This is a genomic window from Streptomyces sp. NBRC 110028 (assembly GCF_001417735.1).
Classification (GTDB): Bacteria; Actinomycetota; Actinomycetes; order Streptomycetales; family Streptomycetaceae; genus Streptomyces.
This window is the reverse complement of sequence record NZ_BBUZ01000054.1, coordinates 1-42,667: the sequence shown is the minus strand read 5'-3', so window position 1 is coordinate 42,667 and position 42,667 is coordinate 1. Positions and strand designations below refer to the sequence as shown.

37 protein-coding genes and 1 riboswitch are annotated in these 42,667 nt (G+C 72.6%); of the genes, 12 read left to right on the top strand and 25 right to left on the bottom strand.

From position 1 onward, the window contains the following. Positions 1–6: 6 nt before the first annotated feature. The 11 genes from ASC60_RS35935 to ASC60_RS35885 all read right to left on the bottom strand — a co-directional run bounded on the left by ASC60_RS35935 (position 7) and on the right by ASC60_RS35885 (position 10,564). The gene (locus ASC60_RS35935) at positions 7–1,140 is read right to left on the bottom strand and encodes a hemolysin family protein (RefSeq protein WP_055557919.1); all 1,134 of its coding nucleotides are present in this window, start codon (positions 1,138–1,140) and stop codon (positions 7–9) included. After that, positions 1,137–2,564, bottom strand: a complete 1,428-nt coding sequence (locus ASC60_RS35930) for a hemolysin family protein (RefSeq protein WP_055557918.1) — start codon at positions 2,562–2,564, stop codon at positions 1,137–1,139. Before ASC60_RS35930 ends, ASC60_RS35935 begins: the two co-directional genes overlap by 4 nt. Before the next feature lie 198 nt (positions 2,565–2,762). After that, a complete protein-coding gene (locus ASC60_RS35925; protein WP_055557917.1) occupies positions 2,763–3,218 on the bottom strand; it encodes a PH domain-containing protein in 456 nt (151 codons plus the stop codon). A 58-nt stretch (positions 3,219–3,276) separates the two neighbouring features. After that, positions 3,277–4,125: an ATP phosphoribosyltransferase gene (gene hisG / locus ASC60_RS35920; protein WP_055557916.1), complete on the bottom strand. Its 849-nt coding sequence runs from the start codon at positions 4,123–4,125 to the stop codon at positions 3,277–3,279. Positions 4,126–4,173: 48 nt separating this feature from the next. Continuing rightward, the gene (locus ASC60_RS35915) at positions 4,174–4,458 is read right to left on the bottom strand and encodes a phosphoribosyl-ATP diphosphatase (RefSeq protein WP_009713585.1); all 285 of its coding nucleotides are present in this window, start codon (positions 4,456–4,458) and stop codon (positions 4,174–4,176) included. 43 nt (positions 4,459–4,501) lie between these two features. Beyond that, the gene (gene ribH, locus ASC60_RS35910) at positions 4,502–4,981 is read right to left on the bottom strand and encodes a 6,7-dimethyl-8-ribityllumazine synthase (RefSeq protein ID WP_055557915.1); all 480 of its coding nucleotides are present in this window, start codon (positions 4,979–4,981) and stop codon (positions 4,502–4,504) included. 51 nt (positions 4,982–5,032) lie between these two features. Then, positions 5,033–6,379, bottom strand: a complete 1,347-nt coding sequence (locus tag ASC60_RS35905; RefSeq protein WP_234357277.1) for a bifunctional 3,4-dihydroxy-2-butanone-4-phosphate synthase/GTP cyclohydrolase II — start codon at positions 6,377–6,379, stop codon at positions 5,033–5,035. Further along, positions 6,376–7,053, bottom strand: a complete 678-nt coding sequence (locus tag ASC60_RS35900) for a nicotinamide mononucleotide transporter family protein (protein WP_055557914.1) — start codon at positions 7,051–7,053, stop codon at positions 6,376–6,378. The genes ASC60_RS35905 and ASC60_RS35900 overlap by 4 nt, the downstream gene beginning before the upstream one ends. Next, the gene (locus ASC60_RS35895) at positions 7,050–7,688 is read right to left on the bottom strand and encodes a riboflavin synthase (protein WP_055557913.1); all 639 of its coding nucleotides are present in this window, start codon (positions 7,686–7,688) and stop codon (positions 7,050–7,052) included. The genes ASC60_RS35900 and ASC60_RS35895 overlap by 4 nt, the downstream gene beginning before the upstream one ends. A gap of 1 nt (position 7,689) precedes the next feature. After that, positions 7,690–8,787, bottom strand: coding sequence for a bifunctional diaminohydroxyphosphoribosylaminopyrimidine deaminase/5-amino-6-(5-phosphoribosylamino)uracil reductase RibD (gene ribD, locus ASC60_RS35890; protein ID WP_055557912.1), 1,098 nt, complete (start codon positions 8,785–8,787; stop codon positions 7,690–7,692). Positions 8,788–8,990: 203 nt separating this feature from the next. Beyond that, positions 8,991–9,121: riboswitch (FMN riboswitch) on the bottom strand. Positions 9,122–9,259: 138 nt separating this feature from the next. Next, entirely contained in the window at positions 9,260–10,564 is a 1,305-nt protein-coding gene (locus tag ASC60_RS35885) for an alginate lyase family protein (protein WP_055557911.1), read from the bottom strand. Between the two features lie 157 nt (positions 10,565–10,721). Here ASC60_RS35885 and ASC60_RS35880 point away from each other — a divergent pair, with 157 nt between their 5' ends. Then, positions 10,722–11,948, top strand: coding sequence for an MFS transporter (locus tag ASC60_RS35880; RefSeq protein ID WP_055557910.1), 1,227 nt, complete (start codon positions 10,722–10,724; stop codon positions 11,946–11,948). Positions 11,949–11,967: 19 nt separating this feature from the next. Here ASC60_RS35880 and ASC60_RS35875 read toward each other — a convergent pair whose 3' ends face one another. Beyond that, complete coding sequence (locus tag ASC60_RS35875) at positions 11,968–13,443, bottom strand: VCBS repeat-containing protein (RefSeq protein WP_055557923.1); 1,476 nt, start codon at positions 13,441–13,443, stop codon at positions 11,968–11,970. A gap of 189 nt (positions 13,444–13,632) precedes the next feature. On the opposite strand from ASC60_RS35875, the gene ASC60_RS35870 reads away from it, so the two are divergent. From ASC60_RS35870 to ASC60_RS35865, 3 genes are all read left to right on the top strand, one after another. After that, on the top strand, positions 13,633–15,018 hold the full coding sequence (locus ASC60_RS35870; protein ID WP_055557909.1) for a uracil-xanthine permease family protein: 1,386 nt from the start codon (positions 13,633–13,635) through the stop codon (positions 15,016–15,018). A gap of 80 nt (positions 15,019–15,098) precedes the next feature. Beyond that, entirely contained in the window at positions 15,099–15,224 is a 126-nt protein-coding gene (locus ASC60_RS43835; protein ID WP_267892853.1) for a hypothetical protein, read from the top strand. 74 nt (positions 15,225–15,298) lie between these two features. After that, positions 15,299–16,000 (top strand): DUF5995 family protein, encoded by a 702-nt coding sequence (locus tag ASC60_RS35865; RefSeq protein WP_055557908.1) that lies wholly within the window; start codon positions 15,299–15,301, stop codon positions 15,998–16,000. 7 nt (positions 16,001–16,007) lie between these two features. Here ASC60_RS35865 and ASC60_RS35860 read toward each other — a convergent pair whose 3' ends face one another. From ASC60_RS35860 to ASC60_RS35845, 4 genes are all read right to left on the bottom strand, one after another. Beyond that, positions 16,008–17,717 carry an NAD(P)/FAD-dependent oxidoreductase gene (locus ASC60_RS35860; protein ID WP_055557907.1) on the bottom strand — a complete coding sequence of 570 codons (1,710 nt, stop codon included), beginning with the start codon at positions 17,715–17,717 and terminating at the stop codon, positions 16,008–16,010. Positions 17,718–17,776: 59 nt separating this feature from the next. Continuing rightward, positions 17,777–18,574 carry a carbon-nitrogen hydrolase family protein gene (locus ASC60_RS35855; RefSeq protein ID WP_055557906.1) on the bottom strand — a complete coding sequence of 266 codons (798 nt, stop codon included), beginning with the start codon at positions 18,572–18,574 and terminating at the stop codon, positions 17,777–17,779. 259 nt (positions 18,575–18,833) lie between these two features. Continuing rightward, entirely contained in the window at positions 18,834–19,289 is a 456-nt protein-coding gene (locus tag ASC60_RS35850) for an Lrp/AsnC family transcriptional regulator (protein WP_009713600.1), read from the bottom strand. Positions 19,290–19,299: 10 nt separating this feature from the next. Continuing rightward, on the bottom strand, positions 19,300–20,772 hold the full coding sequence (locus ASC60_RS35845) for an amino acid permease (RefSeq protein ID WP_055557905.1): 1,473 nt from the start codon (positions 20,770–20,772) through the stop codon (positions 19,300–19,302). A gap of 366 nt (positions 20,773–21,138) precedes the next feature. Between ASC60_RS35845 and ASC60_RS35840 the strand changes: the two genes are divergently transcribed. Further along, a complete protein-coding gene (locus tag ASC60_RS35840; RefSeq protein WP_234357276.1) occupies positions 21,139–21,327 on the top strand; it encodes a hypothetical protein in 189 nt (62 codons plus the stop codon). After that, on the top strand, positions 21,324–22,127 hold the full coding sequence (locus ASC60_RS35835) for a DUF2637 domain-containing protein (RefSeq protein ID WP_055557904.1): 804 nt from the start codon (positions 21,324–21,326) through the stop codon (positions 22,125–22,127). The genes ASC60_RS35840 and ASC60_RS35835 overlap by 4 nt, the downstream gene beginning before the upstream one ends. 68 nt (positions 22,128–22,195) lie before the next feature. On the opposite strand, the gene ASC60_RS35830 is transcribed toward ASC60_RS35835, so the two are convergent. From ASC60_RS35830 to rpe, 3 genes are all read right to left on the bottom strand, one after another. After that, positions 22,196–23,635 carry a GuaB1 family IMP dehydrogenase-related protein gene (locus tag ASC60_RS35830; protein ID WP_055557903.1) on the bottom strand — a complete coding sequence of 480 codons (1,440 nt, stop codon included), beginning with the start codon at positions 23,633–23,635 and terminating at the stop codon, positions 22,196–22,198. A gap of 127 nt (positions 23,636–23,762) precedes the next feature. Then, positions 23,763–24,752: a sugar-binding transcriptional regulator gene (locus tag ASC60_RS35825; RefSeq protein WP_199831146.1), complete on the bottom strand. Its 990-nt coding sequence runs from the start codon at positions 24,750–24,752 to the stop codon at positions 23,763–23,765. Between the two features lie 112 nt (positions 24,753–24,864). Then, positions 24,865–25,563 (bottom strand): ribulose-phosphate 3-epimerase, encoded by a 699-nt coding sequence (gene rpe, locus ASC60_RS35820; protein ID WP_055557901.1) that lies wholly within the window; start codon positions 25,561–25,563, stop codon positions 24,865–24,867. Between the two features lie 265 nt (positions 25,564–25,828). On the opposite strand from rpe, the gene ASC60_RS35815 reads away from it, so the two are divergent. Beyond that, positions 25,829–26,752, top strand: coding sequence for a serine hydrolase (locus ASC60_RS35815; protein WP_079038846.1), 924 nt, complete (start codon positions 25,829–25,831; stop codon positions 26,750–26,752). A gap of 80 nt (positions 26,753–26,832) precedes the next feature. Here the strand turns inward: ASC60_RS35815 and ASC60_RS35810 are convergent, their stop codons facing one another. After that, entirely contained in the window at positions 26,833–29,052 is a 2,220-nt protein-coding gene (locus ASC60_RS35810) for an NADP-dependent isocitrate dehydrogenase (RefSeq protein WP_055557900.1), read from the bottom strand. A gap of 415 nt (positions 29,053–29,467) precedes the next feature. Here ASC60_RS35810 and ASC60_RS35805 point away from each other — a divergent pair, with 415 nt between their 5' ends. Beyond that, entirely contained in the window at positions 29,468–29,950 is a 483-nt protein-coding gene (locus tag ASC60_RS35805) for an Lrp/AsnC family transcriptional regulator (protein WP_055557899.1), read from the top strand. A 25-nt stretch (positions 29,951–29,975) separates the two neighbouring features. On the opposite strand, the gene ASC60_RS35800 is transcribed toward ASC60_RS35805, so the two are convergent. Further along, entirely contained in the window at positions 29,976–30,881 is a 906-nt protein-coding gene (locus ASC60_RS35800) for a LysR family transcriptional regulator (protein ID WP_055557898.1), read from the bottom strand. Positions 30,882–31,080: 199 nt separating this feature from the next. On the opposite strand from ASC60_RS35800, the gene ASC60_RS35795 reads away from it, so the two are divergent. The 3 genes from ASC60_RS35795 to ASC60_RS35785 are packed head-to-tail and all read left to right on the top strand — an operon-like array spanning position 31,081 to position 34,776. Next, on the top strand, positions 31,081–32,475 hold the full coding sequence (locus tag ASC60_RS35795) for a M20 family metallopeptidase (protein ID WP_199831145.1): 1,395 nt from the start codon (positions 31,081–31,083) through the stop codon (positions 32,473–32,475). Then, a complete protein-coding gene (locus ASC60_RS35790) occupies positions 32,472–33,752 on the top strand; it encodes an MFS transporter (protein WP_055557897.1) in 1,281 nt (426 codons plus the stop codon). Before ASC60_RS35795 ends, ASC60_RS35790 begins: the two co-directional genes overlap by 4 nt. A 13-nt stretch (positions 33,753–33,765) precedes the next feature. Further along, positions 33,766–34,776 (top strand): 1-aminocyclopropane-1-carboxylate deaminase, encoded by a 1,011-nt coding sequence (locus ASC60_RS35785; protein WP_037963738.1) that lies wholly within the window; start codon positions 33,766–33,768, stop codon positions 34,774–34,776. 261 nt (positions 34,777–35,037) lie between these two features. On the opposite strand, the gene ASC60_RS35780 is transcribed toward ASC60_RS35785, so the two are convergent. The 3 genes from ASC60_RS35780 to fmt form a co-directional block, all read right to left on the bottom strand. Beyond that, positions 35,038–36,486 (bottom strand): RsmB/NOP family class I SAM-dependent RNA methyltransferase, encoded by a 1,449-nt coding sequence (locus ASC60_RS35780; RefSeq protein WP_055557896.1) that lies wholly within the window; start codon positions 36,484–36,486, stop codon positions 35,038–35,040. 52 nt (positions 36,487–36,538) lie between these two features. Then, positions 36,539–38,467, bottom strand: a complete 1,929-nt coding sequence (locus tag ASC60_RS35775; RefSeq protein ID WP_055557895.1) for an ABC transporter ATP-binding protein — start codon at positions 38,465–38,467, stop codon at positions 36,539–36,541. Positions 38,468–38,604: 137 nt separating this feature from the next. Then, complete coding sequence (gene fmt / locus ASC60_RS35770; RefSeq protein WP_055557894.1) at positions 38,605–39,537, bottom strand: methionyl-tRNA formyltransferase; 933 nt, start codon at positions 39,535–39,537, stop codon at positions 38,605–38,607. 235 nt (positions 39,538–39,772) lie between these two features. Between fmt and ASC60_RS35765 the strand changes: the two genes are divergently transcribed. Next, on the top strand, positions 39,773–40,294 hold the full coding sequence (locus ASC60_RS35765) for a hypothetical protein (protein WP_055557893.1): 522 nt from the start codon (positions 39,773–39,775) through the stop codon (positions 40,292–40,294). A 171-nt stretch (positions 40,295–40,465) separates the two neighbouring features. Here ASC60_RS35765 and ASC60_RS35760 read toward each other — a convergent pair whose 3' ends face one another. Further along, entirely contained in the window at positions 40,466–42,616 is a 2,151-nt protein-coding gene (locus ASC60_RS35760) for a primosomal protein N' (protein ID WP_055557892.1), read from the bottom strand. Positions 42,617–42,667: the final 51 nt, after the last annotated feature.

Below are 42,667 nucleotides of genomic sequence, written 5' to 3'. Positions count from 1 at the left end.
GCGGCACTAGCGGGAGACCATCGCGGGCGCGGGCTCCTCGGTGGCCGGGGCCGGGGCCTGGACCGGTGTGACGCCGCGCGGCTCGGCCGCCCGGCGGACGCGGCCGCCGTCCTCCCGGTGGGACGGGTCGCGGACCTCGCCCACCAGCATCTCCAGCACGTCCTCCAGCGCGACGAGCCCCAGCACCGCGCCGGACGCGTCGGCCACGGCCGCCAGGTGCGAGGCCGCCCGCCGCATCGCGGTGAGCGCGTCGTCCAGCGGCAGCTCGGCGCGCAGGGTCTCGATCGGGTGCCAGACCCGCTGGGGGACGGCCCCCTCGGGGGCCTCCAGGTCCAGGACGTCCTTCACGTGCACGTAGCCGATGAAGGCGCCACCGGCGCCGCGCACCGGGAAGCGCGAGAAGCCGGTCCGTACCGTCAGCTCCTCGATCTGCCGTGGCGTGACCGAGGGGTCGACGGTGACCAGGCCCGCCGGGTCGAGGAGGACGTCGGTGACCGGGCGGCTGCCCAGCTCCAGGGCGTCCGCGAGCCGTTCGTGCTCCCCGTCGTCGAGGAGCCCGGCCTGCCGGGAGTCCTCGACCAGATGGGTCAGCTGCTCGCTCGTGAAGACGGCCTCCACCTCGTCCTTGGGCTCGACCCGGAAGAGTCGCAGCACCAGCCGGGAACAGGCGCCGAGCAGCGCGGTGACCGGACGGCACAGCCGGGCGAAGCCGACGAGGCCGGGAGCGAGCCACAGCGCGGTCTTCTCGGGCGCCGCCATGGCCAGATTCTTCGGGACCATCTCGCCGATCACCAGGTGCAGGCAGACGACGACGGCGAGCGCGATGGCGTAGCCGAGCGGATGGACCAGCCCCTCGGGCAGGTGCACCACGTGGAAGACCGGTTCCAGCAGCTCGGCGACGGTCGGCTCGGCGACCGCGCCGAGGGTCAGCGAGCAGATGGTGATGCCGAACTGCGCGGCGGCCATCATCTGCGGCAGGCTCTCCAGCCCGGTGAGCACGGTACGGGCCCGCGCCGAGCCCTCGGCCGCCCGTGGCTCGATCTGGCTGCGGCGCACGGAGACCAGGGCGAACTCGGCGCCGACGAAGAATCCGTTGGCGAGGACCAGAAGAGCGGCGAAGAGGAGTTGGACGAGGCTCATCGCTCAGCTTCCTTCTCGGCTACGGCTTGGGCTTCGGCTTCGGCTTCGGCTTCGGGTTGGGCTACGGCTTGGGCGGCAACAGCGGACCCGGCACCGGCACTCGTACCCGCTCCGGTCCGGACGATCCGTACCCGCTCCGCCCGGTGGTGGCCGACCTGCCGGACGGCCAGCTTCCAGCCGGGCAGCTCGGCGGTGTCCCCGGGGACGGGAATCCGGGCGAGGAGATCGGCGATCAGACCGGCCACCGTCTCGTACGGCCCGTCGGGTACCTCCAGACCGATCCGGCGCAGGGTGTCGACGCGGCAGGCGCCGTCGGCGTCCCACGCGGGCCGGCCGTCCTCGGCGACGGTCTGGGCCAGGTCGGGCGTGTCGGCGGCCTCGTCGTCGTGCTCGTCGCGGACCTCGCCGACCAGCTCCTCGACGATGTCCTCCAGGGTGACGACACCGGCCGTGCCGCCGTATTCGTCGACGACCACGGCTATCGGCTGCTCGCTGCGCAGCCGCTCCAGCAGCGGCTGGACGGGCAGCGTCTCGGGGACCAGCAGCGGGGGCTGGGCGATGGACCCGGCGGGGGTGCGCAGCCGCTCGCCCGCGGGCACCGCGAGGGCGTCCTTGAGGTGGACCATGCCGATGACCTCGTCCAGGCGGTCGCGGTAGACGGGGAACCGGGAGAGCCCGGTGGCCCGGGTGAGGTTGAGCACGTCCACGGCGGTGGCCGTGGACTGCAGCGCGCTGACCCGCACCCGCGGGGTCATCACGTGCTGCGCGGTGAGGTCGCCGAGCGAGAGGGTGCGGACGAACAGGTCCGCGGTGTCCTGCTCGATCGCCCCGGCCCGCGCCGAGTGGCGGGCCAGCGAGACCAGCTCACCGGGGGTACGGGCGGACGCCAGCTCCTCGGTGGGCTCGACGCCCAGCGCCCGCACCAGCCGGTTGGCGACCGTGTTGAGCAGGGCGATGACGGGCCGGAAGAAGTGGGCGAAGGCGGACTGCGGGCCCGCGACGAAGCGGGCGACCTGCAGCGGCCGGGAGACCGCCCAGTTCTTGGGCACCAGCTCGCCGATCACCATCTGCACGGCGGACGCCACCAGCATGCCGAGGACGACGGCGACGCCGGAGACGGCGCCGTGCGGCAGCCCCACCGCGGACAGCGGCACGGTCAGCAGATGGCCGAGCGCGGGCTCGGCGAGCATGCCGACCACCAGGGAGGTGATGGTGATGCCGAGCTGGGTGCCGGAGAGCTGGAAGGACAGCTCGCGCAGCGACTGGACGACGGTACGGGCGCGCCGGTCGCCTTCTTCGGCGGCCCGCTCGGCGTCCGGCCGCTCGACCGTGACCAGGCCGAATTCGGCGGCCACGAAGAAGCCGTTGGCGAGGATGAGGACGAGTGCCGCGGAGAGCAGCAGGAGAGACAGGGTGACGCTCATGCCGCCGCCTTGAGGTCAGCGGCGGCGCGGGTACTACAGGACGATCCGTCCATCTCTGGAGGGAGTCACTCCTCGGGTCGCAGGGGAGGCCCGCCGGCTGCGCGCGCGGCGCGCGGGCAGATCGAGACGGGGCGGGGCATCGTTCGGCCCCGGCAACAGAGTAAACAAGGTTGGGCGGTTACGGGCAGGCCCCCACCGTCAGGACGTGCCGCCGCCCGTGCCGTGGTGTGCCGCGAGGGCGCGCAGGGTACGGGCGTCGTCGATGGCCTGTGCCTTGGCCATGCCCACCTGGATGCCCATCGCGGGCAGGCTGGTGCCGTCGGCGAGGTCCAGGTAGACCCAGGCGTCGCCGGGCCGCAGATTGACCCGCAGCACCTCGGCCCACTCCAGCCGACGGGTGGTGATGAGGTTGACCACGGTCACCCCGGCCTCGTCGGCCACCACCTTGGGGCGGCTGAACAGCGCGAGACCCGCGAAGAACAGCAGCCCGGTGACGACGAAGCTGAGCTGCTCGCCCGGGGACAGGTTCTCCAGGAGCAGCCCGACCGCCGTGAGGGCGACGACGAGGGCGGCGCCGATGGTCAGCAGGATGACCCGGGTGCGGGTCGGCCGGAAGGTGACCGGGAGGGCGGGCGGCTGGGCGGCGGCGGACACGTGTGATGGGTCTCTCTCGGGAGAGGCGGAGTGCGAGGGGGCGGGGGAAGGGCCGGGCTCAGAGGCGGCAGGCGTGGATGCCCGTGGTGAGGATCGCCCGCGCCCCCAGCTCGTACAGCTCGTCCATGATCCGCTGTGCGTCCTTGGCGGGGACCATCGAACGGACGGCGACCCAGCCCTCGTGGTGCAGCGGGGAGACCGTGGGCGACTCCAGGCCGGGGGTGAGCGCCACGGCCCGCTCGACCTGGTCGACCCGGATGTCGTAGTCCATCATCACGTAGCGCCGGGCCACCAGGACGCCCTGCATCCGGCGGAGGAACTGGCGCACCTTGGGGTCGTCGGAGGGGGCGCCGGTGCGGCGGATCACGACCGCCTCGGACTCCAGGATCGGCTCGCCGATGATGTCCAGACCGGCGTTGCGCAGGGTGGTGCCGGTCTCCACGACATCCGCGATGATCTCGGCGACGCCGAGCTGGATGGCGGTCTCCACGGCGCCGTCCAGGTGGACGACGGCGGCGTCCACCCCGTGGTCGGCGAGGTGCTTGGTGACCAGGCCGGAGAAGGAGGTGGCGACGGTCATCCCGCCGAACTCGCTCACGTCGGTGGCCGTGCCGGGCCGGGTGGCGTAGCGGAAGGTCGACCCGGCGAAGCCGAGCTGCAGGATCTCCTCGGCCTGGGAGCCGGAGTCGAGCAGCAGGTCACGGCCGGTGATGCCGATGTCGAGGCGGCCGGAGCCGACGTACACGGCGATGTCGCGGGGGCGCAGGAAGAAGAACTCGACGTCGTTGTCGGAGTCGACCAGGACGAGTTCCCTGCGGTCCTTGCGCTGCCGGTAGCCCGCCTCATGGAGCATCGCCGACGCAGGCTCGGACAGTGAACCCTTGTTGGGGACGGCGATGCGCAGCATGAGGGATGTTTCCTTCGTACGAGGGGTGGGTGGTGAGCCGGGGTGGTTCTAAAGGTGGGCGTAGACGTCGTCGAGGGTGAGCCCCTTGGCGACCATCATCACCTGGAGGTGGTAGAGGAGCTGGGAGATCTCCTCGGCGGCCGCCGCGTCGCTCTCGTACTCGGCGGCCATCCACACCTCGGCGGCCTCCTCGACGACCTTCTTGCCGATCGCGTGCACACCGGACTGCAGCAGCTCGGCGGTACGGGAGGTGGCGGGGTCGGCCGTGGCGGCCTTCTGCTGGAGCTCGGCGAAGAGCTCCTCGAACGTCTTCTTGGACATGGTGTGCGCCATCCTACTTGTGCCGGACGGCACAACTTCGCGCAGGGCACCGGCCTCAGGGTGAGGTGACCGACCTGAGGGTGACGGCGGTGGCGACGGCGGCGGTGACCGCCTCATGGCCCTTGTCCTCGCTGGAACCGGCGATTCCGGCGCGGTCCAGGGCCTGTTCCTCGGTGTCGCAGGTCAGCACGCCGAAGCCGATGGGGACGCCGGTGTCCACGCTGACCTGGGTGAGGCCCTGGGTGACGCCCTGGCACACGTAGTCGAAGTGGGGTGTGCCGCCGCGGATCACGACGCCCAGCGCCACGACCGCGTCGTAGCCGCGGTCCGCGAGGACCTTGGCGACGACCGGCAGCTCGAAGCTGCCGGGCACCCGCAACACGGTGTGCTGGGCGACGCCCAGCTCGCCGAGGGCCCGCCGGGCGCCGTCGACCAGGCCGTCCATCACCTTCTCGTGCCACTGCGCGGCGATGACGGCCACGCGCAGGTCCCCGCAGTTCTCCACGGACAGTTCGGGGGCACCCTTACCGCTCACGTCACTCCTCAGGTCTTTCGTACGTACGGGTGGATCTACTGGCGGGTGGTTCTACTGGCTGCCGCAGGCGGACACGGGCTCCGGGCTCTCCGCCCGCGGGTCGCCCTCCAGCCAGGGCAGGTCGTGCCCCATCCGGTCCCGCTTGGTCCGCAGATAGCGCAGATTGTGCTCCCCGGCCTGGACCGGCATCGGCTCCCGGCCGGTGACCCGCAGCCCGTGGCGGACCAGGGCGGTGGTCTTCTCGGGGTTGTTGGTCATCAGCCGCAGGGAGCGCACGCCCAGGTCGGCCAGGATCTCGGCGCCCGCCGCGTAGTCGCGCGCGTCGGCGGGCAGGCCCAGCTCCAGGTTGGCGTCCAGGGTGTCCCGGCCCAGCTCCTGGAGCTGGTACGCGCGCAGCTTGGACAGCAGCCCGATGCCGCGCCCCTCGTGGCCGCGCAGATACAGCACCACGCCACGGCCCTCGGCGGTCACCCGCTCCAGGGAGGCGTGCAGCTGGGGTCCGCAGTCGCAGCGCAGCGAGTGGAAGACGTCGCCGGTCAGGCATTCGGAATGGACCCGGACCAGCACGTCCTCGCCGTCGCCGATGTCGCCCTGGACGAGCGCGATGTGCTCGACGCCGTCGTCGGTCGCGCGGTAGCCGTACGCCTGGAAGTCGCCGAAGGCGGTGGGCAGCCGGGTGGTGGCCTCGCGCCGCACGGCGGGCTCGGCGGCCCTGCGGTACGCGATCAGGTCGGCGATGGAGATGATCGCGAGGTCGTGCTTGTGGGCGAAGGCGACCAGACCGGGCAGGCGCAGCATCACCCCGTCCTCCCCCGCGATCTCGCAGATCACGGCCGCCGGACGCAGTCCGGCCAGCCGGGCGAGGTCGACCCCGGCCTCGGTGTGGCCGTCGCGGGCGAGCACACCGCCGGGGCGGGCGCGCAGCGGGAAGATGTGGCCGGGGCGCACGAAGTCGCCGGGGGTGGTGTCCTGGCCGGCCAGCAGGCGCAGGGTGGTGGCCCGGTCGGCGGCGGAGATGCCGGTGCTGACGCCGTGTTCGGCGGTGGCGTCGACGCTCACGGTGAAGGCGGTCCGCATGGACTCGGTGTTCTCCTCGACCATCTGCGGGAGCCGCAGCCGGTCGAGGTCGTCGGCCTCCATGGGCGCGCAGATCAGTCCGCGGCACTCGTTCATCATGAAGGCGACGATCTCGGGGGTGATCGTCTCGGCGGCGGCGATGAGGTCGCCCTCGTTCTCCCGGTCCTCGTCGTCCACGACCACGACGGGGCGGCCCGCCGCGATGTCGGCGATCGCCCGCTCGACGGAGTCCAGTGCCAGTTCGTCGGGCGGCCAGGTGCCCGTGGGGTCCTCGTCCTCGGCCACCGCTCGCGGCCGCGTCGTCGCGTAGGCGTCGCTCATGACACTGACACTCCTTCCATTGCGGGTGTGGGCGCGCTCGGGGACATCCGGGTGTTCCCGGTACGGGAGCGCAGCCACCAGTCGCGCGCGCCCCACAGGACGAGTGCGAAGTAGATGACGTAGACGAGGCCGGAGAAGGCCAGTCCGCTGCTGAAGGCGAGCGGGACGCCGACCACGTCGACCAGCATCCACGCGAACCAGAATTCGATCAGGCCGCGGGCCTGGGCGACCATCGCGGCAAGGGTGCCGACGAAGATGTAGGCGTCGGGCCAGGGGTTCCAGGACAGTTCGGGGACCGCGGTGAACAGGGCGCCGACGGCGAGCGTGCCGGCCGCGAGGCCGCTGAGGAGCGCCGCGCGCTCCCGGCCGGTGGCGAAGCGGACGGCGACCGCGCCGCCCTCGTCGCGGCGGCCGCGCCGCCACTGCCGCCAGCCCCAGGCGGCGACGCCGATGACCAGGAGCTGCTTGCCTACGCCGCCGCTGAGGTGTGCGGTGGCGTAGGCGGCGACCAGGACGACGCCGGAGGCGAGCTGGGCGGGCCAGGTCCACAGGGAGCGGCGGCTGCCGAGGGCGAGGGCGATCAGACCGATGGTGTTGCCGATCGCGTCCGACCACAGGATGTGCTGGCCGAATATCTCCCCGGCCTCGGCGCCCAGCCAGTCGAGGGACATCATTCGATCACTTCCTTGCCCGTGCTCCGGCCGGCACCCTGGTCCGTGCCGCCGTGGGCGAGCAGGCGCTCGACGTATTTGGCGAGGACGTCCACTTCGAGGTTGACCGCGTCGCCGGGCTGCTTGACGCCGAGGGTGGTGAGGGCGAGCGTCGTCGGGATGAGGCTGACGGTGAAGTAGTCGGGGCCCGCGTCCACGACGGTCAGGCTGATGCCGTCGACCGTGATGGAGCCCTTCTCGACCACATAGCGGCCGAGTCCGGACGGCAGCGAGATCTTCACGATCTCCCAGTGCTCGGACGGCTTGCGCTCGATGAGGGTGCCGGTGCCGTCCACATGGCCCTGGACGAGATGGCCGCCGAGCCGCCCGCCGAGCGCCATGGGGCGCTCCAGGTTGACGCGGGAGCCGACGGTGAGCGCGCCGAGACTGGAGCGGTTGAGCGTCTCGGCCATCACATCGGCGCTGAACCGGCCGTCCCCGGTGTCGACGACGGTGAGACAGACGCCGTTGACGGCGATCGAGTCGCCGTGCCGCGCGCCCTCGGTGACGACGGGCCCGCGCACCTGGAAGCGGGACGCGTCGCCCAGGTTCTCGACGGCGACGATCTCACCCAGTTCTTCGACAATTCCGGTGAACACGTCAGTTCTCCTCGGCGAGGGTGGTGGTGGGTGCGGTGGGGACGGCCGGGACGGCGGTGACGCGCAGATCGGGACCGAGCCGGGTGACGTCGGCCGTCTCGAGGCGCAACGCCCGCGCGATCGTGGTGATTCCGGCGTCGGCGAGGGCGGCGGGGCCCGCGCCGAGCAGTACGGGGGCGAGATAGCCGACGACCTTGTCGACGGCGCCCGCGGCGAGGAACGCCCCGGCCAGGGTGGGCCCGCCCTCCAGCAGGACGGAGCGCACGCCACGGTCGTGGAGGGCGGCGAGGAGCGCGGCGATGTCCAGCCCGCGCCCCGCTGCCGCGCGGGGCAGCCGCAGGGTTTCCGCCCCGGGCGGCAGCTGCCCGGTGTCGGCGTCCCGGGCCACGGCCACCAGCGTGGGCGCGGCGTCGTCCAGGATGCGGGCGTGGCGCTTCAGGGCGGTCGCGTCGGTGTCGACGGCGACCCGCAGCGGCTGGGTGACGCCGTCCCGGTCGCGTACGGCCAGGTGCGGATCGTCGGCGCGCAGGGTGCCGGAGCCGACGAGCACGGCGTCCGCCTCGGCGCGCAGCCGGTGCACATCGGCGCGGGCGGGGGCGGAGGTGATCCAGCGGCTGGTGCCGTCGGCCGCCGCGCTGCGGCCGTCCAGGGTGGCGGCGTACTTCCACAGCACGAAGGGACGGCCGCGGCGCATCGCGGTCAGCCAGGCCTCGTTGACGGCCGCCGCCTCGTCGGCCAGCGGCCCGGGCGCGACATCGACCCCGGCCGCGGCGAGGGTCGCGGCGCCGCCGCGCGCCTGGGCGGTGGGGTCGGCGACCGCGTAGCGGACGCGGGCGATCCCGGCGTCGATGAGCGCCCGGGCGCAGGGTCCGGTGCGGCCGGTGTGGTTGCAGGGTTCGAGGGTGACCAGTGCGGTGCCGCCGCGGGCCCGCTCCCCCGCCGCGCGCAGGGCGTGCACCTCGGCGTGGGGGCCGCCGGCCCGCTGGTGCCAGCCCTCGCCGGCCTGCCGTCCTCCGGCGTCGAGGATGACGCAGCCGACGACCGGGTTGGGGCTGGTGTGGCCGAGGCCTCGGGCGGCGAGCTCCACGGCGCGGCGCATCGCGCGGGCTTCGGCCGCTGCGGTTGCCGCTGCTCCGGCTGCGGGGGCCACCGGGTCCTCCTGCCTCTTCGGGCACGGACTCCGGGGCTGTCGGAACGACACTGGAGCGGGAACGCCGCCGCCGGGGCGCCGGGATCGCCGCGTACGGCCCGCGCGGGGAGCGCGGCCGCCACGATGACGGCGCACCGGTGATGTCGCTACCGCCGCGCACTGCCTCCCATCCGGACTTTCACCGTCGGTCCAGGAATTTCACCTGGTCAACCGGCCGCTGGCGGCGGACGGGTCGCGGACTGTAACCGCCGGTTCGGATTTTCACCGACCCCGGAGTGCGCTGACGTCACTGGTACGAGGCCAGTGTGCCACGGCAATCAGCGCAGGTGGAGGTGGGGCCGGTGTGGGCTGGCTCACCCGGCCCGGCGCCCGGGCGCCCCTCCCCCACCCCGCCCCTGGCCAGCCCTTGGCCAGCCCCTGGCTAGCCCTGCGCGATGCTGTCGAGCTGTTCCACCGCGGGGCGCAGCGGCCACAGGTCGCCGCCGGGCGGGATCTGGAGCTTGCCGAGGGCCGCGCGGGCCCGGCGGTCGCCCGCGTCGGCCGCCGCGTGCACCAGGTCGCTCGCGGCGTACGCCCTGAACTCCAGGTCGGGGTACGGCCAGGGCTTCGCCCCGGTGGCGGCGGGCAGCAGGAAGTCGACGGCCTTGAACAGGTTCGACCCGGTGGGGCCGGTGTAGTGCCACAGGTCGACGCCGACGTGCCGCCCCACGGCCGCCATCCGGGTGCAGGCGACGAGGTTGAACGTGGAGTAGTGGAAGCTGCGGGTGCGGGCGAGTTCCTGGGGCTGGCTGCCGTCGGCCGCGATCTGGGTGTCGACGCGCTTGGTCCGGGCCTCGCGCAGCACCGTGCGGGCGAGGTCCCGGTCGCCCACGGCGGCGGCGAGGGCGGCGACCTGCATGTCGGAGAAGGTGCCGTGGTTGTTCCCGGCGGCGCTCTCCTCCTTGCCGAAGTCGCTGTTCACCAGCCAGTCCAGGAACTGCTTGTTCCAGGTGCGGAAGCCCGCGTGGTCGCCCTTGGTCCAGCCCGGGGCGCCGGTGTCGAGGATGGCGGCGGCGTCCAGGAGGCTGGTGAAGCCCTGGGAGAAGTCGATGATGCCGATGGAGCGGCCGTCGTACGCGCAGGGGATGAACTGGGCGTGGTTCAGGCTGGGGTTCATCCGGGTCGCCGGGGTGACGAACCAGGTGCGCAGGATGTCGGCGGCGTGCTCGGCGTAGCCGCGCTTGCCGGTGTAGTACCAGGCGAGGGACAGCTCGTAGGCGGATTCGAAGACCTTCCCGGCCTCGGGACGGTCCGTCATCTTGTCCACATCGGGATTCCGTTGGCCATCCTTCTGAACATAGGGGCAGCCATACGGATTGTCGTCGGTCCTGGGCCTGCTCGGCCACCAGTACGGGGCCTGGCTGAAGTAGTCGTGCTTGTCACCGCTGGGCGGCACCTGGTCCTTGTCGGTGACGGTCCACGGCCCCTGGGTCATCCACTGGTCGGCCTGGGTGGTCAGATCGCGCAGGGTCCGCTTCAGCCCCCGGTCCCCTAGCTGGAGTTTCAGCTTGGTCAGCGCCAGCCTGGAGCCGTCGAGCACCACCGTGTCCGGCACCCGCCCCGCCCATCGGCCGCGCTCGGCCCCATGGGCGGACGGCGCCGGGAGGGCCGTCAGGAGGGCGAGCAGCACGGCGAGGGCGACGATCGCGCGAGGGGAGCTCCCGCGCTCCGCCGGAGTCGCAACCATCGAGCACTCCAATCAGATAGCTGAACGATATTCAGTATCGAGATTGGACGTCAGAGTAGAGACGGGCCATGACCACGACAAGAGATCGTGCTGAAATAGCCTTGAGCCGGGCCGCCGGGCATGCGCAGAGTACGGACATGAGCAGCGATGAGCGTCGATGAACGGCGGCATGGAACCGTCCCCGCGTGCCGTACGCCGCGCCCGCCTGGCCGTCGCCACGGTGTTCGCGGTCCACGGCGCGGTCACCGGCAACTTCGCCACCCGTATCCCCTGGGTGCAGGAGCAGTTGGGCATCAGCGCCGGTCAGCTCGGGATCGCCCTCGCCTTCCCCGCCATCGGCGCCTCCTGTGCGATGCCGCTGGCCGGGGCGATCAGCCACCGCTTCGGGCCCCGCGCCGCGCTGCGCGGGCTGATCGCCCTGTGGTGCCTGTCCCTGGTCCTGCCCCCGCTCTCCCCCGGCCTGGTGTGGCTGTGCGGGGCGCTCTTCGTCTACGGGGCGAGCGCCGGGATGGCCGATGTCGCCATGAACGCCCTCGGCGTGGAGATCGAGGAACGGCTCGGCCGGTCGATCATGTCCGGGCTGCACGGCATGTGGAGCGCGGGCGCGCTGCTCGGCTCGGCGGCGGGCACGGTGGCCGCCCACGCGGACACCGATGCCCGGGTGCACCTCGGGATCGCCGCCGCGGTGCTCACGCTGCTGGGCACCGGCGCGTGCCGGTGGGTCCTCGACCTGCGCGGCGCACCCGACGGGCATCCGCCGCCCCGCTTCGCCCTGCCGCCCCGCTCGGCGCTGGTCATCGGCGCGGTGGGGTTCTGCGCGGTCTTCGCCGAGGGCGCGAGCCTGGACTGGTCGGCGGTCTATCTGCGGGAGGTGCTGGGCTCCTCCCCCGGCGTCGCCGCCGCCTGCACCACGACCTTCTCCTGCGCGATGGCCGCGGCCCGGTTCGCCGGTGACGCGGTGGTGGGGCGGATCGGCCCGGTGCGGACCGTACGGGCGGGCGGCGTGCTGGCCACACTCGGCGGGGTGCTGGTGGTCACGGCCACGGGCCCGGTGGCCGCGATCGCCGGTTTCGGCCTCATCGGCCTGGGTATCGCGGTCGTCGTCCCCCTCGCCTTCGCCGCCGCCGGGCGCAGCGGCCCGGCACCGAGCCAGGCGATCGCGGGCGTCGCGACGATCACGTACACCTCGGGTCTGGTCGCCCCGGCGGCGATCGGCTCGATCGCCGACATGACCTCGCTGACCGCCTCGTTCGGCCTGGTCACGGCGCTGGCGCTGGGGCTGGTGGCCGGGGCCGGAGTGCTGCGCGGATCCGCCGCCGCGGCCCCGGGCGGCGCCCCCGCGCCCGGCCGGGCGGACCGCGCCCCGGATACGGCGTCGTCCTAGGCCAGGGGCCCGGCGGGGCTTATCCGGTCACGAACTTCGTGGTCGTGAAGGACGTCTTGTCCCGGGAGCCGGCTCCGTCGGTGATCCACCAGTGGGTGGGCTGCTCGCCGTAGAGGCCGAACAGGGGGCCGGACCCCCAGTTGAGGATCAGCTCGTCCTTGCCGTCGCCGTCGAAGTCGGCGGCCCCCGCGGGCCGGGCGTGCCGCCACTTCTTGGGCGTCTTCTCGCCGCCGGCCTTCGCGGGCCCCTGCCGCGTGACCGGGGTGCGCCGGTCTCCGTCGATGAGCGTGGCGCCCTCGTACGTGGCGACCAGGACGCCGTCGCGGCCGTCGCCGTCCGGGTCGGCGGCCGCGAAACCGCCGGGGCCGTAGTCGGTGCGCGCGCCCTTGGGCGCCTGGGGCAGTTCGTGCGCGACCGGTGCGCCGCCGCTGCCCGGGTACACGGTCAGCTTTCCGTCGACGTCCTCCGGTTCCGTCCCCTCGCCGGGCTCGTCGTTGCGGCCGCCGTCGTCCCCGACGGCCACATCGCGCTGTCCGTCGCCGTCGAAGTCCCCGAAGGCGTGGGCGTTCCCGCCGCGCAGCTTCCTGCCCTCGGCGGACAGGCCGGTGCCGCGGCGGGCCGGGTAGAGGGTGTTGCCGGACTGCTCGCCGTCGCTGACGCCGTGGACCAGCAGGGAGGTCGCGCGGGCCTTGCCGGACGGGTCGATGGCGTCCGCGGCCAGGTCCCCGTCCGTGTACGGCAGGGCGGTGTCGGTGCGCTTCGGCTCTCCGGAGCGGGTGAACGGGCCGTACAGCACCACCGTGGAGGACTGGTTCTGGGCGAGCCCCGCGAGGTCGTGGTGGCCGTCGCCGTCGAAGTCGCCGCGCACCACCGAGGTCACGCCCAGCTTCGACGCGCTCTTCGGCAGCCGTAGCCGGGTCACCTCGGCGCCCTTCCGCGGGCCGTCGGGGCCGCCCCACATGACGTACGGGGTGGACGGCGAGGCGACGATGTTCCGGTCCTCCGTGTCCTCCCCCGACGGCGTGGTCGTGACGACGTCCGCGAAGCCGTCGCCGTCCAGATCGGCGGTGACCACGTCCTCGGCGGAGACGGAGTCGCGTCCGACGGCTCCGGCCGGGAGATTCGCCGGCGGGCCCGGCAGGCCCAGGTCGCGGCGGCCCAGGACGGTGCGGGTCACGGGGTCGAGGCCCTTCGCCGAGCCGTAGACCACGCCGACCCGTTCGTCGGTGCCCTCGGCGGGGTCCTGGCCGGGCTTGGCGAAGAGGGGCACCACGAGATCACGGTGGCCGTCCCCGTTGAGGTCGTCCGGGTCCTTCGAGCCCTTCCCCCGGGACGGCGCCCGGCTCTCGGTGGGCGCGCCGGGCTGCCCGGCGGCCGGGGTCCCGCCCTTGGCGGAGGACGGTTCACCGCCGTCCGGGCCGCATCCGGTGAGCGGGGCGAGGACCAGGCAGACGGCGCAGGCGGCGAGGGCGTGGGAGATGGATCGAGATGCCATGCGCGCCACCTTCACACCCCGTACGGCGCGAACTCCAGTGCGGTGAAAGGTCTGTTGCCCAGTTGTCGGCCAACCGCCGGGTCACGGACCCGAGCGAGGGCCGGGCGGTGCGATTTCGGCCAACTAACATTGCTCCGATCCCCCTGTCACGCGGATCTCCCCTGTATGCGGAAACGAAGTGGAGCAGTCATGGGCCTCGGCATGCGCTGGACCCTGCACGGCGACGGGCGCACCCCGGCCCCGGGCGCCGTCGTCCGGCCGGATGAGCGGCTGTCGTGGCCGAGGACGGCGGGCCTGGGCGCGCAGCATGTCGTGGCGATGTTCGGGGCCAGCTTCGTCGCGCCCGTTCTGATGGGCCTTGACCCCAATCTCGCGATCATGATGTCCGGGGTCGCGACCATGCTGTTCCTGCTGGCGACGCGGGGCCGGGTGCCCAGCTATCTGGGCTGCAGCCTGTCGTTCGTCGGCGTGGCCGCGGTGATCCGGGCGCAGGGCGGCGGCAGCGCCGCCGTCACCGGGGCGATCCTGGTGGTGGGCGCCGCGCTGCTGCTGAGCGGGCTCGCGGTACGGCGGTTCGGGGCGCGCATCATCCACACGGCGATGCCGCCCGTGGTGACCGGCGCGGTGGTCATGCTGATCGGCTTCAACCTGGCGCCGGTGACCGCCACGACGTACTGGCCCGCCGACCAGTGGACCGCGCTGCTGACCATGCTGGTCACCGGCGCGGCCGTGGTGTGTCTGCGCGGCTTCTGGTCACGGATCGCGATCTTCCTCGGGCTCCTCTTCGGCTACGCGGTCTCCTGGGTCTTCGACCGGGTCTTCGGCAAGATCCACTCCATCGGGGGCAGCGGACGGGTCACCGACCACTGGCGACTGGATCTGTCCGGCGTCGCCAAGGCCGACTGGGTCGGGCTGCCGTCCCTGCACGCGCCCGAGTTCCACTGGTCGGCGATATTGGTCGCGCTGCCGGTCGTCATCGCGCTGATCGCGGAGAACGCCGGGCATGTGAAGGCCGTCGGCGAGATGATCGGCGATCCGCTCGACGACCGGCTCGGCACGGCGATCGCGGCGGACGGCGCCGCGACCGTGCTGTCGACCGCGGTCGGCGGCCCGGCCACCACCACGTACTCCGAGAACATCGGCGTCATGGCCGCCACCCGCGTCTACTCCACCGCCGCCTACTGGGCCGCCGCCGGATTCGCCCTCCTCTTCGGCCTGTGCCCGAAGTTCGGCGCGGTCGTGGCGGCCGTGCCGGGCGGGGTGCTGGGCGGCATCACGGTGATCCTCTACGGCATGATCGGGCTGCTCGGCGCGCAGATCTGGGTGCACAACGACGTGGACCTGCGGAACCCGCTGAACCTGGTGCCGGTGGCGGCGGGCGTGGTCATCGGCGTCGGCGGCGTGAACCTGAAGATCGGCGACAACTTCGAGCTGAGCGGGATCGCGCTCGGGACGATCGTGGTGATCGTCGGCTATCACGTGCTGCGCGCGCTGGCGCCGGAGCATCTGAAGCCCTCGCGTGAGCCGTTGCTGGACGCGGGGACCAGCACGTACGACGACGACCGCAAGCCGTAGGGCCCGTCCCCGGAACGGCCCCCGCCCCGGCGACCGCCGTCGAGCCGCATCAGATCCTCGGGGCGCCGCTCCCCGGCGGCATGACCGAGCGGACGGACGGCGACACCTGGTGGGGGTGCACCTCCAACCTGCGGTTGCGCGAGGAACGGGGCTGGCGTCCGCTGTATCCGACGATGTGGACGGCCCGCGACGCGGGCGCGCTGTGAAACCTTGCTCCTTCCGGGGGATGTGACGGCCCACCGGCGCCCACCCCCGTGCGGGCGCTGCCACGCTGTTGCCCATGACGATGCCCGCCCAGCGGATCGAGACGCCGCGTACCGTGCAGAGCGTCGTGGCGCGCATGAGCGCGCTCGGCGCGGCGCTGCCGCCCGAGGACGGGGTGGCGGTCTTCAACCGGGTGTATCTGTCGGTCACCGAGGAGGTCGGCCGCCGCCTCGGCACCGGCTACTTCCAGGACGCGGCCGCCACCGAGGAGCTGGACGTACGGTTCGCCGCCCGCTATCTGGCGGCGGTCGACGCGGGGGCGGCGGGGCGGCGGCCGCCCGCCTGCTGGCGGCCGCTGTTCGAGCTGCGCGCCCACCCCGCCGTCCGCCCGGTGCAGTTCGCGCTGTCCGGGATCAACGCGCACATCGGGCATGACCTGGCGCTCGCGCTGGTGGACACCTGCCGGGCCCGGGGCGCCGAACCAGCCGCCCTGGAGGGCGACTTCGAACGGGTCGGGGCGCTGCTGGCCGGGATGGAGGAGCGGATCCGGGAGGAGCTGATGCCCGGCCCGGACCTGCTGGAGGCGGCCGATCCGCTCACCCATCTCGTCGGCTCCTGGAGCCTGGAGGCGGCGCGGGACGCCGCGTGGGCGGCGTTCCGCGCCTTGTGGGGGCTGCGGGCCCTGCCGGAGGTGGTTCAGGAGTTCGCGGAGCGGATCGACAAGAGCGTGGGGCTCGTCGGGCGCTGTCTGCTCACTCCCCTGCCGCCCGCCGGGTGAGGGCCCTTTAGTCCTCGGGGAGTTCGACGGGCGCGATCTCGTCGTACACGTCGCCCGGGCCCGGGTTGTGCGGGTCGGTGGCGCCGCCGAAGCGGTGCATCACGCCCCACACGGCGTTGAGCGCGGTCTGGACGGCGCCCTCGGCCCAGCCGGCGGTCCAGGAGATGTCGTCCCCGGCGAGGAAGACGCCGCGCTGTCCGGCGGGCAGCCGGTCCTGCATGAAGTGGGTGAACAGCCGCCGCTGGTAGCGGTAGTGGCCGGGCAGGTTGGCCTTGAAGGCGCCCATGAAGTACGGCTCGTTCTCCCAGGACACCGTGACCGGGCTGCCGATGATGTGCTTGCGGATGTCGACCTTGGGATAGATCTCCGACAGCGACTTCAGCATGACCTCCATCCGCTCGTTGGCGGACAGCGGCAGCCATTTGAGGCTGTCGTCGCACCAGGTGTACGAGAGGCAGATGACCGCGGGCCGGTCCGGGCCGTTGTCCAGGAGGTACGTACCGCGGGTCATCCGGTCGGTGAGGGTCATGCTCATCGTGTCCCGGCCCGTCTCCTCGTCCTGGTCCAGCCAGAAGGGCCGGTCCACGGGGACGAAGAGCTTGCTGGACTCCATGTAGTGGGTGCGCTCGATCGCCGTCCAGTGGTCGATCGGGAAGAGCGAGTCATCGCAGTCGATCTTGGAGAGCAGCATCCAGGACTGCGCGGTGAAGACGACCGCCTGGTACGAGCGGATGTCGCCGCTCGCGTCCGTCACCACGATCCGGTCGCCCGCGGCGCGGTGCAGCCGGGTCACGGCCGGGCGCGGGGAGCCGTCGTGCAGGGAGGACAGCGAGGTGCCCGGCGCCCAGTGGACGATCTTCCGCGGTTCGCGCTCCCACAGCCGCAGCGGAAGCTGCTGGCTGCCGCCGACGATGCCGCGGTGGTGGTCGTCGGCCTCGGTGTAGACGACGCGGAGGATCTCCAGGATGGAGTTGGGGAAGTCGGTGTCCCAGCCGCCGGTGCCGAATCCGACCTGCCCGAAGATCTCCCGGTGCCGGAAGGACCTGAAGGCCGGGGAGTCGCAGAGGAAGCCGTAGAACGTCTGGTTGTCGAGCTTCTCCACGAGCCGCGCCCAGATCTCGCGGATGCGCGGGACGTCGCGCTCGCGGATGGCGCGGTTCATGTCGGAGAAGTCGGCGCCCTCCTCCAGGCAGGCGTTCCAGGCGTCCGCGACCTCGCGGTACACCTGCGGCAGGTCGTCGATGGTGCGGGCGTAGTGGGACTCGCCCTTGAGGTCGACGACGGTGGAGGGGGTGTCCGGGGCCAGCGGGTTGGGGAACGGCCGGGTCTTCAGCCCCACCAGGTCGATGTAGTGCTGGAGCGCGGTGGAGGAGGGCGGGAAGCGCATCGCGCCCATCTCGGCGGTCAGTTCCCCGTCGCAGCCCTCGAACCCGACGGTGCGCAGCCGCCCGCCGATCCGGTCGGCCTCGTAGACGACCGGCCGCAGGCCCATCTTCATCAGCTCGTACGCGGTCACGATGCCGGACAGTCCGCCACCGATGACCGCGACCTCGCTGCCGTGCTCGGTCGCCGGTATCTGGCCGATCCCCGCGGGGTGGGCGAGGAAGTCGTCGTAGGCGTACGGGAAGTCCGGGCCGAACATGGTGACGGGCGGGAGGGTGGCGGCGTGCTCGGACTCGTGCTCGTCGTGGACGGCGGTGGGCACCGTGGACGTCATCGGGTACGGACTCCTTGCGGATCGAGCGGGGTGGGGGCGAGGGGGGAGGGGGTCCGGGGTCAGCCGAGGGAGTGGTACAGCCCGGGGCGGCGGTCGCGCAGGTAGGGGTTGATCCGGCGCGAGGCGGCCAGCAGCCTGGGGTCGGCGTCGCCGAGGACCAGTTCCTCGGAGCGTCCGCCCCGGGCGCGCATGGTGCCGTCGGGCCCGGCCAGGCAGCTCAGCCCGATGAAGTCGAACTCGCCCTCGGGGCCGATGCGGTTGACGTACGCGATGTACATCTGGCTCTCGAAGGCCCGTACCGGGACGAGGGATTCGGCGACGAACTGGAAGGGGTGCATCTGCCCGGTGGGCACCAGCAGCAGATCGGTCCCGGCCAGGGCGTGGGCCCGGACGTTCTCCGGGAATTCCACGTCGTAGCAGATCATGATGCCGATGGTCAGGCCGCCCAGCTCGGCCTGGACGACCGCGGTGTCGCCGGGGGTGAACCAGTGGTTCTCGAAGCAGCCGAAGAGGTGGGTCTTGCGGTAGTTGGCGAGCGGGGTGCCGTCGGGGCCGACCAGACGGGCGGAGTTGTGGACGGCCGCACCGGCGCGCTCCGGGTAGCCGTAGAGGACGGCGACGCCGTGGTCGGCGGCGATCTCGGCCACGGCCGCTCCGGCGGGCCCGTCGGCGGGCTCGGCCATCCGGTGCACTCCGTCGCCGATGGCGTAGCCCGTGAGGAACATCTCGGACGTGACCAGCAGCCCGGCCCCGTCCGCGGCGGCGCGCCCGGCGGCGGCGTCGAGGGCCTTGAGGTTACGGGCGGGGTCGCCGGGGTGGCCGGAGCTCTGGAGCAGGGCGGTGCGCAGCGGCGGCATGGAGACCTCTGGGGAGACGGGATGTACGCAGAAAACGGTACGTTGCGCCGAGAACGGCCGACAAGCCGCGATCGTTGCGCGCTCCCCGCGGATCCGTTACGCGTTCTCGGCGCGATGCGGCGATTCGTTGCGCGAAGGCCCCGGGGCGGCGAGGTGCCGTCCCGGGGCCGGGGGACTTAGGGGTGTCTTGTGGATCAGGCCGGATCAGGCCGGATCAGGCCGGATCAGCGGGAGCCCAGCATGATCCACAAGACACCCCCTACGTCGGGGCGCCCGAGGTGTAGCGGCGCAGCAGCGGCGACAGCACCAGCACCGACTTGGTGCGCTCCACGAACGGTTCGCCCGCTATCCGCTCCAGCACTCGCTCGAAGTGGCGCATGTCGGCGGCGAAGACCTGCACGACGGCGTCCGCGTCGCCGGTGACGGTCGACGCGGACGCCACCTCGGGGTAGCGCGACAGGCCCCGGCGGATGTCGTCGGGCGAGGTGTTGTGACGGCAGTACAGCTCGACGAACCCCTCGGTCTCCCAGCCCAGCGCCGCCGGGTCCACCCGTACGGTGAAGCCGGTGATGGCGCCGTCGGCCCGCAGCCGGTCCACCCGCCGTTTGACGGCGGGGGCGGACAGGCCGACCAGTTCGCCGATGTCGGCGTAGGAGCGGCGGGCGTCTTCGGCGAGGGCGTGGACGATGCGTTCGTCGAGGTCGTTCAGTCGCACTGCGGGGGAGTCACTTCTCTGCTGTGGCCAGTCGGGATCGGCGCATGCCGTATGCGAAGTACAGCACAAGCCCGATGGCCATCCAGACGCCGAAGACCACCCAGGTCACCAACTCCAGACTGTTCATCATCCACAGGCACAGCCCGAAGCCGATGAGCGGGAAGAGCGGCGACAGCGGCACCCGGAAGGTCCGCTTCATCTCGGGCCGGGTCCGGCGCAGCACGATCACGGCGATGTTGACCAGCGCGAACGCGAAGAGCGTGCCGATGCTGGTGGCGTCGGCTAGCTGGCCGAGCGGGATCGCGGCGGCCAGGACGCCGCAGAAGAGGGAGACCAGGACGGTGTTGGCGCGCGGCACCCCGGTCGTGGGGTGGACCTTGGAGAAGACCGGGGGCGCCAGCCCGTCGCGGGACATCGCGAAGAGGATGCGGGTCTGGCCGTAGAGCACGGTCAGCACCACGGAGGCGATCGCGACGACCGCGCCGGCCGCCAGCACGACGGCCCAGAAGTTCTGGCCGGTGACGTCCTGCATGATCCCGGCGAGCGCGGCCTCGGTGCTCGCGAACTTCTTCCACGGCAGGGCGCCCACCGCGACCGCCGCGACCAGGCAGTACAGCGCGGTCACGATGACGAGGGAGAGCATGATCGCGCGGGGCAGGTCGCGCTGCGGGTTCTTGGCCTCCTCACCGGCGGTGGAGGCGGCGTCGAAGCCGATGTAGGAGAAGAAGAGGGTGGCCCCGGCGGCGCTGACGCCCGCCATGCCCAGCGGCATGAACGGCGTGTAGTTCCCGGCCCGGATGCCGGTGAAGGCGACGCCGCAGAACAGGATCAGCGCGGCGATCTTCACCCCGACCATGATCGCGTTGGCCCGGGCGCTCTCCTTGGCGCCGCCCAGCAGGAAGGCCATGGCCAGCAGCACCACGAGCAGCGCGGGCAGGTTGAAGACGCCGCCGTCGCCGGGCGGGGCGGCCAGCGCGTCGGGGATGGTGACGCCGAGGGTGCCGTCCAGCAGCTCGTTGAGGTACTGGCCCCAGCCGACGGCGACGGCCGCGACCGAGACGCCGTACTCCAGGATCAGGCACCAGCCGCACACCCAGGCGACCAGCTCGCCCATGGTGGCGTAGGCGTACGAGTACGAGGACCCGGAGACCGGGATGGTGCCCGCCAGCTCCGCGTACGACAGCGCGGAGAACAGCGCGGTCAGCCCGGCTATGACGAAGGACACGATCACCGCGGGGCCCGCGTCCGGCACCGCCTCGCCGAGGACGACGAAGATGCCGGTGCCCAGCGTCGCGCCGATGCTGATCATGGTCAGCTGCCAGACGCCCATGGAGCGCCGCAGGCTCCCGCCCTCACCCTGGCCGCCCTCGGCGACCAGCCGCTCCACCGGTTTGCGCCGCATCAGCCGGGCGCCGAGCCCGCCGGCCGGAGGCTTGCCCTCCGGTCGCTGGGCGGTGGGAGGGGCTGCGCCGTGCTCCAACACGTGGGTGGCTCCTTAATCGCTGCCATCGGCTTGGGTGACTGGTGGTGGCGACCGAACGCGGGCATAGGGATGCCCGGTGACAAATCCGCAGGTGGGAATCGCCAAGCAGTCGGTCTTCGCCACTCAGCGTCAGCGCAAGACCCTACGAGCCGTCCGGCCACGGACGTAATGCACCATCCTTGCGCATACGTGTCCGAACATTGCGCGCGGGGGCGCTCGCCAGGGAATCATTGCGACACCCGTGCACGCGTCACCCCCCGGTTCACCCGAATGCCGCGATACGGCACCAATTTGGCGGTCGTTGGTGGGGACGTGACGACTGACAGGCTGCAGCCCCCTGACCACGCTCCGCTTACGGCCGAACCCGTGTTCCGGGCCCGGGACCACGGGATGGAGGAGGAGCGAGCCCCGCACGACCACCCCCTCGAATACTGTTCGAGGGTCTGGGAGGACTTCCTCACGACCCTGGGCAGGATCGAGGACGACTTCCTCCAGCGCTCCGGTGCGGCGGAGCCGGGCGTCGAGGCGGGCGTCCAGGCGGGCGTCCAGGCATGACGTACACCGAGCCGAGGCCGGGCGGCTACGGGCCCCCTCCCACCGGCCACTACCCGCCGCCCAACCCGTCCGAGCGGTTCGACATGGGCGTCGACTACGAGAGGAATCCTTTCCCCCTGCCGGACCCGGATTCCCTGGAGGGCCGCTGGGACCTGGAAGGAGACCTGGCGCGGCTGCTCCAGACCAGCTCCGCCATCCCCACCGTCCCCCCTCCCGTCGCCGCCTCCGCCCCCGTCTCCGCCCCCGTCGAGGACCCGGTGCACGCCACCGGTCCCATTCCCGTCCGGTCCCCCTCCCCCGCCCATGTGCGCGGGCGCGGCAAGCGCCGCCGGGTCCGCTTCCGGCTGCCGACCATGCCGTGGCTCCAGCTGATCAGCCTGATCTTCGCGGCGATGACCACCGTGATCGTCGCCATGCTGAGCGTGCTGGGCGGGATGATCTCCTACCGCCCGCTGCGCTACCTGGCCTCCCCCAGCACCTCGGAGTCCATGGCGGCGTGGTGGCCCCTGCTGGTCTACGGGCCCTGGCTGGTCGCCTCGCTGTCCGTGCTGCGGGCCGCGCTGCACCGCCGGGGGGCCGCGCACTCATGGGCGGTGGTGGTGCTCTTCTCCACCATCGCGGTGTTCCTGTGCGTCGCGCACGCCCCCAAGAACGCGCCCAGCATGGCCGTCGCCGGACTCCCCCCGGTCGCCGCGCTGGTCTCGTTCCACCAGCTGGTACGCCAGATCACCCTCACCAGCCCGCCGCGCCACGCCCTGCCCCGGCGGGGCGGTGACCCCCGCGGCGGCGTCATGCGGTGACGCACGAAGACCCCAGCGCACACACGTGGCCCCACTCACCCGAGCAGAGTGGGGCCACGTGCGTGTTCCTATTCCCAACTGGCGTGCAGCGGCTTGCCCTCGGCGTAGCCCGCGGCGCTCTGCACGCCGACCACCGCGCGCTCGTGGAACTCCTCCAGCGAGCCCGCGCCCGCGTAGGTGCAGGAGCTGCGCACCCCCGCGATGATCGAGTCGATCAGGTCCTCCACCCCCGGCCGGGTCGGGTCCAGGAACATCCGCGAGGTCGAGATGCCCTCCTCGAACAGCCCCTTGCGGGCCCGCTCGTACGGCGACTCCTCGCTGGTGCGGTTGCGCACGGCGCGCGCGGACGCCATGCCGAAGCTCTCCTTGTACGGCCGCCCGTCCGCGGCGTGCTGGAGGTCACCCGGGGACTCGTACGTACCGGCGAACCACGAGCCGACCATGACGTTGGACGCCCCGGCCGCGAGCGCCATCGCCACGTCGCGCGGGTGCCGGATGCCGCCGTCCGCCCAGACGTGCTTGCCCAACTTCCGCGCCTCGGCGGCGCATTCGAGCACCGCGGAGAACTGCGGGCGGCCCACACCGGTCATCATGCGGGTGGTGCACATGGCACCCGGTCCGACGCCGACCTTCACGATGTCGGCGCCCGCCTCGATCAGATCGCGCACCCCGGCGGCGGCGACCACGTTGCCCGCCACGACGGGGACGCGCGGGTCGAGCGCGCGGACCGCCTTGAGCGCGGTGATCATCGACTCCTGGTGGCCGTGCGCGGTGTCCACGACCAGGGTGTCCACCCCGGCGTCGAGCAGCGCCTTGGCGTGGCCCTCCACATCGCCGTTGACGCCCACGGCGGCGGCGACCCGCAGCCGCCCCTCGCCGTCCACTGCGGGCTGGTAGAGCGTGGCGCGCAGCGCGCCCTTGCGGGTCAGGATCCCGGCCAGCTTGCCGTCGGCGTCGACGGCCGGGGCGAACTTGCGGTGCGCCGCGTCGAGGCGGCCGAAGGCGTCCTGGGGGTCGATGCCGGCGTCGACCAGCAGCAGCTCCCGGGACATCACCTCGGACAGCTGCGTGAACCGGTCCACCCCGGCCAGGTCGGATTCGGTCACCACGCCCACCGGGCGGCCGTCCTGCACCACGACGCCCGCGCCGTGCGCCCGCTTGGGCAGCAGCGACAGGGCGTCGGCGACGGTGCCGGAGGGGGCCAGCACGATCGGGGTGTCCAGGACCAGGTGACGGCTCTTGACCCAGCGGACGACATCGGCGACGACGTCGATCGGGATGTCCTGCGGAATGACGACGAGGCCACCGCGCCGGGCGACCGTCTCGGCCATCCGGCGGCCCGCGATCGCGGTCATGTTGGCGACGACGAGCGGGATGGTGGTGCCGGTGCCGTCGGGTGAGGCCAGGTCGACGCCCTGGCGGGAGCCGACCGCGGAGCGGCTCGGCACCATGAACACATCGTCGTACGTCAGGTCGTACGGCGGCTTCTGATCATTGAGGAAACGCACGTACTTCAGTGTCCCACGCGACCCGTGATACAAACCGTGATACGAAGCGTGGGACGAACGCGGGACGAACGCGGGACGGAGCGTGCGCCCACGGGCCCCGGCGCTCGCGGGCGCCGGGGGCGCGCCCCTATACGCCGTCGGGGTCGGCCCGGTCCAGGGCCGGGCGGGGGCCCGGATCCGTCTCCAGCAGCAGGTGGTCGGCGGCCGTCGTGTCCGTCACCAGGCTGGTGACCAGCCCCGACCGCAGCACCGCGCCGATCGCCGCCGCCTTGCGGCGGCCGCCCGCGATCGCCACCACCTCGGGGATCCGGCGCAGCCGGTCGGCCTCCACGGTGATGCACCGCTCGCCCAGGTCGCGGCCGATGCGGCGGCCCTCGGCGTCGAAGAGGTGGGCCGACATCTCGGCGGCGGCGCCCAGGCTCTCGTAGTGGGCCCGCTCCGCCTCGGTGAGCATGTCGTACACGGTGGAGATCCCGGCTTCCCAGGAGCCGATGGACACGCACGCCACGGTGACCTTGTCGAAGTACTCGAAGGCCCGGGCGATCCCGGTCTGCCCGCGCAGCGCGTCGGCCGTCGCGGTGTCCGGCAGCAGCATCGGCGCGTAGATCGGGTGGGCCTCGCCGCCGGAGACGGCGGCGGCCCGCCGGACCGCCTCGACCGAGCCGCGCTCGGCCGTGCCCGCGTCGTACACGCCGGTGAGCTGGACGACGGTGCACGGGGGCAGCCGGTGCAGCGCCGCGGCCATGTGGATGGTGGAACGGCCCCAGGCCAGCCCGAGCACATCGCCCTCGTTCACCAGCTCGCCGAGCAGGTCGGCGGCGACCTCGCCCAGGTTCTCCGGGTCCGGGGTGTCGGCCTCGGCGTCGGCCGGGGACTCCACGACGACCGCGTGGCGCAGCCCGTAGCGGGCGCGCAGCGCGTCGGAGCGCTCCGCGTCGAGTTCGGCGGGAACCCGGATCTCGATCCGTACCAGGTCGCGTTCGAGCGCGGTCTCCAGCACCCGCGCGACCTTGAAGCGGCTGACCCCGAACTCCTCGGCAATCTGGATCTTGGACTTGCCCTCGAGGTAGAAGCGGCGCGCCATGGCCGCCGCCTGCACCAGTTCGGCGGGTCCCATCCGCGTGGCTGAACGGCCCGTCGACACCGCGGTCTCCTCACTTGTCAATGTTCCGGCCTCACCGTTCATCCTGTCAGAAACGGCCGAGTTGGTTCGCGCTTTACGTTGACGTTCACCGACCGGTGGCTTCGTGGCCGCACAGCCCGCCGGCGCCCGCAGCGTTCTCGGCCAGGGCGCGCAGCTCGCGCACGGCCTTGTCCGGGTCCTGCGCCCCGTAGACCGCGGAACCCGCCACGAACACGTCGGCGCCCGCCTCCGCGCACCGCTCGATGGTCGAGGCGGACACCCCGCCGTCCACCTGGAGCCACATCTGAAGGCCGTGCCGGGAGATCAGCTCACGGGTACGGCGGATCTTGGGCAGCATGATGTCGAGGAACGCCTGCCCGCCGAAGCCGGGCTCCACGGTCATCACCAGCAGCATGTCCAGCTCGGGCAGCAGGTCCTCGTACGGCTCGATGGGGGTCGCGGGCTTGAGCGCCATCGCCGCCCGCGCGCCCTTGGCCCGGATCTCGCGCGCCAGCCGTACGGGCGCGGCCGCGGCCTCCGCGTGGAAGGTGACCGAGCCCGCCCCCGCCTCGACGTAAGCCGGGGCCCAGCGGTCCGGGTTCTCGATCATGAGGTGGCAGTCCATGGGTGTGTCCGTCGCCTTGCCCAGCGCCTCCACCACCGGCACGCCGAGGGTCAGATTGGGCACGAAGTGGTTGTCCATGACGTCGACATGGAGCCAGTCGGCACCCTCGACGGCCTTGGCTTCGTCCGCCAGACGGGAGAAGTCCGCGGACAGGATGCTGGGATTGATCTGCACGGCCATGGGACCAGCCTGCCACGCCCGCCGCCGGGCCATGGACCCGGGATGATCACGATCCGGTCGCCGCCCGGCCGGACGCCCCTTCGGCCCGCCCCGGTTGCCGCCGTGCGGGAGCCGCGATGGGGTGATCAAAACGGTGATCAAGACGGTGATCAGAACATGGAGCCTCTGAAGGCAACCCGCACTGTCGGTTGTGGGTCATGAGGGATGAGTGACCAAGGATGCCCGTGTGACGGGCGGGAACGCATAAGGACAGAGGCGACCGACCATGACCCGACAGCGGATACGCCCGCGGCACCGCGCCGCGTTCTCCCTGGCGCTGACCGCGGGACTCCTCACCCCCGCGCTCGCCGGCGGGCAGACCGCCACGGCCGCCGCGACACCGCGGACGGTGTGCGCCTCGGACCGGGCAGGCCGGGCCGCCAAGCTGTCCCGGGACATCACCGCGGCGCTGCGCGGCCGGTCCGCCACCACCGCGGTCAGTCTCCGCGCCCCGGCCACGCACACCCGCTGCGCGCTGCGCGCGGACCGGCCGTTCGACTCCGCGAGCGTGGTGAAGGTGACGGTGCTGGCCACGCTGTTGCGGGACGCCGAGAAGCACCACCGGAAGCTGACCCCGCGCGAGTCCCGGCTCGCCACCGCCATGATCACGAAGTCGGACAACGACGCCACCAGCGCGCTGTGGCGGCAGCTCACGGCGGCCAGGGTGAAGGCGTTCCTGCGGGCCGCCGGGATGACGCGGACCGTGCCCGGCAGCGGTGGCTACTGGGGGCTCACCCAGATCACCGCGAACGACGAGGAGCGGCTGCTGGAGCTGGTGACCCACCACAACCCGCTGCTCGGCGACCGGTCCCGGGCGTACGTCCTGAAGCTGATGCGCGAGGTCATCCCGTCCCAGCGCTGGGGCACCCCGGCGGGCGCGCCGCGCGGCACCACGATCCAGGTGAAGAACGGCTGGCTGTCCCGCGCCACCCACGGCTGGCGGGTGCACAGCGTCGGCGCGTTCACCGGGCGCGGCCATGACTACACGCTCACGGTGCTCACCCAGGACAGCGCCCGCATGCAGGACGGGGTCGGCACGATCCAGGCCGTGGCCCGCGCGGTCCACAAGGACCTCGATCCGTCGGCGGCCACGGCGGAGCCGTACGTCCCGACCCGCACCCCGCGGGAAGCGATGCCCGCGGTGCCGTGACTGCCGTACGCGGATGACGCGGACATGGAACCGCCCCGGCCGGAGCACCGGCCGGGGCGGGACGTTACCGAAGGTGACCGTCAGCGCAGGGCGGCCAGCGCCTGGTTGAGGGTCTTCGACGGACGCATCACGGCCGACGCCTTGGCCGGGTCGGGCTGGTAGTAGCCGCCGATGTCGGACGGCGAGCCCTGGACGGCGAGCAGCTCGTCCACGATGGTCTGCTCCTGCTCGGTCAGCGTCGCGGCGAGCGCCTTGAACGACTCCGCGAGCTGGGTGTCCTCGGTCTGCTTGGCCAGCTCCTGGGCCCAGTAGAGCGCCAGGTAGAAGTGGCTGCCGCGGTTGTCGATGCCACCGACCCGGCGGCTGGGCGACTTGTTCTCCTGGAGGAACGTGGCGGTCGCCCGGTCCAGGGTGTCGGCGAGCACCTGGGCCCGCGGGTTGTTCGTGGTCTGCGCCAGGTGCTCGAAGCTGACCGCGAGCGCGAGGAACTCGCCCAGGCTGTCCCAGCGCAGGTAGTTCTCCTTGACCAGCTGCTGCACGTGCTTGGGCGCGGAGCCGCCGGCCCCGGTCTCGAACAGCCCGCCGCCGTTCATCAGCGGCACGACCGACAGCATCTTGGCGCTGGTGCCCAGCTCCAGGATCGGGAACAGGTCGGTCAGGTAGTCACGCAGCACGTTGCCGGTGACCGAGATCGTGTTCTCACCGCGGCGGATGCGCTCCAGGGAGAACGCGATCGCCTCCACCGGCGACATGATCTCGATGCGCAGCCCCTCGGTGTCGTGCTCCGGGAGGTACCGCTTGACCTTGGCGATGAGGTTGGCGTCGTGGGCGCGGCCCTCGTCCAGCCAGAACACCGCCGGGTCGCCGGTCGCGCGGGCGCGGGTGACCGCGAGCTTGACCCAGTCCCTGATCGGCGCGTCCTTGGTCTGGCACATCCGGAAGATGTCGCCCTCGCTGACCGTCTGCTCCAGGACCAGGTTGCCCTGGCCGTCGGTCACCCGCACGGTGCCGGTGGCCGGGATCTCGAAGGTCTTGTCGTGGCTGCCGTACTCCTCGGCCTTCTGCGCCATCAGACCGACGTTGGGCACCGAGCCCATGGTGGCCGGGTCGAAGGCGCCGTTGGCGCGGCAGTCGTCGATGACGACCTGGTAGATGCCCGCGTAGCTGCTGTCCGGGATGACCGCGAGGGTGTCGGCCTCCTCGCCCTTGGTGTCCCACATGTGGCCCGAGGTGCGGATCATGGCCGGCATGGAGGCGTCGACGATGACGTCGCTCGGGACGTGCAGGTTGGTGATGCCACGGTCGGAGTCGACCATGGCCAGCTCCGGGCCCTCGGCCAGCTCCGCCTCGAAGGACTCCTTGATCTTCGCGCCCTCGGGCAGCGACTCCAGGCCCTTGAGGATGCCGCCGAGCCCGTCGTTCGGGGTGAGCCCGGCCGCCGCCAGCGCCTGGCCGTACGCGGCGAACGTCTTGGGGAAGAAGGCCCGTACGACATGGCCGAAGATGATCGGGTCGGAGACCTTCATCATCGTGGCCTTCAGGTGCACCGAGAACAGCACGCCCTCGGCCTTGGCCCGGGCGACCTGCTCCTTCAGGAACTCGCGCAGCACCGCGACGCGCATCACGGACGCGTCCACGACCTCGCCCGCGAGCACCGGCACCGACTCGCGCAGCACGGTGGTGGAGCCGTCGTCACCGGTCAGCTCGATGCGCAGGGTGCCGTCCTCGGCGATCACCGCGGACTTCTCGGTGGAGCGGAAGTCGTCGCCGGTCATGTGGGCGACGTTGGTCTTGGAATCGGCCGACCAGGCGCCCATGCGGTGCGGGTTGGCCTTGACGTAGTTCTTGACCGACGCCGGGGCGCGGCGGTCGGAGTTGCCCTCGCGCAGCACCGGGTTGACGGCGCTGCCCTTGACCTTGTCGTAGCGGGCGCGGATGTCCCGCTCCTCGTCGGTCTTCGGGTCGTCCGGGTAGTCCGGCAGCGCGTAGCCCTGCTCCTGCAGCTCGGCGATGGCCGCCTTCAGCTGCGGGATGGAGGCCGAGATGTTCGGCAGCTTGATGATGTTGGCCTCGGGCGTCTTGGCCAGCTCGCCCAGTTCGGCGAGGGCGTCCTCGATGCGCTGGCTCGCCTCGAGGCGCTCGGGGAACTGAGCGATGATGCGCCCGGCCAGGGAGATGTCGCGCCGCTCCACGGAGACCCCGGCCGTCGAGGCGTAGGCCTCGACCACGGGCAGGAACGAATACGTCGCCAAGGCCGGGGCCTCGTCGGTGTGCGTATAGATGATGGTCGAGTCAGTCACCGGGTGCTCCGCTCCACGTCTGCAACATTGCTCGACATCAAGATATCCCGTGACCGGCTCGTGTTCGAAAGCCCCCCGCTGCCGGGGTCCACCCGCCACGGGACCCCCGCCCGGACGGACGAGGACGCGCACCGTACTTCACTGTCCTTGCGCACTGGCCATGGGCGGGAGCTGCCTTCACCGGAGGGGCTGCCGGGCGGCGGCACGCCCCGGGCGCGGGTTGTCGACCCACCTGTCCACGGCCGAAAGTCCTGTCGGCCGCCCCCGGGCCGCCTCGGGTCGTGACCGAACGTGACCCGTCTTGCCACGCTGGTCGAGCTCCAGGAAATATCGGCGCGAGCCGTCCTCACAGACGTGAAGTCGCGTGATGCCTCGCCAGTGGACAGACGAGTCTTCGACCGCAGAAGATGCGCCTGTGCCCAGTGAACGAATCCTCGACGCCACCGACGCCCGGATCCTGCTCGCCCTGGCCACCGAGCCACGGGCCACCGTCGTCGCCCTCGCCGAGCACCTGAGCCTGTCCCGCAACACCGTCCAGGCCCGGGTGGCCAAAATGGAGCAGGGCGGCGCGCTGGGCTCCTTCGAACGCCGGATCACCCCGAACGCCCTGGGCCACCCGCTCACCGCGTTCGTCACCGCGCAGGTCAATCAGCACCGGCTGGCCGAGGTGTCCGAGGCGCTGGCGGGCATCGCCGAAGTCGTGGAGGTCTTCGGCCTCAGCGGCGAGACCGATCTGCTCGTACGGGTGGTCGCCGCCGACGCGGACGACCTGTACCGGATCGCGGGGCAGATCCTGGCCATTCCCGGCATCGAGCGCACGGCGACGGCCCTGGCCATGCGCGAACTGGTGCCGCACCGCCTCACCCCGCTACTCCTTCGCCGAGCCGAGGGCAGGTAAAGCCGCGTCGCCGCCGGGGATCCGCCTACCTGGGCAGGTCATCACCGATCTGTTCGATCAGGTGCGCGAGGAAGGCCCGCACCGCCGCGGGCAGCGCGCGCCGCGCCATCGACTGGATCTGCATGCTCCGGCGGCTCAGCTCCGGATTACGGATGGGAACGATCGCCAGATGGTCGCCGCCGAGCCGCCGCACCGTCAGCGGACCGACCAGGGTGACCCCACCGCGTAGCTGCGCAAAACTCTGCAGCGCACCGGAGTAGTTGCTGACGAGCGCGGGCTCGAAGTTCAGCCCTTCCAGCGCGACGCAGACGTCGAACAGCTGCCGGATCGTGGTCCCCTCGTCCATCAGCGCGAGCGGGTACTCCAGCAGGTCCGCGAGCTCGACGTGCTCCCGGCGCGCCAGCGGGTGATCGTCGGGCATCAGCGCGTAGATCGGCTGCTGCTGCGAATACTCGACCTTGATTCCCCCTTCCGGCCCGAGGCTATAAGTAACGGCCAGGTCCGCCGTGCCGTCTATCACCTGTCGCGTGGCCGCCGCCGGACCGGTGACATTTAGCCGGAACCGCACCCCTGGATACTCTTCCCGAAATGCGGTGATAGCCGCCGGCAGGAAATCGCGCGCGAAACCCTCGCAGCTCGCGAGTTTGACGGTACTGCGGTGCAGGGCTTCGATGCCGTGCACATCGGCGAGCACCTGATCGGCCTCGAGCGCACTGCGCCGGACGTAGGCGGCGAGAATCTCGCCCGCCTCCGACAGCACCATCCCCCGCGGCCGTCGTTCGAACAGCGGCGCGCCGACGTCCTGCTCCAGCTTCGCGATCTGCCGACTGATCGCCGACGTGGCCACGTGCAGGCGCTCCGAGGCCTCGCTGATCGAACCGGTGCGCGCGACCTCCAGGAAGTAGCGCAGCGACGTGGGCAGGAGAGGCATTCTGAGAATGTACTGCAGCGCGGAGCGGGGCCGTCGCGGGCGACGACGGGGATGCGACCGGCCGTTGCCGTTGCCGCCAGGGCAATACACCTTTCGAAAACGCGCAATTGCTCCCTCTATCGCCACCCTCTCGCCGCTCCGTAAACTCTGCGCACCGGCCGGATGCATTGTAAATTGCACGTTTCCGATGTTAAGGGCAATGATGACCCGTGCTGACGTGATCGATCGTGCCACCGAATACTACGACTCCGGAGAATTCCTCGCCGACCTCGGCCGCCGGGTCGCGTTCGCGACCGAAAGCCGGGACCGGGCGCGGGCGCGGGACTTGCGTTCCTACCTCACCGACGAGCTGGCCCCGGCGCTCACCGGACGACTGGGCTGTGAGGCGCGCGTCGTCGACAACCCCGCCGGTGACCACCCGCTGCTCGTGGCGACCCGGCACGAGGACGATGCGCTGCCCACGGTGCTGGTCTACGGCCACGGCGACGTCGTGCTCGGCGAGCCGGAGCGGTGGCGGACCGGCCTCGATCCGTGGCAGGTCGTGGTCGAGGGCGACCGCTGGTACGGCCGCGGCACCGCCGACAACAAGGGCCAGCACACCATCAACTTCGCGGCACTCGAGCAGGTGCTCCGCGTGCGCGGCCGGCTCGGCTTCAACCTCAAGGTGCTGGTCGAGACCGGGGAGGAGTCCGGCTCGCCGGGCCTGCGCGCGGTCTGCGCCCATTTGCGGGACGAGCTGGCCGCCGACGTGCTGATCGCGTCCGACGGGCCGCGCGTGGCCGCGGAGCGTCCGACGCTGTTCCTCGGTTCACGCGGCTCCACCCCGTTCACACTGCGGGTCGACCTGCGCGAGGCCTCGTACCACTCCGGCAACTGGGGCGGTCTGCTGCGCAATCCGGCGACCGTGCTGGCGGGCGCGCTCGCCACCCTCGTCGACGGGCGGGGCCGCATCCTCGTGCCCGGTCTGCGGCCGCGGGAGATCCCCGGGAACGTCCGGGAAGCCCTGCGCGACATCGCGGTCGGCAGCGGACCGGACGATCCGCCCGTCGACGAGGGCTGGGGCGAACCCGGTCTCACCCCGGCCGAGCGCCTCGTCGGCTGGAACAGCGTCGAGGTGCTGTCGCTCGCCGCCGGCAACCCGGACAACCCGGTCAATGCCATTCCCGGCAGCGCACACGCGCACTGCCAGCTCCGGTCCGTGGTCGGCACCGAAGTCGACAAGCTCGGCGTCATCCTCCGCAAGCACCTGGACGAGCGGGGATTTCCCATGGTCGACGTCGAGGTCGGCCCGACCATGCCGCCGACCCGGACGGATCCGGACGACCCCTGGGTGCGCTGGGCACTCGGCTCGATCAGCCGGACCACCGGCACGGAACCCGCGCTGCTGCCGAACCTCGGCGGCAGCCTTCCCAACGACGCGTTCGCAGGCGAGCTCGGGTTGTGCACACTCTGGATCCCGCACTCCTACCCCGCCTGCGCCCAGCACGCCCCGGACGAGCACCTGCTGGCCCCCGTGGCGCGGGAGGGCCTGCGCATCATGGCCGGCGTGTTCTGGGACCTCGGCGAGGACTCTCCCATGAGGAGTCACCCATGACCGCATCCACACGGACAGTCGCCCCCGAAGCACCGGTGAAGGTGCACCGCGTCATCATCGCCGCGTCCATCGGGAACGCGCTGGAATGGTTCGACATTCTCGTCTACGGCTTCTTCGCCGCGACGATCTCGAAACAGTTCTTCCCCACCGCCGACGAGACCGTGTCGCTGCTGCTGACGCTCGGCACGTTCGCGGTGGCCTATGTGGTCCGTCCGCTGGGGGCACTCGTGCTCGGCGGGTATGCCGACCGTGCCGGGCGCAAGCGTGCGCTCATGGTGTCGATCCGGCTCATGATGGTCGCGACGCTGCTCATCGCGATCATGCCGCCGTACGCGAAGATCGGGCTCGTCGCGCCGATCGCGATCCTGCTCGCCCGGCTCCTCCAGGGCTTCTCCGCGGGCGGGGAGTTCGGCAGCGCCACCGCGTTCCTCGTCGAGCACATGCCCGAGAAGCGCGGCTTCATGGCCAGCTGGCAGTTCGCGAGCCAGGGCTTCGCGACGCTCCTCGCGTCGGCGTTCGGCACGGTGCTCACGGCCACGCTGTCCGACGCGCAGCTGGAGTCGTGGGGGTGGCGCATCCCCTTCTTCTTCGGTCTGCTGATCGGCCCGGTCGGCTACTACATCCGGCGTTACGTCGGCGAGGCCGGTGAGTTCGTCGAGACCGCGGACCAGGAGCGCGCGCCGGTGAAGGAGACGTTCCGTACTCAGAAGGACCGCATGTTCGTGGCCATGGGTGCGCTCGCCGTGTCCACCGCGATCAGCTACTTCATCACCTACATGCCCACCTTCGCGGTGAAGGAGCTGGACCTGCCGGCGTCGACCGGATTCGCGTCCACCCTGGTCACCGGGATCGTGCTGACCGGCCTGACTCCCGTGGTGGGTCACCTGTCGGACCGGTTCGGCCGCACCCGTATCATGCTGATCTTCGCGACGCTGATCCTCGCGCTGGTGTACCCGAGCCTCGCGTTCCTGGTCGCCGCCCCGGGCTTCGGGGTGATACTCGGCGTGATGTTCCTGATCGGCGTGTTGAAGGCCGGCTACTTCGCGCCACTGCCCTCGATGATGGCGGAGCTGTTCCCGGTCACCAACCGGGCCACCGGCCTGGCGGTGAGCTACAACATCGCCGTGATGCTGTTCGGCGGCACGACGCCGCTGATCATCGTCTGGCTCGTCGACGTGACCGGCAGCAAGCTCGCGCCGACCTTCTACCTGATGTTCCTGGCCGTGCTCAGCCTGTCCTGCGTGGCGTTCGCGCGGCGCAGGCTCGACATCCACTGATCGGAGAGATCCCTTGTCCCTCAACGATTTCGACCGCTACCCGCTGCTGTTCGGCCCGTCGCCGGTGCACCGCCTGGAGCGCCTGACCACGCACCTGGGCGGCGCGGAGATCTGGGCCAAGCGCGAGGACTGCAACTCCGGCATCGCCTACGGCGGCAACAAGACCCGCAAGCTGGAATACCTCGTGGCCGATGCCCTGGCGCAGGGCTGCGACACGCTCGTGTCGATCGGCGGCGTGCAGTCCAACCACACCCGCCAGGTCGCGGCGGTCGCGGCCCGGGCGGGGCTCAAGTGCGTGCTGATCCAAGAGAGCTGGGTCGACTGGCCTGACGCGGTGTACGACAAGGTCGGCAACATCCTGCTGTCCCGGCTCGCCGGAGCGGACGTGCGGCTGGTGAAGGCCGGGTTCGGCATCGGGTTCAAGGAGAGCTGGGAGCAGGCGATCGCGGAGATCGAGGCGGCGGGCGGCAAGCCGTACGCGATCCCCGCCGGCGCCTCGGACCACCGGCTCGGCGGGCTGGGCTTCGCGAACTGGGCGTTCGAGGTGGCGGAGCAGGAAAAGCAGCTCGGGGTCTTCTTCGACACCATCGTGGTGTGCGCGGTCACCGGCAGCACCCAGGCCGGCATGATCGCCGGATTCGCCGCGCTGGGCGGGCGGCCGCGGCGGATCCTCGGCATCGACGCCTCGGCCAAGCCGAAGGAGACCTGGGACCAGGTGGCGCGGATCGCGCGCGGGACCGCGTCGCTCATCGGCCTGGACCGGGAGCTCACGCACGACGAGATCCTGCTCGACGAGCGCTACCACGCGGGCACCTACGGCATCCCGGACGAGTCCACCATGGACGCGATGCGGCTGGCCGCGCGGACCGAGGGCATGGTCACCGACCCGGTGTACGAGGGCAAGTCCATGGCGGCCCTCATCGACCTCGTCGCCCGGGGCGAGATCGCCAAGGACGCCAAGGTGCTCTACGCCCACCTCGGCGGGCAGCCGGCGCTGAACGGCTACAGCGCCCTGTTCGGGTAGAACCGGCGGCGCCGGGGCGGGCACCCCGCGCCCCGGCCGCCCACCCTTGGGGATGCTCAAAGAAGAGGTCCTGCCCGCCGACTACCAGGCCACCTTCTGTTCCCCGCGTGCTCCACCGGGAACCGCGTGCTCGGAGATTCGTATCGCCCCACCGGGTGACACCTGCCTGATCGGCTCGGCCGCCGGCGCACACCGGGGCGACTGCCCCAGGCCGGCGGCCGAGGTCGGCCCACAGAGCGCTGCTGACGGCCTGGCCTCCCGTCACCCGGTGCGACGCAGCAGGGCCAGGTACATGGCGTCGGTGCCGTGCAGATGCGGCCACAGCTGGACGTCGGGGCCCTCGCCGAGCGCGGGGACGTCCGGCATCAGGGGGCGGGCGTCGATCCACTCGGCCGTCACCCCCTGGCCCTTGCGCGCCTCCCCCAGCACGTCCTCGACCACGGCGCGGGTCTCGGCCGGGTGCGGGGAGCAGGTCGCGTAGCCGACGACACCGCCGACGCGTGACGCGGTCAGCGCCTCGCGCAGCAGGCCGCGCTGGAGCGGGGCGAACCCGGCCAGATCCTCGGGGCGGCGGCGCCAGCGCGCCTCGGGGCGGCGGCGCAGCGCGCCGAGGCCGGTGCACGGCACGTCGACCAGCACCCGGTCGAAGCTCTCCGGCCGCCACGGCGGGCGGGTCCCGTCGGCGGCGATCACCTGGTACGGGCCGGGGTTCCCGGCGAGGGCGCGCTCCACCAGCCGGGCCCGGTGCGGCTGCTTCTCGGCGGCCAGCAGGGCCGCGCCGCGCTCCGCGGCGAGCGCGCCGAGCAGCGCGGCCTTGCCGCCGGGGCCCGCACAGCCGTCCAGCCAGCGCCGGTCGGGGCCGTCCAGCGGGGCGTTCGCGAGCGCGAGGGCGACGAGCTGGCTGCCCTCGTCCTGCACCCCGGCGCGCCCCTCCCGGACCGCGTCCAGCGCGCCGGGTTCGCCGCCCTCGGTGAGCCGCACGGCGTACGGGGACCAGCGGCCCGGCAGCGCGGACTCCTCGCCGGCCGCGGCGACCAGTTCGCCCGGGTCGGACCGGCCGGGGCGGGCGACGAGGGTGACCTCGGGCCGTTCGTTGTCGGCCTCCAGCAGGTCCTCGATCCCGGCCCGGCCGCCGCCGAGCGCGTCCCACAGCGCCGAGACGATCCAGCGCGGATGCGCGTGGACGACGCCGAGATGGTCCTCGGGGTCCTCGTCGTACGGCGGGGCGACCCGTTCCAGCCAGGCGTCGAGATCGGCGGCGGCGATCTTGCGCAGCACGGCGTTGACGAACTTGGCGCGCCCGTCGCCGAGCACCACCCGGGCCAGTTCGACGCTCGCGGAGACGGCGGCGTGGGTGGGGATGCGGGTGCCCAGCAGCTGGTGGGCACCGAGGGTCAGCACGTCGAGGACGGGCGGGTCCACCTCGCGCAGCGGGCGGTCCACGCATTCGGCGATGATCGCGTCGTAGGTGCCCTGGTGACGCAGGGTGCCGTAGACCAGTTCGGTGGCGAGCGCCGCGTCCCGGGCGTCGAATCCGCCGTCCTCCCGCGCCTTGCGGAGCAGGGGCGGGAGGACGAGGTTGGCGTACGCGTCCCGTTCGTCGACGGCCCGCAGCGCCTCGAAGGCGAGGATCCGTACGGGGTCCTTCTTCGGTCGGCGGTAGGGCTTGCCGGGGCGGCTGCGACGGGGAGGGCCGGACTGGGGGCTCACGGGACATGTGCTCCGGAAGGTATGGGGTGATCAGCCCCCCAGCCTACGCGGCTCAGCCGAGCACCCCCGCCGTCTCCCTGGGCTCCCCGGGCTCGTCGGGCTCGTCGGGGTCCCCGGGCTCCTGGGTTTCGAACTGGGTGCGGTACAGCTCCGCGTAGCGCCCCTCGGCGGCGAGCAGCGCGTGGTGGGTGCCGCGCTCCACGATCCGGCCGTCCTCCACGACGAGGATGAGGTCGGCCGCCCGCACCGTGGACAGCCGGTGGGCGATCACCACCGCGGTCCGCCCGTCCAGCGCCTCGGCCAGCGCCTCCTGCACGGCGGCCTCGGAGGTGGAGTCCAGATGGGCGGTGGCCTCGTCGAGGATCACCACCCGGGGCCGGGCCAGCAGCAGCCGGGCGATGGTCAGCCGCTGGCGCTCACCCCCGGAGAGGCGGTAGCCGCGTTCACCGACGACGGTGTCGAGACCGTCCGCGAGCGACGCGATCAGCCCGTCAAGACGGGCCCGGCGCAGCACCTCCCACAGCTCGTCCTCGGTCGCCCCCGGGCGGGCCAGCAGCAGGTTGGCGCGGATGGTGTCGTGGAAGAGGTGGCCGTCCTGGGTGACCATGCCGAGGGTTTCGCGCAGCGAGGCGGCGGTCAGGTCGCGGACGTCCACGCCGGACATCCGGACCGCGCCCGCGTCGGTGTCGTACAGGCGCGGCAGCAGCTGCGCGATGGTCGACTTGCCCGCGCCGGAGGAGCCCACCAGCGCGACCATCTGGCCGGGTTCGGCGCGGAAGGACACCTGGTGCAGCACCTGGACGCCGCCGCGGGTGTCCAGCTGGGCGACCTCCTCCAGGGAGGCCAGCGACACCTTGTCGGCGGACGGGTAGCCGAAGTCGACGTGGTCGAACTCCACCGACACCGGCCCGTCGGGGACCCGCCGGGCGTCCGGCTTCTCGGTGATCAGCGGCTTCAGGTCCAGCACCTCGAAGACCCGCTCGAAGCTGACGAGCGCGCTCATCACCTCCACCCGCGCCCCGGCCAGCGCGGTCAGCGGGGCGTAGAGCCGGGTGAGCAGCAGCGCGAGGGAGACGACGGCGCCGGGGTCGAGGCTGCCGCGCAGCGCGTAGTAGCCGCCGAGGCCGTAGACGAGGGCGAGGGCCAGGGCGGAGACGAGGGTCAGCGCGGTGACGAACGAGACCTGGACCATCGCCGTGCGGACGCCGATGTCCCGCACCCGGCGGGCCCGCGCGGCGAATTCGGCGGACTCCTCGGCCGGGCGGCCGAAGAGCTTCACCAGCGTCGCGCCGGGCGCGGAGAACCGCTCGGTCATCCGGGTGCCCATCGCGGCGTTGTGCGCCGCCGCCTCGCGCCGCAGACCGGCGAGCCGACGGCCGACCCGGCGGGCGGGCAGCAGGAAGACCGGCAGGATCACCAGCGCGAGCAGCGTGATCCGCCAGGAGATGCCGACCATCACGACGAAGGTGAGCAGCAGCGTCACCGCGTTGCTCACCACCCCCGAGAGGGTGTCGCTGAACGCCCGCTGCGCGCCGATCACATCGTTGTTCAGCCGGCTGACCAGCGCACCGGTGCGGGTGCGGGTGAAGAAGGCGACCGGCATCCGCTGCACATGGTCGAAGACGGCGGTGCGCAGATCGAGGATCAGCCCCTCCCCGATGTTCGCGGACAGCCGCCGGGTCAGCAGCCCGAGCGCCGCCTCGGCCACGGCGATCGCGGCGATCAGCCCGGCCAGTCCGAGCACCGTGGACTGGTGTGCGTGGCGGTCGATCGCGTTCACCACCCGGCCCGCGAGCAGCGGGGTGGCGACGGCCGTCACCGCCACCACCGTGCTCAGGGCGATGAACAGCAGCAGCGGGCGGCGATGCGGGCGGGCGAAGGCCCCGATGCGGCGCAGGGTCGCCCGGGAGAAGGGCCGCCGGTCGTCGTTGGCGTGTGTGGCCTGGTACAGGGAATGCCACGCGGTGACTTCCATGCTCATCGCGCACCTCCGAAGGGTTCGGGGTGCCGCCACGGTGATTACGCCGGTGGGTCCGGACCGGCGGCACGTGTCAAGGACGGTAGGACTTGAACCAAGGTGCAAGTCAACGACCGGCCGCCCCCGCGCGCTGTGTCGTGTCAGCCGCCGAGCCGCTCGCCCTCGGCGATCCGCACCCCACGGGCCCAGTCCGCCGCGCGCATCGGCTTCTTGCCCTGCGGCCGGACCCAGTTCAGCTCCACGGCATGGCTGCCCGTGCCCACGTAGACCGCCTTCTTGGTCGCGGCGAGCGCGCCGGGGGCCAGGTCCGTACGGTCCGCCACCGGCGCCGCCGAGACCACCTTCAGCCGCTCCCCGCGGAACGTCGTCCACGCGCCCGGCGCCGGGGCGCACGCCCGCACCAGCCGGTCGACCCGCAGGGCGGGCGCCGACCAGTCGATCTCCGCGTCCTCGACATTGATCTTCGGGGCGAGCGAGACGCCCTCGGCGGACTGCGGCACCGCCCGCAGCGAACCGTCCTCGATGCCGTCCATCGTCGCCACCAGCAGCCCGGCCCCGGCGAAGGCCAGCCGGGTCAGCAGATCGCCGCTGGTGTCGGTGGGCCGTACGTCCTCGGTCACCACCCCGTACACCGGCCCGGAGTCCAGCCCCTCCTCGATCTGGAACGTCGACGCCCCGGTCACCTCGTCGCCCGCCAGCACCGCGTGCTGCACCGGGGCCGCACCGCGCCACGCGGGCAGCAGCGAGAAGTGCAGATTGACCCAGCCGTGCGCCGGGATCTCCAACGCCGCCTTGGGCAGCAGCGCGCCGTAGGCCACCACCGGGCAGCAGTCCGGGGCGATCTCGGTGAGCCGGGCGAGGAAGTCGGCGTCCCGCGGCTTGGCCGGCTTCAGCACCTCGATGCCCGCCTCCTCGGCCCGCTCCGCGACCGGGCCGGCCACCAGCCGGCGGCCGCGCCCGGCGGGCGCGTCGGGTCGGGTCACGACGGCCACCACCTCATGCCGGTCGGACGCGATCAGCGCGTCCAGCGCGGGCAGGGCGACCTCGGGGGTACCGGCGAAGACGAGCCTCATGGGTGGCGAACTACCTCTCATTCAAGGCGTACAGGGCGGAGAACGGCGGAAACGCCGCCTCAGTCTATGGTCCGGCGGCCCCGGGGGGCGTACGGGCCGACGCCCGCACGCCCCGGACCGTGACCGACGGGCGGGGTGCCGCGTTGGTCAAGAGAGATTGACCTCGCCGGGCCGCGACCGCGGCCCGGTCCCCGTTCCGCCCACCCCCTTCACCGCCGGTTCGAGAGGCTTGTTCATGGCCGACCACGCAACTCACGACGCCCAGGCACGGGCCAGCCTGCACCTCCTGGTCCGGGACATCGAGCGGGTCCGCCGACAGGTGGACGCGCTGCGCACCCTCACCGCCCAGCTCGGCAACGTCTACCGGCCGCGGCGCACCGGACCGTCCGCGGGCTTCGTCGTCTACGGCCGCGCCCCGGCGCCCACCGTGCGGCTCGCCCAGGAACTGCGGGACAGCGTCGAGACCCTGGTCACCGCCGCGGTCGACTTCGACCGCTCGCTCGGCTTCTCGTGGGACGCGGTGGGCTCCGCGCTCGGCGTCACCAAGCAGGCGGTGCACCGCCGCTACGGCTCGCGCCGCGCCGCCGCGGCGAGCACCCCGGAGGGCGGCGAGCCCCCGGCGGCGCACAGCCCCGAGCCCGCCGCGGTGCCGCCGGTCCCGTCCGTACCGGCCGCCCGCTCCGTCCCGCCGCAGTCCGCCCCGCCGCTGCGTGAGGACCCCCGCCCCACCGCCTTCCCCGGCCCCCGCAACGGCTGAGGGAAGCCCCTCTTTTTTTGGCTCGGCTCGCCTCCGGGGCGCCTCGGCCGACGTCGACGGTCGACCGTGCCCGGTCGCTCGCGCGGCGGAGCCGCATATCGATACGAGCCCTCGCTCCCTGCGCGCGCTCTCCCTTTCGACACCGGCGCGCCCCTTCGCCTCACTCGCCCGTCAGCCGATGTCCAGGGGGTCGACGCGGACCGTCGGGTCCTTGTCGCCGCGGGCCAGCCGCAGGGCCTTGGCCTCCTTGACGGCGGCGGCCAGGGCGCGGCCCTGGCCCGGGGGCACCCGCAGCAGGGCGCGCTCCCACTGCTCGCCGGGCGGCGGGTCGCCGGGGCGGCGCGGGCGGCCCGGCGGGGTGGGGGGCAGCGGGACGGGCCCCAGGGTCTCGGTCCCCTCCGGCAGCGACGCCGAGGCGATCAGCTCGGCCACCGCCTCCCCCGGCCCGGCCACCGCCGCCATCCGGGAGACCGGCGGGAAGCCCAGCTGGGACCGCTCGGCGAGTTCGCGCGCCGCGTAACCGGCCGGGTCCCAGCGCACCAGCGCCTGGACGGGCCGCTGCGTCGGTTCGGCGGTCACCACGACGAGGCCGCCGTCCTCATGCCCCCGCACCAGCGCGGCCGCTTCCAGCCAGCGGCGCAGCGCGTCCTCGCCCGCGCGCAGGTCGGGGCGGCCGAGCAGCGCCCAGCCGTCGAGCAGCAGGGCGGCCGCGTAACCGCCCTCGGCGACCGGTTCGGCGCCCGGGGTGCTGACGACGAGCGACGGGCGGTCAGGCACGGTGTCCAGGACGTGGTCCCGGCCCGAGGTGCGGACCGGGACGGCGGGGAAGGCGCGGCCCAGCTCCTCCGCGGTGCGCCGGGCGCCGACGACGCTCGCCCGCAGCCGTACGCCCCCGCACTCGGCGCAGTGCCAGGCGGTCTCGGCCCGCCCGCACCAGCCGCAGGCCAGCCGGTCCGCGTCGCGCGCCTCCAGGGGGCCCGAGCAGTGCCGGCAGCGGGCGGGCTCCCGGCAGCGCTCACAGGCCAGCCGGGGTACGTATCCCCGGCGCGGCACCTGCACCAGCACCGGGCCGCGGGTCAGCGCCTCCCGCACGGTCTGCCAGGCGAGCGTGGGCAGCCGGGCGGCGCGGGCCTCGGCGTCCCGGGCCACCTCGCCCTCGTCCACGGTACGGATCAGCGGGGCCGCCGCCCGCACCTGCTCGCGGCCGGCCTCCAGGGGCCGGGCCCAGCCGTTCTCCACCAGCTGGGCGGCTTCCACGGTGCGGCCGAGGTCGCCCAGCAGGAAGCCCGTCTTCTCGTGCACGGCGCGCAGCAGCAGGACGTCGCGGGCGTGCGGCTGCGGGGCGTGGTCGTCGCTGTGGCTCTGGTCGCCGTCGTCCCAGATGCCCACCAGGCCGAGGTCGCGGACCGGCGCGAACATGGCCGCCCGGGTGCCGACCACGGCCCGCACCGAGCCGCGGCTGACGGCCAGCCACCGCCGGTAGCGCTCCTCGGGGCCGAGGTCCGCGGTGAGCAGCACATGCCGCCCCGGGCCGCCGAGCGCCCGGGTGAGCGCCGCGTCGACCCGGGCGGCGGTGCGCCCGTCGGGGACGACGACGAGCGCACCGCGCCCGGAGGCGAGGGTGGCGGCGACCGCGGCGGCCCACTCGTCCGGCCAGTGCGGTCCGGGCAGCGCGGTCCATACGGCCCGGGGCGTGCCGCTGCCCGCGAGCGCGTCCAGGAACCCGGGCCCGGCCGGGTAGCGGGCCCAAGCGCCGGGCTCGGGCGGCCCGGGCGGGGGCAGCGGTGGCGGGGACACCTCGGACTCGGCGCGGACGTTGCGCTTGGGTATGGCCAGCTGGAGGACGTCGGCGAGCGATCCGGCGTACCGGTCGGCGACGGCCCGGCACAGCGCGAGCAGCCCCGGCCCGAGCACCGGCTCGGGCGAGACGACCTGGGCGATGGCCGCCAGCGGACCGCGGTAGTCGGATTCGGCGACCCGCTCGACGATGTACCCGTCCAGCAGCCCGCCGCCCTCGCGCCGCCCCTCGCGCACCTTGCCGGTCCCGGCCCCGAACCGCACCCGCACCCGCACCCCGGGCCGGGCCTCGGCGTCCATCTCGGCCGGGACCGCGTAGTCCCACAGCTTGTCGAGGTGCACCGGGCCCTTGTCCACGAGCACCTTGGCCACCGGCCGCTCCTTGGCCAGCGCGGCTCCCCGCCACGTCCGCGGCTTGGCCCGCGGCACCTTGGCCTTGCGCACGCTGTCCCGGATGAGCGCGAGCTGCTCACTCCCCTGCGGCTCTCCCTCCGGGGCCTTGCGCCGCTCGTCGTCCCTGCTCACAGATCAAGTCTTAGCAGAGGAGTCGGACACACGAAGGCCCGGACGCCACGA

What these genes read in the sequence shown, in the direction of transcription:
- ASC60_RS35935 (WP_055557919.1), bottom strand. Translation starts at nt 1,140, where the DNA reads ATGAGCCTCGTCCAACTCCTCTTCGCCGCTCTTCTGGTCCTCGCCAAC.
- ASC60_RS35930 (WP_055557918.1), bottom strand. Translation starts at nt 2,564, where the DNA reads ATGAGCGTCACCCTGTCTCTCCTGCTGCTCTCCGCGGCACTCGTCCTC.
- hisG (WP_055557916.1), bottom strand. Translation starts at nt 4,125, where the DNA reads ATGCTGCGCATCGCCGTCCCCAACAAGGGTTCACTGTCCGAGCCTGCG.
- ASC60_RS35915 (WP_009713585.1), bottom strand. Translation starts at nt 4,458, where the DNA reads ATGGCGCACACCATGTCCAAGAAGACGTTCGAGGAGCTCTTCGCCGAG.
- ASC60_RS35905 (WP_234357277.1), bottom strand. Translation starts at nt 6,379, where the DNA reads ATGAGCGACGCCTACGCGACGACGCGGCCGCGAGCGGTGGCCGAGGAC.
- ASC60_RS35900 (WP_055557914.1), bottom strand. Translation starts at nt 7,053, where the DNA reads ATGATGTCCCTCGACTGGCTGGGCGCCGAGGCCGGGGAGATATTCGGC.
- ribD (WP_055557912.1), bottom strand. Translation starts at nt 8,787, where the DNA reads ATGCGCCGCGCCGTGGAGCTCGCCGCCCGAGGCCTCGGCCACACCAGC.
- ASC60_RS35885 (WP_055557911.1), bottom strand. Translation starts at nt 10,564, where the DNA reads ATGGTTGCGACTCCGGCGGAGCGCGGGAGCTCCCCTCGCGCGATCGTC.
- ASC60_RS35880 (WP_055557910.1), top strand. Translation starts at nt 10,722, where the DNA reads ATGAACGGCGGCATGGAACCGTCCCCGCGTGCCGTACGCCGCGCCCGC.
- ASC60_RS35875 (WP_055557923.1), bottom strand. Translation starts at nt 13,443, where the DNA reads ATGGCATCTCGATCCATCTCCCACGCCCTCGCCGCCTGCGCCGTCTGC.
- ASC60_RS35870 (WP_055557909.1), top strand. Translation starts at nt 13,633, where the DNA reads ATGGGCCTCGGCATGCGCTGGACCCTGCACGGCGACGGGCGCACCCCG.
- ASC60_RS43835 (WP_267892853.1), top strand. Translation starts at nt 15,099, where the DNA reads ATGACCGAGCGGACGGACGGCGACACCTGGTGGGGGTGCACCTCCAAC.
- ASC60_RS35865 (WP_055557908.1), top strand. Translation starts at nt 15,299, where the DNA reads ATGACGATGCCCGCCCAGCGGATCGAGACGCCGCGTACCGTGCAGAGC.
- ASC60_RS35860 (WP_055557907.1), bottom strand. Translation starts at nt 17,717, where the DNA reads ATGACGTCCACGGTGCCCACCGCCGTCCACGACGAGCACGAGTCCGAG.
- ASC60_RS35855 (WP_055557906.1), bottom strand. Translation starts at nt 18,574, where the DNA reads ATGCCGCCGCTGCGCACCGCCCTGCTCCAGAGCTCCGGCCACCCCGGC.
- ASC60_RS35835 (WP_055557904.1), top strand. Translation starts at nt 21,324, where the DNA reads ATGACGTACACCGAGCCGAGGCCGGGCGGCTACGGGCCCCCTCCCACC.
- ASC60_RS35825 (WP_199831146.1), bottom strand. Translation starts at nt 24,752, where the DNA reads ATGGGACCCGCCGAACTGGTGCAGGCGGCGGCCATGGCGCGCCGCTTC.
- rpe (WP_055557901.1), bottom strand. Translation starts at nt 25,563, where the DNA reads ATGGCCGTGCAGATCAATCCCAGCATCCTGTCCGCGGACTTCTCCCGT.
- ASC60_RS35815 (WP_079038846.1), top strand. Translation starts at nt 25,829, where the DNA reads ATGACCCGACAGCGGATACGCCCGCGGCACCGCGCCGCGTTCTCCCTG.
- ASC60_RS35800 (WP_055557898.1), bottom strand. Translation starts at nt 30,881, where the DNA reads ATGCCTCTCCTGCCCACGTCGCTGCGCTACTTCCTGGAGGTCGCGCGC.
- ASC60_RS35795 (WP_199831145.1), top strand. Translation starts at nt 31,081, where the DNA reads ATGATGACCCGTGCTGACGTGATCGATCGTGCCACCGAATACTACGAC.
- ASC60_RS35790 (WP_055557897.1), top strand. Translation starts at nt 32,472, where the DNA reads ATGACCGCATCCACACGGACAGTCGCCCCCGAAGCACCGGTGAAGGTG.
- ASC60_RS35775 (WP_055557895.1), bottom strand. Translation starts at nt 38,467, where the DNA reads ATGAGCATGGAAGTCACCGCGTGGCATTCCCTGTACCAGGCCACACAC.
- fmt (WP_055557894.1), bottom strand. Translation starts at nt 39,537, where the DNA reads ATGAGGCTCGTCTTCGCCGGTACCCCCGAGGTCGCCCTGCCCGCGCTG.
- ASC60_RS35765 (WP_055557893.1), top strand. Translation starts at nt 39,773, where the DNA reads ATGGCCGACCACGCAACTCACGACGCCCAGGCACGGGCCAGCCTGCAC.